The sequence below is a fragment of the Brevundimonas sp. GW821-FHT10A07 genome (genome assembly GCF_059415785.1).
In genome coordinates, this window is record NZ_JBWKNX010000006.1 from 109,395 (window position 1) to 163,907 (window position 54,513).

The window sequence follows — 54,513 nt, forward strand, 5'->3', positions numbered from 1 at the left end:
GCGCGCCTGCCATTAGAGAAGCCGCTCGCTCGACCAAGCGACTATGCACCGCGGAGAGGTGGCAGAGTGGTCGAATGTACCGCACTCGAAATGCGGCGTGCCTGGAAGGGTACCGTGGGTTCGAATCCCACCCTCTCCGCCATTCGCCTTGGCGCCCAAAACGGGGCCGGCGTAATCAACCTTTCGCATTGAATCAGCAGGGCCCGGATCGGGCCACGCCCCTGTGTTCCGCAGCCTGAAGGCTGCAGGGCTCCGCCGCGATCACGCCGCGACGGAGCGCCCTTGCCTTATTGGGCCGCCAGCGCGGCCTGGACCTCGGCCCGGGCGGCTTCCATGTCGCGGCGGAAGACGTCGGAGCGTTGTTCGGCGCCAAAGATGACCATGCCCGACTGGATGCCGGCCTCGACGGCGCTGTAGCTGTGGGATCCGCAGATGTAGCGGCTCTCGGCGAACTCGCGGCCACGCGCATAGAGGGCGTCGGCGCGCTGGGGCGCCAGTTCGGCCAGGATCATCGCCACATGCACCCCATGGGCCGAGTGACCGGACGGATAGTCGGGATTGCCGGCCAGATGGTCGCTCTTGGCTTCGCAGATCGGCTGGTCCGTGCCGATATAGGGGCGTTTGGTGGCCCAGTGGGTCTTGGCGTCGCCGACCACCGATCGGTCGTCGCCCGCCCGGTCCAGCAACGCCGTCAGGACCGGCGCGGTTTCGCGCGTCAGGCGCACGCCCAAGGCCTCGGCGAAATGATCATAGGCGTCCCCGGTGACGTCGTGGGTGGCCAGCACCCAGCGCGGCGTGCCCTCCAGACTGCGGGTCTGCAGGAAGACGCCCCGGTTGGCGATGTCGCGTGGCGAACCCGGCGCGGGCGGGGGCGCCAGGACGGCGGTCAGGTCCGGCCGGTCCGGCTTGGCCAGATAACCGCGCGGGACGGCGGCGCCGGTCGGCTCGATCGCCAGACCGTCGCAGCGCGTCTCGGTCCGCAGCCGGTTGCAGGCGGCGGCGTCCGCCCCCGTCAGCCGCACCTCATAGCCCGGGAAGCGCGGATCGGCCCACAGATAGTCCGTCGACACATATTGCGCCCCGCTGGCGAAGGCGGCGCTGCGGCGCGCGACGTCGCCGGAGCGGGCCTCGGCCGTATCCGCATCGGCGCGGGTGCGGACGATGAAGCCGGCGCGAACGGCGGCCTGGATGCGCGCCTGCTCGGCCACGGGGTCGTTCAGCGTCAGATAGGCGGCGGCCGGCGAGGTCTCGTCGGTGTTGACGAAGAAGACGCGGCCTTCCAGCGAGCGGCGCGCGCCACGATAGCTGGCGACCTTTTCCGGGCCTTCGTCCAGGGCGAAGAAGACCTTGCCTCGCGCGGCTCCCAAGGTCGGCCAGCCGCCGGCCAGAACCGCGTCACGCAGGGTGGGATGATCGCCCTGGACACCGTCCGGCGTGATCAGCCGGTCGGCGTCGAAGACCGAGCGGACCTCGGCGTCCAGGGCGTCCCAGGCGGCGGCGTCGAAATCCAGGGGCGTCACCCCGCCCGGCATGGAGGCCGCGCCCGTCTTGGCGTTCAGCATGATCAGGATCGGGGCGTGATCGGGATGGGCGCGCGACCAGTCGCGGATTTCGGTCAGACAGGCCACGAAAGTCAGGCAGGTGCTGCGGAAATCGACGTCCGGCATATGCAGGGTCTTGAAGCCGGGTCGGGCCATGGCTTCAGCGAAGGCGGCGCTGGTCGGCGCCCCCTGCCCCGGCCGACCCAGGGCGGACAGGGGATGGGCGTAGCGCCCGCCCTGCGGATCGTTCAGCACGTCGATCTCGATCTGGCGCGCGCCGGCGTCCAGTTGTTCGGTCAGGGGCCGGTGCGAATAGTCCAGGGCCACGGCGGCCGGGTTGACCGCGATCATGGCCTGCAGTTCGGCGGCCGGGATCGGCAGCTTGTAGCTGTTGTGGGTCCCCACGGCCGTCAGATCGTTCATCCCCAGACGCCGATCCATCCAGGCCCCAGCACAGGCGTCCCCGCCCGCCGCCCGAACGTCCGAAGCACTCAGATCACAGGCCGGCTGTACGGCGTTGAGGGCGGATCCGGCCAACAGGGCGGCCATCAGGGTGAACATGGGGAACTCCTTGGTTTTGGAACAGGAAGGGCCTGGCCCCGCGCGGTGTGGGGTTACAGCGACCAGCGCAGGCTGGCGGTGACGCTGGGACCGACGCGGCCGAGTTGCAGCAGGCGTCGCGTGTCGTGCTCATAGGCGAGGTCGGTCGTGTCGGTCAGGTTCGAGGCGGCGATCACCAGTTCCCCGCCCGATCCGATGTCGAAGGAGGCCTGGGCGTCCAGATAGCCGGCGTCGGCCACGGTGAAGTCCGACACCCCTCCCCCCTGCATGTCCGCCTCGGATCGGAAGGCGGACCGCCAGGACCAGGACAGGCCGATGGCGACCGGTCCCCGCTCGAAGAAGGGGTTGATCGAATAGGCCAGGCGCGACACCCCCGCCAGGCTGTACCCCTCCGGCCCCTGGCCGTCCGTCCAGGTCCCGCTGGCCCAAAGGCCGAATCCGGAAGGCAGCCGCCGATGGAGCCCGACCTCCAGCCCCCGGCTGACCGCCCGCCCCAGATTGGCCGGCCGCGACATCAGCACCTCAGCATGCACCAGGGGACCGGCCCGGGTCTCGAACACCAGCATCTCCGGCGCGGCCACCAGTCCGATGAAGTCGTCGATGGTCTTGTGGAAGACCGCGACGCTGAGCGCGCCCTGAGGGAAGGTCCATTCATAGGAGGCGTCGAGATTGGTCGACACGTAGGGACTGAGATCCGGGTTGCCGCCCACCCCGACGAACAGCGAACCCGGCGAAGGATCGTCGATCTCGGCCTGTCCGCGCTCGTAGATGGACGAGACCAGGGAACTGGCCGGCGCCGTCGCCAGCCGCAGATCGGCCAGGGACGGCCGGGTCATGGTGCGGGACGCCGCCAGCCGCAGCCGGCGCCCCTGATCAAAGTCGAAGGCGATGTTCAGGCTGGGAAGCAGACGGATATCCGACCCCGTATGAGATACGCCCCGGATCGCCGCCACGCCCTTGTCATCCGCCGTCAGCAGCGCGCCGTCCACGGCCGTCCGGGTCGCCACCAGGCGAAGGCCCAGATTGCCGAAGAAGGGCACCGATCCCGCTTCGCCTTCAAAATCGATCCGCCCGTAGACGGCGCCGACCCGTTCGCCCACCTTGTACGAGTTCTGCAGGTCGGCGCCGGTGGGCTTCAGGTCGCCCGGCGAGACCGCGATACTGTCGCTTTCACCCGGGAGGATGAAGGCGGTCTGGAAGGGTGCGAAGTCCGCGACGACCCAAGATCCTGGATGTTCGTCGATAACCTGATCGAAGACGCCGTTCTGAATGCGCGAACTGAAGAAGTCCGGGCTCAGCGTCTTTCCCGGTCCAAGCACGGCTTCGCGGTCCCGGCGCTGATAGTCGCGAGACCGGTCGCTGACCTGGCCGCCGAAACGAAAGTCAAACAGGCTCAGCCCGCCGATCCGGACATCTGCAGCCCGGCCGATGTCGATCAGGGCCGTGGCGTCGTCATCGACGGATTCGATGGCGCGCACGCCCAGCTTTTTCCATTTCAGGGCGGAAGGGTCGTCAAGATCGAAGTCGGTCCGCAGCAGGGCCGCCTTTCGAACGGAGACGGCGTCGCCCACGTCGAAGCTGTAGGATGGCGAAAGGCGCGCGCGAAAAGAGAGGCGTTCAAGCGGCGTATCCAGTTTCGATCGTGCGCGCGACAGGCTGACCCGCGGCTGAAACCTCCACGCCCCCAGCATCACCCGGGCCATTCCCGAGACCACGATGTTCAGATGCGCCTGATCCGAGAACTCGGTGTTGTTGTCGATCGTGCCGGACTGGACGGCGCCGGCCGAAACCACCCCGTCGGTGATCGTCGCCTGTGCATCGTCCGCCTCGAGCAGCTTGCCGAGGCCATAGACGATCCGGTCTTCGCGGATGGCGTTGTCAAAGGTCGAGACCAGGCTGTCGAACCGCAGATGGACGGACGGCGACGCCCGCCATTCTCCCCCCAGGAACAGGCTCCGGCGCAGGCGGTCCTCCTGTTCGACGGTCGTGCGGACGTCGCTGGGCGCCACGACCTGTTCACCGTCCAGGGCCACCGGCAGATAGCGCTGAATCTGGAAACGGTCGTAGAGAACCGAACGTCCCTCTTGCGACAGGCCGCCGACCAGCCCCCAGTCGCCGTCGTCCGAAACCAGCCGCCCGGCCACGGACAGGTCGAGACGGGGGTCCCGCAGTCGCGCCTCGGCCGCGCCGCCGACCCGCAGGCTCAGGAACGGATCGCCATCCAGCCCCCCGACCGTCTCGATATTGATGTTGGAGCCGATTCCGCCCTCGATCAGATCCGGCGTCGCGGACTTGGTCAGTTGCGCGCCGGCCAGCAGGTCCGCCGACAGGGCGCGAAAGCGGAACTGGCGGCCGCTCTGGGTCGAGTTGCGGATGTTCTCGTTGAAGGCCACCGGCGCGCCGTTCAGGGTCACCGACTGGAACAGGGGGCCCAGGCCCCGGACGCTGACGAACTGTCCCTCCCCCACCTCGCGCTCGATGGCGACGCCAGGCACGCGCTGAAGGGCCTCGGCCAGATTGGCGGCCGGCAATTCGCCGATCCGGGTCGAAGAGGCGCTGTCGGAGATGACGTCGGCCTGGCGCTTACGGCGCAGGGATTCCTCGATCTGTTCCGACAGCCGGCCGACCACCGTCACCTCTTCCAGCTCGGTCGGGGCTGCGGGCTGCGGCCGATCCGGCGCCGAGGGCGCCGCCCAGACCCGAACGCCACGGGCGCCGATGAAGCGGTATTGAAGGCCTGCGCCGTCCAGCATCCGGCTCACCGCCGCGCGCCAGGTCATGCGCCCCCGAACGGGACGGCTGCGCCGCGCTTCGCCCGGCGAGGCGACAAAAGCCAGTTCACATCCCGCCGCCACGCAAAGATCCACCAGCGCACGGCGGGCGTCCTGGGCCGGAATATCGAACGTCAGTGTCCCGTCCTGCGCATGGGCGCGCCCGGTCCATCCCCCGCTGACCAGCACAGACAAAACCGCCCCCGCGACAACGACACGTCGCGCACCGAGCGGCGTCGATGGTGCGAACGGCTTCAAGCGGAGCAGGCCTTAGGACAATGGGACGAAGTTCAGCGTCGATCCTTAGCGCGACCGCGTGACAGCTCTGCGATGGCCCCAGCCTGCACTGACCTAGTCTGCTCGTATCAGGGCGCGACCGTCCGAGGTCCGTTCAATGGAAATCGGCAACAGATCGTCCATGCGGTCGATCAGTCCGACCTGTCCGGTCAAGGGCAACACCACCGTCACCCTCGTCTTCGCCAGGGCGGGATCGGCGATGACCATCGGCCGGTCGGCATAACGGGCAGCCTCGGCGATCACGTCGGACAGCGGGGCGTCATGGAAGATCAAGCGCCGTTCGCGCCAGGCCGTGGCGGACTCGACGTCCGGACGGCTCAGATGGACGCGGTCCAGGCCGGGGGTGAAGACGGCCTTCTGGCCGGGCGCCAGCATCACCGCGTGATCAAGCGAACGCCTCTTGCCGACGTCATGGCGGCCGATGGCGACACGCCCTTCCAGCAAGGAGACCTCCGCCCGGTTCCGCCGCAAGGTGGTGGTGAACCGCGTGCCTGTGACGATGACATTCCGATCCGCAACAGCGACCTGGAACGGGCGGGCAGGATTGTGGACGACATCGAAATAGGCCGCGCCCCGCAACAGGACGACGCGCCGGACGTCATCCTCGAACCGCACCCGGATTTGCGAATCGGCGTCCAGGGTGACGCGAGAGCCGTCCTCCAAGGCGAGATCGGTGATTTCGCCGGGCGCGCTGGCGTAGACCACCGCCCCCTTGTCGGCGCTCTGGGATCCCAGGCCGGGCAGGATCATCAGGACGACGATGGCCGCGACGGCCGAGGTCGCGAGACCGCCGATCAGGATTCGTCGGCCGGTGTTCGCGGGTTTGCGCCCCCGCAGCCGCGCCAGATCGCCTTCGAAGGCGCCGGCCAGAGGCGCGAGGTCCGCCAGACGCGCCTTCGCGGTCTCGTAGGCTGGCAGGTTGTCGTCTTTCTCCAACCAATCGAGGAAGGCCGCCTGATCGCGCGCGGGGACGGTTGGCCGACGCATGCGCGCCAGCCAGTCTTCGGCGGTTCGCGGCCGACGATCAAACAGGGATGTCAGGCGCTGGATCATGCGCGAACGAAACGCTCCTGGACGCGGCAGGGGGATAAGGCGCCGACGCCTTCAATATTCACAACGACACAGGGGTACGACACCTCAACCCTCTCGCGAAATCTTCAGCTGACGGAGGGCTTCGGCGATGTGTTTCTCGACCATGCTGACCGAAACCCCCAGGCGTTTGGCGATCTGGCTGTAGGTCTGCCCCTCGAACCGGTTGAGCAGGAAGGCGTCGCGCGTTCGCGGCGGCAGGGCGCGAATGATCCGGGCGGCGGCGGCCAGGTTTTCGCGACCGATCAGATGCTGGTCCGCGGCGGGGGCGTCGCTGGCCACGGCGCGCGGGCCGGCGTCCAGGGCGTGGATGTCGTCGGTTCCGCGCACGCCCTTGCGGCCGGCCGATTTCCAGCGGTCGGTCTGCAGGTTGCGGGCGATCACGAACAACAGGGGCCGGGCGTCGGCGCCTGACAGATCGTGGCCGGCGCGATGAAACCGAACAAAGGCCTCCTGCACCACGTCCTCGGCGTCCTCGATCGTCTGCCCCTTGCGTTGCAGATAGCCGATCAGGTCGCGGCGCAGTTCGACGACAAGACGCTCAACCGACATGGTCGCCGTCTTCCCGCTGGCCAAACGCGCAAAGACGTCCCCTCTTGCGGAGGGGACGTCGCGCCAGGCCAACCTCTAGGGGATCAGAAGTGATGGTCTGAACTGCTGCCATGGTCACGGCTCCCAAGCGAGCCGGCGCCTCAGCCGGCCGCATGAGCGGCCGGCTGGAAGTTCTGCAGACGACGTCGGCCGTCCGCAGCCCTCACCATGGTTCGGCGTTCCGGAAATGGATCAGAACTCCATCCGCAGGCCAAGGTTGATACGGCGACCCGACAGTTCGTACATGGTGGGGAAGGACGGATCCATCGTATAGCCCTTCGTCGCCTCGTCGGTGACGTTGATGCCCTCCAGGTTGATCTGGAGGCTGTCGGTCACATTGTAGCTGGCCGACAGGTCGATCTGACCATAGCCTTCGCGCCAGATCGGGTACATTTCGTAGCCGATCCCTTCGACGTACTTGTCCTTGAAGTTGTAGGACGCGCGCGCCTGGAACTTCGAGTTATCGTAGTAGAGGGTGAAGTTGTAGGTGTTGTCGGCCAGACCGACGGGCGGCATGCTGATGCCCAGTTTTGTCGTGGACGTCAGCGAGCTGTCCAGCACCGTGTAGTTGGCGTTAATGCCGAAGCCTTCCAGCGGCGCATAGAACTGGCCGAACGGCACGACGGCGACCAGTTCAACGCCGCTGACTTCATACGAACCCGGCTCGTTGATGGGCTGATAGACGTCGAAGGTGTAGGTTCCGTCGACTGATCCGTTCGCATTGAGTTTGACCACGTTCGGAACCGTACCCGTCAGGGCCTGGCGAACGACGCCCTCGATCTCTTTCCAGAAGTAGGACACGGCCAGAAGACCGCCATCACCCAGATACTGTTCCAGACCCACTTCCCACTGTTTGGCGTAGGTCGGCTTCAGATTGGGGTTGCCGTCGGTGAAGCGGAACGAGTTCCAGCTGGCCGTGCGCTTGTAGGCCAGGTCGGTCAGGGCCGGACGGATCAGGGTCTCCGAGGCTGCAGCGCGGAAGATCAGGCTGTCCGTCAGGTCCGCCGTGATGTTCAGGCTGGGCAGAACCTTGTCATAGCTCCCGTCGCTCGACACCGGTTCTGACGTATAGCTGATTGAACCGTCGGAATTCGGCACCTGATGGTAACCCGATGAGGTGATCGACGTATCAACGTAGCGAGCGCCGCCATTGACGGCGACCGGCACCGAACCCAGGTCGAAGTTCAGATCGGCCATGGCGTAAAGCGACACGACGTCTTCCGACACTTCGTAATAGTCAGCAACGTTGAACGGCGTTACAAAGCCGTCGTAGCGGAAGGTGCGGCGGGCGTAGTCGTTGGACACCTGGCTCCAGGTCAGGTCACGGACGCTGTAGGAGCCGCCGGGGACCAGATCGCTGATCGCCGTCAGTTCGCTCTGCGACATCGGGCGTCCGAGGTAGTCGACCTTGCCTGCGCCGGTGCCCTGGATGTTCAGGGAGCCGTACTGGCGCTCCTTCGACTTGTCGGTATAGCGGGCGCCGACCTGGACGCTGGTCAGGGCCGGGAAGAAGTCCAGATTCAGGTCTTTGGCGAAGTCGATCTGGGCGGCGTATTTGTCGTCGCTGATCTGCTCCAGCGACGTCTCGTAGCCTTCGAACAGATAGCTGGACGGCGAGTTGTACATGTCGATCGACGCCGGGTTGGCGCTCTTGATCGTCTCACCGCCCTGGGCCGTCCAGCGCGTCCGCGACGGCGCATAGGCCGTGTGCTTCAGGTTAGCGTAGTCCAGCGTCTTTTCCGCGCCGGAATAGCCGGCCAAAGCATGCAGCTTCCAGCTGTCGCCGCTCCAGTTCAGTTCTGTCCCGAACTGCCGATAGTCCGTCTCATTGATCCGCTCCTTGCTGAGCATCTCATGCTGGGTGGCGGTGTAGGAGACGTCGCGCAGCACGATCAGGCCGGAGTCAGCCAGGGTGGTCTTGTCGTACTCGTGGATGGTTTCCAGCGTCGAACGGCTGGAGGCCGAATAGGCCGCCGCGTCATATTCGTCTTCGGTGGTTTCGTACCGGCCGATCAGGGCGTCGAAGGCCAGGCTGAAGTTCGATGACGGACGGTATTGCAGCGACAGGGCGCCGCCCCATTGGTCCTGGGTGTTCAGATAGGCGCGGTCGCCGACCTTGTCCTGGAAGATGATGCGGTCCGTCTCAGCCGTATTGGCGCGGTTCTGAACGACGACGCCGGCGTCGCGCGCCAGCACAGCCATCGCCTGGGCGCCCCGGGCGCCCGTCGAGTTGGCGAGGAAACGGGTCATCGGGCGGAAGTTGATGCCCGAGTTCGAGTCGGTCCGGTTGGTCCGGCGCGCGGTCGAGAAGGACACCAAGGCCCCGAGGTCGCCCCAGGTGTCGCTGGCCAGGAAGGACAGTTTCGGATCGGTCTTTTCCGAGATCGAATTATAGGCGCCCTCGACAGAACCGACGACCCGGCGGCCGGCGTAGTCGAACGGGCGGGCGGTCGAGATATTGACCGAACCGGCGATGCCGCCCTCTTCATCGGCGGCGCGCGGCGACTTCTGGACCGTCACCTGCTGGATGATTTCCGAAGCGAAGATGTCGAACTCGACGTCGCGGCCGCCGCTGCCCGAGGCGGTCGCCAGGCCGTTGATGCTGACGAAGGTGAACTCGCTGGGCAGGCCGCGCACGTTGACGCGCTGGCCCAGGCCCTTGTTGCGTTCGATGGTCACGCCGGGGATGCGCTGCAGCGCCTCGGCCAGGTTCTGCTCGGGGAAGTTGGCCACGTCGGTCGCGACGATGGAGTCGGAAAAGCCGACGGTCTTGCGCTTGATGTCCACCGCCTCTTCGAGGCTGCGGCGATACGAGCCGGTGACGATGATTTCGTCGATCTCGGTCGCTTCAGCCGCGCTCGGCGCGGTGACGACGGCTTGATCGGCCGATTGCGCCAGGGCGGCGAACGGCGACGCGGCGACCATGGCGAAAGCCGTGGTGCCCAGGATTCGGTTCTTCATTTCAGGTAGCCCCCAGTGAGTTCTAGGCGCTTCAACGACCGGGCTTCGCAGCCCCTCAATGTGTGACAGGGCTTTTCATTCAAACTTCACGGCGCTGTCGCGTTCGCCGCTTCCGGACGGCAAAACGGCCCGCCGGACGCCCTGAAGGACGCCTGACGAGCCGCTGTCAGCCTGACTGTTCCGCCTGAAACGGTTAGCCGCCGTAGCTCCGGCCGCCCCCGCCGAAGCCGCCGCGCGACACGACGGCCGTGCGGCTCTGAACCCGGGCCGGCGCCTGACGCGCCACATCGCCATGTTCGCGGGCGTTGGCGACGGTGCGACCGGTCCGATAGTCGCGGTAGGTGTACCCGCCGCCGTAGCCGTTCGAGTAGCGGTTCTCGCGGTCGCGATACAGCGGGCCGCCGCCGCGATAACCGCCGCCGTTCAACAACTGGCCGACCACGAACCCCGCCAGCAGAGGCGTGAAGAACGAGCCGTTGCCGCCCTGATTGTTGGGCTGGCATTGCGACGGCCCCCACTGGCCTTCGCATTCTTCGCGCGTCGCATAGCGCGGCGCGGTCTTGGCGGCTTCTTCCTGGGCCTTGGCCAGGGCGGCGTCGCACTGGTCGTCAGGGATGTCGTTGGCGGCGCGGCATTCGTCCAGACTGGCGTAGGCCAGGGCGGGTTCCGGCTCGGGCTCGGGCGCCCGGACCTGAGGCGAACTACAGGCGGCCAGCGAGAAGCTGGCGGTCGCCATCAGACTGCTGACATGCAGAATGCGCGACCGTTTCAGCCGGCGCATGGTTTCCGTCTTGGGCAGGTCCTTGGGATCGGTCATGGCGGTCACGACGTCATGCAGGCGGCGTTCAGCAGCCCGACGCAGATGGAGATGGAGGCCAGATAGACGGCCGCAGCGATTTCGCCCGCCTCGATCCGGGCCACCAGATTGCGGAAGGCCATGCGGCTGATGGCGACGAAGACCACGATCTGGATCACGCCGGCCAGCAGGGCCCAGGCCGCGAATTCCATCAGGCTGACGGTGTGCGACAGGGCCGAGGCCAGAGGCAGGACATAGCCGATCAGGGCCCCGCCCAGCGCAATGGCGGCGGCGGTGTTGCCCTCACGGATCAGCGTATGCTCGTGATAGGGCGTGACCCACTGGTAAACCAGCTTGAAGGCCAGGGTGAAGGCGCCGGCGACGGCGAAGGCGATCAGGAAGGCGATCGCGCCCTGCTGAAAAATGAACCAGTCGAACATTCAGTCTTCCCTTTCGGATCGCGCGGTCAAGCGCGGAACTCGGCCATTTCCAATGGAATGCCGATCATGATTTCGTGGGTGGTCTCGCCGCCCTCGGGCTGTTGCTCCAGGGCGATCATCAGTTCGCGGCCGTCCGCCAGTTCTCGCGCGTACAGCATGCAGGTCTGGAAGATCTTGGCGTAGGGCGTGGTCGCCGCCCGGTCGTCCCAGATGGTCTCCCATAGAGTGACCGGCGGCTGAACGGCGTCGCTCTCGGCGAACCAAAAGCGCGGATAGTCCGGCAGTTCCTCCGCCGCACCGTGAAAGACCGGCGCCGACAGACGGTCGCGCCAGATCCGGCGTTCCCGCTCGCCCGGCGGATAGGCCGAGGTCCAGGGGATGAACAGGCTGAAATCATAGCTTTCGGCGCCCGCCTCGTCGTCGCTCATGGCCTGAAGCATGACGTGATCGTCGGTGTAGAAGCGGTGGACGAACTGGCCGCTGTCCAGACTGACCAGGCCCTGGGCCGAGATGTCCAGCACGTCCCGATCCAGCACGAAATGGGTCTCGTCGCCCAACCGGCGCCAGGCCAGCGGATCCAGCGACACCGTCCGACCCACGGTGATGTTTCGCACGGTCGCCAGCTTGGAGGCCGGCTCGACCTTGTTCGATGATCCAAAGAGCTTCTTGAACATCTTTTACGCGTTTCCCGCCAGGCTGGCCTGATCCAGCCGGACGGACGAAACATAGAACAAGCGGTCGCCGGCCTCTACGTCCGTTTCGGCCGGCGGGTTGAAACGCGGCGCATCGGCGCCCTGCGGCTGCAGCGCCAGAAGGGTCGCGTTGTGGTCCAGAAGTCCCTGGGTCAGATTGCCGACTGACCGAACCCCGCCCTGCCATTTCAGGCTGAACAGGGTGGCGCTTTCGTCCAACTGGCTGGTCAGGGCGCTGATCACCTGGCTCGAGCCAGGGTCGCGGGCCGAGCGGGCCAGCATCTCCGGCCCCGACGACAGCACGATTTCGACGTGCGGACAGTGCTGGGCCAATAGGCGGGCGCTGTCCGCGTCCTCGAAGAAGCAGACGATATGCGCCGTCGCAGGCGCTGCGGTCGATGCAGCCAAAGTCGCGGTCAGGGTATCGGAATCGTTGTCGGCGTACACCAGTATCCGGCTTGCGCTGGCCGCGCCGGCGCGGGCCAATCCTTCGGCGGAGGTCAGGCTCTCGCTCTGGACGTACCGAACCCGCGAATCCAGATCGGCGATGACCTGGCGCGTCATCAGGACCAGGGTCTGGGTCGTGTTCAGTTCAGCGCACAGTTCGCTGATCATCTTGGGCGTTCGGGCCGGATGATAGCCGATGAGAATTATCGCGTCGCTCATCTTGGAATAGTCTCCCTTTCCGGCCCGGCGCGTACGCCAGATGTCGCCGATTGCGCCCAGAACCTTGGCCACCACGGTCGTGAAGGCGGCGATGGCGCCGGGGAATATCCAGATCGCGGTGATCAGCCGTCCGGCGGCGCCTTGCGGGCTGAGGTCCCCATAACCTACGGTATAGGCAGTCGTCGCGTACCAGTAGATGAAAGTCGCAGGCGGATGAAGCTCGGTCTCTCCCGCCAGGGCCAGCAGAAACCAGGACGAAACCGCATGAAACAGGATCAGACCGGTCAGCACCCGCCAGTGCATGTCGGCCATGGCGTGAAACGCCCGGTCGAAGATCAGCGCGAGTTTCATCCTCGGCAACAACATGCCATCCCCTTGGTCCGCGCCAACTGATCGCAGACCCCTAGGCGAAGTCAAGCGTTCATGTTACGCGTTTCATGAAACATGCCCGCAACCGCCTCGCCCTCGTCCGCCGCCAATGACCGCATCCGTGCGTGGCGACAGGCGCGTCGCGAGGCGGGACTGGTCAAGCTGGAGCTCTGGGTGCCTGAATCCGCTCGCGACGACGTGAAGGCCGCCGTCCGCGCCATCATCACCGATTCCACCCGCGGCCCCCGGCTTGCTGCTCAGAGCCTTGCTGCTCAGAGCCTTGCCGGCCGCTCGCGCCGCCCCACTTCTCATTCCATCCCCCCTGGAGACGACCACCACATGGACGCCGTGATCGAAACCCCCTGGACCGTGCCCGCCATCAAGGCGGCGCTCGATGAATCCCCCCTGCTGCGCGAGGGCGAGATGACCCTGCGCGTGCTGGAGGGCGCCGAGCCCGTCCTGTTGGCGACCATGCACGAATACGGCGACCTGCCGGTCTATCTCAGCGTCGGCGGCGCCCAGATCGTCTGTTCGGTCCTGCTGTGGCCCGTCGCCGAACAGGCCGACCGCCACGCCTTCAACGAATTCCTGCTGAAGGCCCAGCGCGTGGTGCCCCTGTCCAACTTCGCCATCACCAACGTCGGCGGCGAAGACGTGTATGAGCTGATGGGCGAACTGTCGTGCAAGACCACCTTGCAGACCATCCTCATCGAACTGCGCACCCTGGCCGAGAATGCGATCGACGCCACCGAACTGCGTGAAACCTTCGGCGCCGACGCCGCCTGATCCGGAGACCCCGACCATGTCCATGCTCAGAAAACTCTCCGCCCTGTTCCGCGGTTCGGCCCATGACGCCGCCCAGGGCGTCGTCGACGCCAACGCCCTGAAGATCCTCGACCAGGAAATCCGCGACGCCGACAATGCTCAAGGCAAGGCCAGAGACGACCTCGCCGGCCTGGTGGCGCGCCGCCGCATGGCCGAAAACGAAATGGCCAGTTTCCGCGACCAGATCGCCAAATACGAAAGCTCGGCCCGCTCCGCCCTGGGACAGGGCAAGACCGAGCTGGCCCGCGAAGTCGCCGGCCGTATCGCCGAACTGGAGGTCGAGATCACCAGCCGCGGCCCGCTGATCGAGGACATGAAGACGGCCGAGACGCGTCTGCGCACGGCCATCGCCTCGACCGACCAGAAGATCGAGACGCTTCGTCGCGAGATCGACATCGTCAAGGTCAACGACTCCGTCCAGCGCGCCCAGACCTCGGTCGCCCTGAACTCGGCCGGCGCCCAGTCGCGCATCGGCTCGGCGGCCGACAGCCTGCAACGCATCAAGCAGCGTCAGGCGATCCAGGAAGAAAAGCTGAACGCCAGCCAGGCCCTGGAAGACCGCCGCACCGGCGCCGACCTGGACGCCAAGCTGCGCGAGGCCGGCATCCTGCCCGGCCATTCTTCGGCCGACGACGTCTTGGCCCGCCTCAGCCAGCCGGACGTGACCGTGGTCACGCCGCGCATCGGCCAATCTACTCCAGGCGTGGCGACCCCCGACAAGGACCCGGCCTGAACCATGGAGCGTCTGCGCCTCGAACCCCGAACCGACTGGGACGCCAAGGCCGAGGAACTCGGCTTCACCTGGCGCCATACCGACGGCAAACCCTATTGGGACGAGACGGCGGCCTACGCCTTCTCGCTGGCCGAGATCGAGGACGGGATCGAGGCGCCGACCGCCGAACTGCACGGCCTCTGCCTGGACCTCGTCAATGAGGCGGTCCAGTCGGAGCGCCTGATGGAGCAGCTCGATATTCCCGAGCCGATGCGGGACTATGTCGCCGAAAGCTGGAAACGGCAGGAGCCGTCCCTCTATGGCCGGTTCGACTTCGCCTATGACGGCGCGGGTCCGGCAAAGCTCTACGAATACAACGCCGACACCCCGACCAGCATCTATGAGACGGCGGTGTTCCAATGGCTGTGGCTGGAGGACCAGATCGCCGCCGGCGTCCTGCCCGCAGACGCCGACCAGTTCAACAGCCTGCACGAGAAGCTGGTCGACCGGTTTCGCGCCATCTTCCCGGACGGCGGCTTTCTCCACTTCAGCTCGGACGCCGACTTCGTCGAGGATCGCCAGACCGTGCGCTTCCTCGAGGATCTCGCGCGCCAGGCCGGGCTTGACCCCCAGTTCGTCGCTATCGATCAGATCGGCCTGAACGAAGAGGGCCGGTTCGTGGACCACGAGAACTGGATCATCCAGGCGATGTTCAAGCTCTATCCGTGGGAACAGATGCTGCGCGACGACTACGCCGCCCCCCTGCCGACCGCCGAGGTCACGGTGCTGGAACCGGCGTGGAAGAGCCTGTTGTCCAACAAGGCCATCCTGCCCCTGCTGTGGGAACGCCACCCCGGCCACCCCAATCTGCTGGAATCCTATTTCGAGGGCGACCCTAAGGCGACGGCCCTGGGGACCTCCTATGTCCGCAAGCCCCTGTTCTCGCGCGAAGGCGACAATGTCGAACTGATCGATCAGGGCCTCAGCGCCGCCGAGGTGGTGGACGGCGGTTACGGCGAGGGCCGCTACATCCGTCAGGCCCTGCACAATCCGCCGCGTTTCGACGACAACTATGTCATCGTCGGCTCCTGGGTCGTCGGCGAAGAACCGGCCGGCATCAGCCTGCGCGAGGATCAGGGACGCATCACCCGCAACACCTCGCGCTTCGTGCCCCACTTCATCCGCGACTGACGCTCAACCCGCCGCCTGATCAGAACCACCGGTCCTGCATCGCCAGCGTCGTGTCGTCCTTGCTGACCAGCAGGTCCAGCATCGGTCCGATCTTGGGCAGTTCCCAGCGGAAGAAGTAGCGCGCGGCCTGGCGCTTGCCGTCGTAGAAGTCGCCGGTCTTGCCCGCCGCCGCCAGCGCCTGCTCCAGCCAGATCCAGGCCAGCACCGCATGGCCCACGGCCTCCAGATAGGTCGAGGCGTTGGCCAGGGCCCGCTCCGGGTCGCCGTCCCGCCACACCGTCGCTGTCGCCGCGCCGATCCGCTCCATGGCCTGGGCCAGGGCCTCGCCATAGGGGTTCAGCTCAGGATCGGCCGACGCCCGCGCCACGGTGGCCATCACCGTCTCGCCCAGCAGCTTCAGCCCCGAGCCGCCGTCCATGATCGCCTTGCGACCCAGCAGGTCCAGTCCCTGGATCCCGTGCGTGCCCTCGTGGATCGGGTTCAGCCGGTTGTCGCGATAGAACTGCTCGACCGGATAGTCGCGGGTATAGCCGTAGCCGCCCAGCACCTGGATCGCCAGGCTGTTGCCCTCCAGGCACCATTGCGACGGCCAGCTCTTGGCGATCGGCGTCAGCATGTCCAGCAGGCGCCCGGCCCGGTCCCGTTCGGCCGCGTCCTCGGCCGTCGTCTGGTCGTCGGTCAGCCGCGCGCAATACAGGTTCAGCCCCAGCGCCCCCTCGGCGTAGGCTTTCTGCGCCAGCAGCATGCGGCGCACGTCCGCGTGCTGGATGATCGGCACGGGCGGACTGGCGGGATCCTTGGCCGACAGGGGCCGTCCCTGCGGCCGCCCGCGCGCATAGTCCAGGGCGTGCAGATAGCCGGTGTATCCCAGGGCCGCCGCGCCGGCCCCGACGCCGATCCGCGCCTCGTTCATCATGTGGAACATGGCGGCCAGCCCCTGGTTCGGCGCCCCGACCAGCCAGCCGACCGCGCCCCCCTGCCCGCCCGGCGCATGCCGGCCTTCACCGAAGTTCAGCAGGGTGTTGGTCGTGCCGCGATAGCCCATCTTGTGGTTCAGCCCGGCCAGAACAACGTCGTTGCGCTCGCCCGGCGCGCCGCTCTCGTCCAGCAGGTGTTTGGGAACCACGAACAGCGAGATCCCCTTCACCCCCGCCGGCGCACCGTCCATCCGCGCCAGCACCATATGGACGATGGTTTCGGACAGGTCGTGATCCCCGCCCGAAATCCACATCTTCGACCCGAACAGCCGATAGCTGCCGTCGGCCTGCGCAACCGCGCGGGTGCGAATGTCGCCCAGCGACGATCCCGCCTGCGGCTCCGACAGGCACATGGTGCCGAAGAACCGTCCCTCCAGCATCGGCCGCACATAGGCGTCGACCTGCGCGGCCGTGCCGTGGGTCTTCAGCAGATTGGCCGCCCCAATCGTCAGGAACGGATAGGCGGCCGTGCCAACATTGGCGGCCTGGAACCAGGCGAAACCGGCGCGCTCGATCACATTGGGCAGTTGCAGCCCGCCCAGATCATAGTCCTGGGACGCCGAAAACAGCCCGGCCTCGCGGAACGCCGCCAGGGCCTGGGCGACTTCCGGGATCATCGTCACCCGCTCGCCGTCGAACGTCGGCTCGTTCTGATCGGCCTTGCGATTGTGCGGGGCGAACATATCCGCCGCAAGCTGGGCGCAGGTGTCCATCACCCCGTCGAACGACACCCGGTCATGATCCGCAAACCGCGCCCGCTGCGTCAGCCGCTCGACCTCCAGCCATTCGTACAGAATGAAATCCAGATCGCGCCGGGACAGGATCAGCGAGGCGTCAGACATGCGAAGGCTCCGAAGACGCCGCCTTGCGGCGAAGGGGTTGAGCCTAGGCGGGGGTGTGGGGTGCTGCAAGTTGGTGTGAACTGCCGTGCCGGGGCGCCTATAACGTCGCGCGCGCATCATCCGCGCATTATTCACAGCTCTCGGTTACAAAGATCGCCCGTGATGGGCCTATGGAGCGAGTGAATGAGAACGACGGCTTTGCTGATTGCATTTGCGACGTTGATTGCTTCCACAGCAGGCTCCCAGTCGCGCGAGATAATCATCATGGGCGGAGGGTCGCAGGATCGTTTCTTGGGCTGCCTGACCTGTGGCGAGTTCACTCAGGATTCTGTGTGGAACCAGTACAGTCGCCACGGTTGGGAAAACAAGTTTGGGACGTGGAATAGGTTTGGAGAACATGCCAATCCCTACGGCCCGAACTCAGCGTGCAACCAGTTCGGAACAAATGCGCCAGTGCTAGTCGACCGCCAGGGAGAGTTCTACGGGCGGCTGTCCGTAAATGAATACGCGGAGGGAAGCGTTTGCGGTGTGAACGGTGCGCCGCAGATTTGTCGAGCGCTAAAAGTCATGTGCGCCGATTCCTAGCAGAGCCACCTTGAACGGCAAGGGCGTCACACAACCGACCCCTATTCTGCCGAGGCGGTTGTTTTCATTGGATTTAGGAAGATGGCGGAGACGGAGTCCGCCGCTCTGCAATGTCTGGCAATCGCAGGCTATCCTCCAAGCTGTTGTCGTAGCTGAGTAATTTCAGCCTCCTTCTTCAGCTTGTGTCCCCGCGTCTCTCCCGATCTCACGCCTGTTTGAGGATGGCGTTTAGGACGGGAAAGGTTCGACGGACAAAAGGAAAACCGGATGTCCCGACCTACCAATCGCCTCTCCGCACGCACCGTCGCCGCCGCCAAAAAGCCCGGCCGTCACGCCGATGGCGGCGGCCTCTATCTGCATGTCGATCCGAGCCTGGCCAAGCGCTGGGTCTTCGTCTTCCAATGGCGCGGCAAGCGCCGGGAAATGGGGTTCGGCAGCACGCAGCTCGTCTCCCTCGCCGCCGCGCGCGATGCAGCGCTCGACGCCCGCCGCATGGTGGCGTCGGGGGTCGATCCCATCGCCGCGCGCCAAACCGTGCACCGCGTCGTCACCTTCGGCGAAGTCGCCGACGAGGTGCTGGCGGGATTGGAACTGTCGCTGACCAATCCGAAGCACCATGCGCAATGGCGCACGTCGCTCACGGTGGCGGCGAAGCCGTTGCAGCCCCTCCCCGTCGATGAGATCACCACCGACGACGTGCTGGCCGTGCTGCGTCCGGTCTGGAAGCGCACCCCCGTCACCGCCTCTCGCTTGCGTGGGCGGATTGAGCGGGTGCTGGATGCGGCCAAGGCCAGGGGATTGCGTACCGGCGAAAACCCCGCCCGCTGGCGCGGGCACCTGGATGTGCTGTTGCCGAAGAACAAGCGCCTCGTGCGCGGGCACCATGCCGCGATGCCCATGGAGCAGCTGGCGGCGTTCATGGCGGCGCTACGCGACCGCCCCGCCGTCGCCGCCCGCGCGTTGGAGTTCACCATCCTCACCGCCGCGCGCACCGGCGAAAGCCTCAACGCGCGCTGGTCCGAAATCGATTTGGAAGCCGGGATCTGGATCGTGCCCGCCGAGCGCATGAAGGCCCGCGTCGAACACCGCGTCCCGCTGACGCCCACCGCCCTTGCGGTGCTGGCCGACGTGCGCCCGCTGCTGCGCACCGCCAAGGATGGCTGGGTGTTCCCCAGCCAGAACGGCCGCCGCCCCCTCTCGCAGATGTCCATGCTGATGCTGCTTCGCCGCATGGGGGTGGAGGACTGCACCGTCCACGGCTTCCGCTCGACGTTCCGCGATGGGGCGGGCGATTGCACCGAGTTCCCGCGCGAGCTGATCGAAGCCGCCCTGGCTCACACCATCGGCAATGCCTTGGAGCGCGCTTACCGCCGATCCGACGCCTTCGCCAAGCGCCAAACACTCATGCAGGCATGGGCCGATTTTTGCCGGAAGGCCGCCCCGCCGAAACCGGCGGCGGCGACTGCCGCATCCGCTGCACCATCGCTTCCAGATCGTCGCGCGCGATCAACGTCCGCCCGCACACCTTCACCAGCGGTAGTTCGCCTTGCGCGACCAGCCGGTAAAGCGTCGAACGGCTCAGCCCCGTCAGGGCCAGCACTTCATTGACCCGGTAGGTGATCCGATCCTGCATGCATCCGGTTCCGACAGCACGGCATGAGCGCCGTCCCGTCGAGCTACGACCCAGGCGCGGGCCTGTCCGTTGCAAGGGATTGAGCAGTCACTCAGCTATTCCCTTGCCAAGTTATACCATATTGGGTATAAATAAGGTTGTATGGTCCGTCTTCCACCTACCAACGAGAAGCCCGTTCATTGGATCGGATCTTCCAAATCTGACCTGCTGGCGCTGCCGCAGGAAGTGGTGAGCGATATGGGCTACGCACTGGGCGTGGCTCAGTTGGGAGGCAAGCATCCCCATGCCAAGCCTTGGAAGGGCGAAGGCGCGGGCGTGTTTGAAATCGTGGAGAGCTTCGAGGGCAATGCCTATCGCGGCATCTACACCGTCCGCTTCGAGGGCGTGGTCTATGTGCTCCACGTCTTTCAGAAGAAGTCGCCGTCGGGCATCCGTACGGCGCAGACGGACATCGACTTGGTGAGTGAGCGCCTGAAACGCGCCCGCGAGCACTATGAGAGCAACTACCAACAGCCCACGAAGGGCAAGGCAGGCAAACGTGGCAAATGACATCACCGAAGGCACCGGCAACGTCTTCGCCGATCTGGGCCTCCCAGACGCCTCCGAGCGTCAAACGAAGACGCGGCTGGCGATGGCCGTGAACGCTTTGCTGAAAGAACGCCGCCTCAAGCAGACGGATTCAGCGGTCATTCTACGCATCCCTCAATCCAAAGTGTCGGCGCTCGCCAACTATCGGCTCGATCATTTCTCGGTCGAAAAACTGATGAGCTTCCTGAATGCGCTGGAACAGGATGTCGAGATCGTCATTCGCCCGAGCCGCGAAGCGGTTGGGCACACCTCTGTGTTTGCGCTGACCTAGATGTTCAATCTCATCATGTTTTCCGTAGAATGGGAAAACAACGGGCACACCTCCGTCTCCAACAGCCGCATGTTCGAACATACGGACGCCCACATCGCCGACCAGTTCCGCCAGGACCGCGGACCACTTTTGGATCGCCTTTCGGCCCTTCCTTGCCTGTTCATGCAAGAGGGTCGGGGCGACGAAATTGCTCGCGTTGGCCAGATCAACCGAGCGAGACGGACTGGCGCGGAGATTGCCATCGAATACACACTCAATGCGGACGTCCCCCCGCTCCAAAACAGCATGATCTACGCCAACCGAATGGCGCTCGACATGGCAAGCAATGCTGAGTTTTCCCGCAATCACTGGGCGGTGAAGGATGTCGACCTCTACCGCTTCCTGCTCGGAAACGTCCGTCCACGCCGTCAACGGCCGACAGTCTTTCATATAGCCGAACACGAGAACATCGAACCGGCCCTGGCCTCCGCCATGATGCCCTTTGATGCGGGCTTCACCGATGTCTACGCCAGCATTCAGCAAGCCTCCGCTGACGCGGGTCTGCGATGCCGGCGCGCCGACGACATATGGGAAAATGCGGCGATCATTCAGGATGTCGTCGCTCTGATCGACCGCTCACGCATCGTGATCTGCGACTGCACTGGTCGCAACCCCAACGTCTTTTACGAGGCAGGCATTGCTCACACACTCGGACGTGAAGTGATCCTCATCACGCAAAATGAACAGGATATTCCCTTCGACCTCCGGCACCTTCGATACATCCGCTATCTGAACAACGCCGAGGGGCGCGCAGTGCTCACTACGGCCCTTCAGGCGCGAATGCAGACGATCCTTGGGCACTGAGATCGCACCGCCTCACGGCCCCTCCCGGATCACGCCAACCACCGTGGCAATCGCCGCCACCAGTTGGGCGAAGGCGGTGATCATTAGGGCGATGTCCTGATAGGTCATGGTTTCCTCCTTTGTGGCCCCGCGCGGAATGCGTGGGATGAGGACCCCCCGAACGGGTGACAGGCATCGGATGCACAGGCCGCAGCCGCTCGCGAGCGGGCGACGCTGCACAAGCCCCGCCCTTGGGGCGCGGAAGCGAGCGCCTTGCATCCATGCCGCCCCGTCCACTCTCCGAATCCGAACCACGCATCCGCACGGGCCCGAGGAAACCAGACCTCACTCGCCCCGGATCGCCTTCCTATCCGCAGCGCCATAGGCGATGCCGACTGCCGCACCGGTCAGCAGCAGCGCGACCGTTGGCTTCCGCCCAGCGGCTTTCATGGCCGCCGTCGCCGTGACCACCCCAAGACCGGCCCCGATCAACGCGCCTTTCACGCCGGATTGTGCGTCAGCCTGCTCCCGCAGATTGGCCGCCACCTCTTCCCAAGGCACATTCTCAAACAGATTCATCGCTTCGCTCCCCCGGCGAGATGCCGGTGAGCCAACCGTTCATGAGACCGGATGCCTCGACCATTGCGAGGCGTTGTGCCGGGCCCTCATTCACCGTTTACGCCACAGCTTTCGGCCCCTGCTACTGACTCGAACTGCCTTCGCGTTCGACCGAAGGGGCATCCACGCGCGGCACAGTCCCAGCGGGTGCCATCCCCGCCGCCGATGTGAAGAGCTGAAGGGTCAACTTAACCGTGTCGGCCTCAGTGATCGTATCATTTGCCGCAAGTTGGCACAGATAGAACATGCCAATATCCAGAAATGCTGTGCGTTCGCTCGTCGTCGATAGCGCTGTGACCGATTGGGCGATAGCCGCTGATATCTCAAGGGCGGCTGTATCCGATGAGGTGTTTTCCGCCGCAGCAGCGGCCGCCTTGCTAAAATTCAAGATGGCTTCTGGCGCTTGTGCCCCGGCACTGGCGCTCATGCCACGCGCTGTCATGGCGCGTTGCATGCAGATTTCCATGTCGTGAGTTACGATCCCCGCATTCACGTCGTTCGACCAGATGAACAACGTCGCTGCGGTATTCGCCTTGTCGACTTTCATGGACGTGACGCTTCGTCGTCCGTGGATTGGCAGGGACTCGCAAGCCCCCAGTGCCAAGATCAGCAACGCTCCTATGGCCGCGCTTATCCGCTTCATTAGTCCCGCTCCATCCCAACAACCCAGCGTTGGCAGGAAATGGAAACGAGTCAATACCGTCGTTATTCCAAATAGCGCGACTTAGCCTCTCGCACCCGCCTTATTCCTCCCCATACCCCCGCCACAGCCGCCGCGCGAAGCTACGCTCTTCGCGGCCGACGGCGTGCTGGTAGATGGCGGTGGTGTCGATGCGGGCATGGCCCATCCAGTCGCGGGTGAGCGGCATGGGGATGTTGTGCTCGGCGTTCTGGACGCCGAACGTGTGGCGGAGGCCTTTGGGGCTGGCATGCACGCCGGTGATCCCGGCCTCGGCCATGGCGCGGCGCACCCGACGCCAGGCGGTCTGGCGGCACCAGGGCCAAAGCGGCTCGTCGGGCCGCTTGCCGCGCGCCAGGCGGCGGAGCTCGCACATCAGCTCGGCAGGCACCGGCACGGCGCGGAAGGCCAGCTTGCGCCGTTTCAGGGTGCGGAACACGATGCGCCCCGCCTCGACATCGAGCCGCTCGGGGCAGAGTTGCAAGGCCTCGCTGACGCGGCAACCAGTGAAGGCCAACAACCGGCAGAGCGCGCCGCTTTCCGCATCCATGCGGGCGGCGGCGGCGAGGAACCGGCGCGGCTCACTCCCGCACAGGTATTTGCGCTGGCCGTGATGATCGCGGAGCGATCCTGCGTCGGGCGCGGCCCTCATGCCCGCCGCCGGGGCCGGGCGGCTGCAACCGTTGTGGGAATAACGTCGCAACCCCAACACAGTGAAAAACCGGCGCGGACGCTGGGTTTGCGTGGGGTTTTTAGAGGGGCGCTCCGTCCTGTTCCGTTCGGCTTCATTTGGACAATACGCTTGTCAAAACAATGCACTATCCGCAACCGAATTCCCACTAATGTTACGCTTTCCCTACCGCTCATGGTGAGCGGCGGGGAAAGCAATAATGTTGGATCGGCAACGAGCGCGGGGGCGCGCCTCGCATGTGCTACGCCGTGGCTGGGCATTTTTGCCACTGGCGCTGCTCGCCGCCTGTGGCGGCCCCTCAATGAATGCAAGCCGAACACTCGGACGCGGCATCATCATCGAAAACACCGACACGGAAGCGTTCACGATCAACCGGATCATCGCGAACGGAAGTGCTGAGAACGGCAACTGCAATAACTACCCCAATCGTACCCTCGCGCCCGGCAGCACTTACACGGTCGTGTTCTGGCTCTGCGGCAACATCCAGAAAATCGAAGTGCAGACGGATCGCGGCACCAGCTTCCTCGAATGGGGCTGATCGCGTGATGCCTCGCAACACCCCCATCTTCATCGTCATGATCGCGGCCGTGGCATTCCTATGCACTGGGCCAGCGATAGGCCAATCGTCGTCTAACACCCGTTCGACGCGGATACCGGAAGCCTACGCCGCGTCCAGGAAGTGCTTTCTGGCGAACATCCATGCCCGAGGTATTCGGCAGGACGCCGGGGACGCGGCCGGAGCCCGTCGCTACGCGGAAGGGGCGCGGGCTTCGTATGACGCCGCACGCGTCGCAGCCCTGGCGCTCGGCTATACGGAGGATCGGTTAGAGGCGGACATTCGCCGCACCCGAGAGCAAGAACTAGCGTCGCTGGTCCGTGATCCGGCCTATTTCCGGTCGGCGGTCGCAACATGCCGAGCGTTGGGGCTGATGCCGACTGCCTAAGCCAAACGCACGGTGCCGGATTCGCGCGCCTGATTGATGGAAACCCCGTGCCCCTGTCCAGCATCGGCCAGGGTCATGCCGGTGGCACGCAGCGCCTCGATCAAATCGGGCGAGACCAGCGCGGCCTCGGTTGGGGCAAGCAGATCGTCGGATCGCGTCTGCTTCGGTGACGAGGTTTCCATCGCATTGGCGAGGGCGTCGCGCGCCGCTTGGTTTTCGTCCAGCATCGCCTGGAAACGTGGGCTGTCCTTCCCGCCATGGGCGCCAGTGTCGAGCAATTGGGCCCGCTGGAGGTCCAACGCCCGCAACTCGCCTTCCGGCGTTCCTTCGGCGCGGGCTTTCTCGATTTCGATGCGCCGCGCTTCCTCGCGCGCGCGATAGGCGCGCTCGTCCTCGGTCGAGGTGAAGCTGAGATATTTGTCGAAGATCCGCCGCTCGTAGAAATCGCGCATGAAGTCGCCGGTGATGCGGTGGGCTTCGGCCTGGGCCTCGTGCAGCGCGAGTTCGGCGGCCTGTCCGCCAGCGGCGGCGGCGCGGGCCTGTTGCACCGTCGCCTGGGCGGCGACGATCATCGCCGTGACTTCGGCCCGCACGTTGGCGAGGCCGACGCCTCTGGCATGCTCGACCGTGCGGCCCAATCCGCCCAACCGGCTGAGCTGGTTCTGAGCGATCACCAGCGCGGCGGTGCTGCCGCCCTGGCTGGCGGCGTGCTGCAACTGGTCGAGCTGCGCCTCCAGCGCCGCCTGCGCCGCGCCGATCTGCTCCAGCAGCTCCGCGCGGAGGGCGCCCTCCGGCTCGCCGGGCACGGCCCGTCGAGCATCGGGAATGTCAGAAACTGTGGGGCGAAGTGCGATAAAAGCTCCCTACCAACCCGACAACTATAACGCGCATGTCGTTAAGTTTTCGTTAACAATATGAAACCTCTCACACATTGAATCCATACCGTCCTCTCAGATACTGGCGCACCTCTTCAGTAGGCGCTTCTCCATAAGAGGAGGCTACGACACGCCCAAAGTCCTCGATATCTAAGATTCCGTCGCCACCGATCGCAGCCATGAAAGCCGGTTCTCGTTCCGGCTCCACCAACACGAAATAATACGCCCACCGACCGGACGTATCCTTCGCCTTGAGCTTATGGATCAGGTGCCCACGTTCCGAGACATAACGGTCGGCGTCATTCCCCGGAGAGAAAGACACAGGCGGCAACGCCATAGGCAATCGGCTCTGTATCGGGTCCTTCCCGACTGGTGACACGAAAGGCGCCAAGCGGGTCACACAACTCGTCTCCCAGGGCGTCTGCATCTCCTGCGTCGCCCGGCTCACATAGTCCGCGACATGAAGCGACAATTCCCGTGGGGATCGGTGTGGATCTGCCAGGGCGTCGAGGATGCCCCGGCAGAAGGGGCTTGAACCATGTGCGCTGCCGTCGTTCGCCGCATGCCCAGGCGCGGCGGCGTGCAGGACCGTGGTTTGCTTGACCCGGTCATACCGCCTCACCGATTCACCGGCGAGGCCAACGATGCCGTTTCGCGTATCACTTGGCAGATCGTTGGTGCGGCAGGCGTCGATGGTAAACCACTTTTGCTGATCGTCCCGCCAACAAAGTCCGTCGAGCAAATCCGAGAGCCGTTTGCACGACCAGAGGATTGCCTTGCCTGACCCAACGGCATCAATCGGCACGAGGTAATTCTCTCCGCCGTGCTGCAGCCCATGCCCCGCGAAATAGAAAAAGGCGTTCGCCCCAGGCGGCAACCTCTCCAGCATAGTGCTGAACTGCCCAAACGCCGTCGCCATTTCAGTCGCCGTCGCGTTCTCGCAAACCAGTGTCTCGAACCCAAGCTCCCGCAGCCGCATATCGAGATTGACCACATCGCTCGGCGGTGTCCGCAGACGGGGAAAGCTCGGTCCCAAATACATCGCATTGCCGATTAGAAGCGCGACGCCTAACGCCATGGAATTCTCCCCCTTGCCAGCACAGCTTGCCTGCTGAATCGTGGCAAGCGCAACCGCCGGTGTGCGGGATGGGGGACACAATGCCGGTCTATGATCTCATGCTGAAGCTGGAGGGCATGAAAGCACTTTGCGGCGACGGCGTCACCGACGACCACCTGAACTATGCGCTCTTCTATCCAAAGGATCTGGAAGATCGCCGCTCTGACCTCTCCCGCCTCAAGGCAGGAAAGATCGAATTCACCGAGCGGCTAAAATCAGCGCTGACGGAAGAGTTCAACGCGCGCATCGCCCGCAATCTTCTCCCCCGCAATAGTGACGCGGAGCCGGATGGGACCGGCCTGATCCGCAACGAGGATTGGGAAAAGCCAATCCACGAGCTCTTCCAGCACTTAGCCAAGGGCTTAGACAAACAGACGCCCGCCGCGCTCGCCCGCGCCCATAGCGCCATCGCCGCCGCCATCCATACCATGCAGCAGCACCGCGAACACGATCACGCACTACTGGTCGCGGATTACGATCCGTCCAGCGCGGACCTTTACCGCATTCCCGACAATGCAACGCCGATTGATCCCGACCCTCTGCCGGTCATGAACATTCGCGCCGGCGCCCCCATGATCGCGGCCCTCACACGGCCCGTCACCGACCGCACGGCGCGCGGCTGGCTTTTCTATGTTCGCGATCCCGACACACGCGAGGGCGTCGCCCAGTCGGACTATATTTGGGACCAAGACCTCAAAACGATGGTCCACTGGCATCCGGGTGGGCCCTTTGAGATCGCGGCCGACTATGTCGGCTTGTTGCCCGGCTTTCCGGCACGCACCTCAAGCCACACGGGAAAGGTCACGGCTTATCTTTTGGTGGAGCCGACGAAATCCACGGCGGTTGCCGACCTCCTGAGGGGCGGGGACGCATCATGGAATGGGATAGACGCCCCCAATTTCGAAGGCTTTGCCAACCTCGCGACAGCACCCAAGCGGTTATTCCAGAAGGGCAACACGAAGACCTTTCAAAAAGGCACGCTGCCTTATCCCCCGCCCAAACTCTTCCTACGTCACTATCGCATCCTGGAGGGCCGACCCTGAGAGGCGGCTCCCCGCGCTCGCAACTCGTTCTCCAACCACGCCCGCGTCTCCGGATGCAGCCGCGCGAATGCGCCCCCTACCCCATCCGACTGCGTGCGGTGTTCAATCACCGTCACCACGTCCGCCGTCTTGGACCGGGCGATTTTGGCGCGCGGATGGCGCGTGCCGCGCCAGCGGCGTACCCATCCCGCGACCTTCCAATAGACCAGACCTGCCAGGGCGATCTTCGCCCCCGTCCAGGCATCGTCGCCCAGCGCGACCAGCAAGCCAGCCCCCAACAGCGCGAACAGGATGAAGGCACGGTTCAGCAGAAGACCCATTGATCGCTCCTATTGCTGGAAAGTGACGAACAGCGAGTGCCCGCCGCTCGCTCGAAACCGGCGGCCGCCCTGCACCAGCACGCCGTCCACCAGAAAGCCGTTCTCCGGCCCGCCCTTGCGCAGGCCGGAGGCGAAGAAGGACGGCGGCACCAGGTAATCCATCTGTTCCGACCAGCCCCCGCCGGAGTTCCAGCCGCCGGATTCGCCTCGGCTCGTACCCGTCGTCTGCCCACGCGACCAGGAGCTGCTTTCGCCCTCCTGCCGCCCATGGCTACCGCCGCTATTGATCGAATACGAGGCGCTGCCAGTGTCGGAATAGGTCACGCCGCCGCCGCTCTGGCTTCCCGACTGGTGCCCCTTATTCTTGCCGCGCTGGTAGCTGTAGGTCGTCCCGTCATTCTCCCCACGCGACCAGCCACCATTCTCCGACCAGTTGCCGCTCGCCCGCCGCACGATGCCCTTGCCGATCAAATCGGCCGCGTACTGGTTCGTGGCCACGTCGGTGTTCGTATGGAAAATCTTGGTCTGGAAATTCCCAAGCAGGGCATCGGTCGCGGCCTTCGGGTCGCGCCCCGGTTGGGTGGCGTAATAGTTCGACAGGTTCTGGGTCAGGTAGATGGTCGCCGCCATCGCGCTGCGCGCCGTGCTTTGGAATTCCAAGTCGTAGGCCAATTTGAACAGCTGCGATTCATCGACGTAGAGGAAGCCGGGCCGGGTGTGCGGGCCGACCAGCCGCGCCTCGACGCTCCGCTGCCAGCAATATTTCATCACCAGCGCGGCCATCACCCCGTTGATGCCCATCGTCTTGATCGGGCAGTCCACGATGATGATCGCGCCTTCATGCGTCAGTTCCGGCACCACCGTCGTGTCGGTGCAGAACATCTCGTGCAGATGGCCCCGTAGGAACGGGCTGATGGTCGCCGTCAGCGTCGCCACCACGTTGCTACGCGTCTTCGGATCGAGGCGGATGAAATTCCCAAACCAGTAATCCTGCACCGCCCGGCGCGAGGCTTCACTCATCGGCGGCCCGCGCGTCGCATCATGCGCCTGCTCCATCGCCCAGTACCAATAGGAGCCCGCGCGCCATTTCGGATCGCGCATGTCCTCAGGCCGGTTAGGTGCGGTGGTGATGAACTGCATCAGTTCATCGAGCCGGAAGCGTCCGGTGGCGGCGATCAGGGGCTCAATGGCGTTCGCCAGCAATTCCCGCATGGCGGAAATCCAGAACCCGCCCTCCTCCTGGGCCTGGTTCAGCGCCACACGCATCGCCTCGACCATCACCATCATCAGTGACACGAGGTTGAACACGTCCGTGCCAAGCCCGTCGGCGCGGCGCATCTCATGTTCGATGAAGTTGAAATGGCGGCCCGAGCCGGGCCGCATGATGATCACATCGTCGCCTCGGCCGCATTGCTGCGCGGCGCGGATGCAGCGCTCGGCCTCGCCCGGCTTGGCGCAGAGGATAAGGCCGCCCCACCCCACCCCCATCATGGCCATCAGCAGCGCGATGCCCACGCCGCTCGACTTCCCGCTCCCCGTCGCACCGAAGGCGAAGATGCCCTCGAAAAAGTCCCTCACCCGTAGCGCATCGCCTTCGCTGTTGAGCCAAAGCAGCGGCGTGTCGAGGTCATTGATGAATCGGGAAGCCGTCGCCGGAGGCTTTCCGGTCGTGGTTCCGAGACGCGAGCGAAAGGGGCGAAGGAGATCCATGCCCCTGTTCTGCCCCGCATCCTCCTGAGTCTGCATTGCAGATCATTGGCTGCAATAGGCGGCAATCCTCAGCCCCGCGCGATCCCCTTAGCTGCGGATCCGAACAGAAGGAACATGCCATGCGCCGCCCCCCCCCTGAGCGTCCCAATCTCCTGGCCAGCTTCGCCCGCGAAGTGCTGGACGACACCCGCGCCAAGCTGATCGACGAGGGCTGGTTCCAACGTCCCAAAGCCGAACGGCAAGGAATCCTCGACGACCTTCGCAACCTCTACGGCCGCGATCCCGAACCAACGAAGGGGGGGGGCCAGCCTTGGAGCGACCACCTCAAAGAGCGGCCCGCCAACGGCTGGGCGGGGATGGATTGGAGCGAACGCGTGGAGGCAATGTCGCGCTCACGCATGGAGGATGAAGGACCTGAAATTGAGCGATGACAGCTCAGTCTTTCCGCTCATCAGACTCCCGAGGCCCGAACACAAAATCCCCCAACCGTTCAGCAAACACCTTAAGTTGCGAATTTTTACGTCTCTCATCAGACGCAGCAAAGCCGTCACGATATGTTCGCGTCTTACGCTCCTGCGCCGATAAAACATCATTTCCGATGCGCATGTTACGATATGAAATTTTTAATGGCGTATTTGCTTCCACATCTTCAAGATTAAAAGCTGCCGCCGATTTAGCTTGTTCGCTAGACCATTTTTCTTCGGTCCAAAATTTTTCAAACTGCGGACGCAAAAGTTCGCGTGCGACATCAAGATGTTCCTTACAGAACACATATCCCTTCCGCCGCTCAGAGAGCATGATTCCTTCATATGGCTGAAAACGCCGCCCGCGCTTGTCCCGGAACACTCGCGCATCTTGCCGAAACAGCAAATCCATTACGCCCAAGACGGAATGGTTCGCCTTTATCAAGATCGCAGAGCCATCTTCAATAAGGTCGCCTTTTTGCGCTTCTAAGAGGATGGATCGGGCTTCGCGATCAGTGACGCTGGAAGGCACCACCACAGGCGTCCATTCAGGAGCGACCGGATTTTTGGAAAAGAGAAAAGGGCGTGCCCGCATCAGGCTAATCCTCGCACTAGAGAGGATGGATAGCGTGTGTCGAACCCGTCTTTAATCTGCGCGAAATGCTGATGGATCACGGCGCTTGCCTCTTTTTGGCTGCTCACCTTCAAAGCAATCTCAGCCAGTTTACGTTGCCGATCTTCCTCAGTCTGTATGGCAGGATGCTTGAGCAAATCGCCAATTCGATCCACATCGGCAAGATCAATACCCAAACCGTCGATAAGACGTCGCAACGTGGGCGATTGCTGTACTGTGTCCCCGATAAAATGCAGCGCACGCTTCCACCAAGGAATTCGCCGACTGGCCTCGGCCCGGCGCTGGGCTTCCAGTTCGACGGCGTGACGAGCAAGTTCAGCTTCGATCAAGTCCGGGATCAGGCAAGCCACCGGAATATCGACATTGACGGGCTCGATCTCAGCCAACGGGTTGATTACCATGCCACCGCTGATCTCATCCAATACCGCGAACCTTCGCCCTACCGAACTTACCGGAAGAATGCGGACAACGGAATTCTCATCCTGCTTTGCAAGGTAACGAGCTACCAACGGAATTCCTAGAAGGAGGTCGCGCACTGCCCGTAGTGTATCGTCCGCCTCGGGGAACAGATCCCACTTCGTAACTAGGAAATAGTGATTTTGCCGTAGCATGGAGCGCTTACGATTACTATTGATCCAGAAATCAACAGTCGCACCGATAGAGTCGAGCAATGCGCCGGTTGGGCGGGCACCGGCCTGGAGCGAGCGATAGACCTCCGCACCATCAACCACGCAGATGACGACATCGCACTCGGCGGCTAGTCGCTCAATATCCTCCATCCTATCCGCTACAGTTGCGTTCGTGGCTCCACCACTGGATGCGATCGTTCCACCTGCGTAATCATAGAATGTTGCTTTAGTGCCGAGGAAGGATTCTCCAATCGCCGTATCGATGAAGAAGGAGAATGGAATCTCATGCGTTTCGGCCAGTGCCGTCCCCTCAGGCCAGTCCCCATCTAGCCGATTGTAGATGGAACGAAGCCGGCCCCGTGCTGCTGCGGATGTCTCGCACCGCAGCCCGATATGGTTATCGGCAATCGTTAGTGTCTGAAAAAGCGACGCCAGATAGACTGTTTTGCCTGAACCCGCGCCGCCGCTCAGAAAAACCTTTACCGCTTGCATGATGTGTACCCCCGATGCCCTAGAGCTGAACCCTAACTTGCATACGGTGACGCTCGCAAACTCCATTGTGGAGGATTGTGATTAGGGATGGCTTCTCGCAGTTTCACTGGCTCTCTCTGACGTGCGCCGCCGATGGGCGGCTATCAGGAACGCCCCAGCGGTAACGGTAGCGACCACGCTGGCGATGATGACGCCCTTCTGAGGCGTCATCCAACCCGAGGGCGTGAACCGCTTTCCCGCAAAGGTTGCGCCAGCATTGGTCGCCTGGCGCTCAACGGCTTGGGGAAGTTCACGCAGCTTTTTAAGCGGCGTGGTTTCCACGACTTTCGTCAGATCGAGTTCAAGCGCGGAACTGGATTGAGCCGAACTCCAATTCCCAGCGGATTGGAACCGTTCAAACGTGGGCATCATAGCGTCATGCGCGGCGTCTAAATGCGACTGCAAGATTTCGACGGTCGAATCCCGGTGACGAAGGATGAACCCTTCTCTGAAATCCACTCGACGGTGGTGCATGTCAGTGAGGCCAGATGCCCGCTTTTGAAAGATGATGTCGAAAGTTCCCAATTTACTGTGCTGGCGTGTAGCTCTTATCGCCTCTCCCGGCGCAGTGCTATGGGCGTTTTGCGCGACTTCCAGCAACAAGTTCCTGGCCTCTCTGTCTAAAATAAAGCCAGGCAATACAACCGGATGCCATTCGGATATCTTCTCGCTTTTTGCGAACATGAACGGGTATGCTTTCATGCATTTTAGTATATCATCTTAGCTGATTTGCAATGTTACATTTCATTGAAGATTAAATACGTACTTGAACAACCCCTTCTATCCCGCTCAAGGATCGGTTCATCCCGTTTCCGCGCAGGGCTGAACGCCTGGAAAACGCCTGGATGAAGGCCGCACACCACCGCCCCGTCATTGCGCAACTCATGGCTGGGCATCCCATAGTTAGGGGCGCGAACCACTCACGGCTCTCATGAGGAGCGGTGTGGCACTGGCCCGGACGCGTTCAACCCAACTCGCTTCCTCCGCCTGACGGCTCCGTGCAGCTCCGTTCCCTCCGGGCGCTGGCGCGGGGTGTGATCGCGGCCTCGATGGCCGGTGCCCCTGGGCTCCCATGAGCCGCGGAAATGGTCCGTGGCTCGAACCAGAGGAGACCATCATGGCTAAGAACCAATCCCAACAATCGGGCCGCAAGCCCACACACCGCATCTTCCGCGTCGTCGGCGACGGCGAGAACGCGGTCTGGACCGAGCTCGGCGCTGCCTGGGCGCATAAGGACGGCAAAGGCTTCGCGATTTCCTGCGACGCCATCCCGCTGGCAGGCCGCATCGTCATGCGCGCCATCACCGAGCGCCCAGCCGGGAAAGGGGGCGACCAATGAGCCCCACCATCGCCTCTCAGGCACGCATTCGCGAGCTCAACGATGCGTTCCGCACCACCGGCCCCTCAGCGGGCCGGTGGATGATCACCCAAGGCGTCCAGGCGGAAGGTCCAGCCTTCGTCCTGATGGCCACACGGGCCGTGCAAACCTTCGACGGCTTCTCGCCGGACAACGACCCCTACGGTGAGCACGATTTCGGGTCGATCAACCTGGCCGGACAAGTCCTGCTCTGGAAGATCGACTATTACGACCCCGCGCTCCGCTACGGATCGAACGACCCGAGCGACCCGGCGCAAACCGCGCGGGTGCTCACCATCATGCTGGCCTCGGACTATTGAGGCCAGCCGATCCCGCCGCCGGCACCCGCCGGTGGCGGGACGAAAGCCCAGCCTGCATGGTAATGGCGTCCCATGGAAGACGAACTCGCCGACGATCCGGTCTACCGGCTCGGCCTCATCATGGGGCGAATGCACGCCATCAACGAACTGATGGCGCGCTTCGCCGAGGGCGACGCCCCGCCGCACGATCCGGCCGCGCAACTGCGCGACATCGTCCTCCGCCAGGAGAGCCTTTCCAAATGGCTCGCCCAGGCCAAAGCCGAAGTCGATGTGGATTACCAAGTCCTCCTGGAGGAACTGCAAACGGCCGAGCAGGCTGCCGCCGATCAGGGCGCGCCCCCCTCCCCCGGATAATGCAGCGTGATGCGTTCGATCAGCGGCTCGCCCGCCTGTGGCGCTGGCCACAGGGCCGGATTGAAGGCGCGGATGAAGGTCACCCGCCTTCGGGCCAGCCGCTTGCGTAGATCGGTCAGGTTCCGGCCTTCCAGATGCAGGATGCAGTCGGTCAGCATCAGGTGCAGTTGGTCGTCGCCGAGATATCCGACGCGCACCAAAAACCGGTACTGGATCTCCTGCCCCTGAGGGATCTCGCCCTTCAGCCACCACGACACATCGCAGGTTTCGAGGTCGTCGGCGGGCGTGTAGCCGTAGGCCTTGTACGGCCCGCTGCCGACCGCCTGCTCATCCTCGACGGGTTGCCCAGCGGTCTTCGCGTCACGCGGCTCCTGCACACGGTTGGCCCAACCGCCCTTCTGAACGAATTCGTTAAAGCTACCACTCATGGGAAACCTCCTTGGACGGGGGTGGGGGTTGCGGTCGGCGCGGCCGTTTCCGCCAATGGTCCATCAGCCCATCGGTGAAGGACCGGATGGCGGCGACATCCCGCGTGAACTTCGCCGCGTCGCGGCGCTCATAGGGGACGAAGGCGCGGTAAAGCTCGTTGCGCTTCACCACCGCCAGCCAGTTCGCAACGCGGGCTTTCATATGGCCGTAGGCGTTCTCGATATGCCGGGCGAGGCCCAGATGCGGCTCCGCCGTTCGGCGGATGCCCTGGGCCTCCAGCGTCCGGTGGTCGATCCGCGCCGCCGCATTCGCAGCGGCCAGCGCGTCGTTGGCGTGGGCAGCCCACGCCTCGCGCCACACATGGATGTTGCGCTGCGCATCGAGCGCTTCGATCCGCGCCGCCAGTTCCGGCGTCTCGCCCTTGCGGAAGGCGTCCTTCGCCTCCCGCAGCGCCGCCTCCACCACCGGGTCTTCGTTCCACTCTCGCGCCTTGCCCTTGGCAAAGCCCGTGGGCGTGGTCGCATCCAGTTTGCGCATCGTCAGCATGATGTGGGCGTGGGGCTGCTCCCGCCCGTCCGCCCCCAGCGGCGCGTGGATGGCGATGTCCGCCACCATTCCCCGCGCCACGAACTGCTCCCGCACATAGGCATGCACCAGCGCGATCCGCGCCTCCGGCCCGACCTCGCGGGGTAGTGAAATCTCGACTTCCCGAGCGACCTGCGCGTTGACCCGCGTCTCGGCCGCCTCGGCTCGATTCCACAGCTGGTATCTGGAGAACACCCAGTCCGGCGCCCCCTCCGGCGCCAGGATCACCGAGTGCCGGACATCGGGTTTGCGGTAGCGAAAGGCTCGCTCCAGCCGCTCGTCATAAAGCCGTTGGCCATGTCGGTAGGCGGCGGACTTGACCGCCGATTGCCCCGCCGACCGTTGAATGACCTTAGCCCGGAAGTGGTAGATCGCCATGAACCGCCCTGGTGTTTGAACCGGGTGGCCTGCCATCGTCATCCATCGTTTTGAGTGTGGATGTGCACTGATACAAACTGTGCCAGTTTGTGCACAAAAACTCAATGATTTGATGCGCTTGACATTAGCCCGGTTGTGTTTTTCGCTATCCGCTCAACCACGCCAGAGGCGGCTTTTCAGGGCGATTGCCGGTCGTTGCGACAGGGGTATTCCAAAGGACGGAAACCCGCCGCCCGACCGGGGGCCAAGACCATTCCACAGACGGCGTGGCGCTCACTCCCACCCACCCGGTGACGAGGAGATCGTCCCTCCCCCGTTCGCGGGATCGCTGGCGGCTACACATCGTCGGGAGGCTCGACGAGCGCCCCGCTGGCGATCAGTCGGCATACGAGATAGATGCCGACGAGGAGGCTTCTGATCTGGTCGATCATCGCCGCCTCCACAGATAGCGTCGGCTCGGCTTCCCGATCGCGCGCAGCACAGTCGCCACGACGCCATCGACCATCACCAGCACGACGGATCTCGCCCGTTCCGCTGTGTCCATTCCATGGTCACGCCGGAGGGTGGCGACCGCATCGGGCGACAGCCGCAACGCCATCCGCCTCTCCCCCAGCGGTAGTTCCAGATCGGCGTGGCGCACGACCAGTTCGACCAGCCAGGGCGGCACCGCGCGCTGCTGCGCACGACGCCCGGCATGGGTCGTCATCTCGACCTTGCTCATGGTAGGGGCCTCCTTGCATGTGTCGGGAAAGCCGGGGCGCGACCAGCGCGCCCCGGTGTTCGGGTCAAAGGCCCAGTTGCTCGTTTGACGTCATGGCGCGGTACGCGCCGTAGCAGGGGGAAAAGAGCCACCCTGCGATGCTGCCGATACCAGGGATCAGGATCGACAGCCCGACGAACAGCCCGCAGCAGACGAAGAAGTCCCTCGGGCTCTTGAAATAGATCGCCACACCCAGGGCCCCAAAGAAGAAGCCCAGGATGAAGGCGACCACCGGGTTCTTCGGCTCCGGCAGCGGCGGGAGGTTATGAATGACCTGCGCGCCCCCCTTGGCGGCAGTGTGCAGATGATGGAGATTGGACATCGGCTGTTCCTTTCCGGCAGCCCGCGCCCATCGCGCGCCGCCGAAAACGACCGTCCATCAGACCCCACACAACGTCAGTTGCAGGCTATTGCGGACATCTGCTCCAGGGCCTCAGCTCCACTCGCCCGCCTGGCTAGACTCGTTCGCCCGGCACCGGTTAGTTGTGCTAACACACGGGGGCGACGATGACTGACGTACTGCTGAGAAGTGGCGAACTACGCCTGCTGATCGACGAGATCAGCATTCATTTTGAAGACGGCCGTCTCACGAACGAAGACGACGTTCGACTAGTGACCAGCCTCATGGAAGAGCTGGATCAACAGATCCGCACCTACGCCAAAGCCCACCTGATTAGACCCGCTGGGTTTGGCTTCCCCACGGGACCACATTTCATTCTTTGGCCAATTGCCGTCCTTTTCTCTGTCGGCTCTTTTGCCCGGTGGTCGAGTTGGCTTCGGACCATCGATGATATGGCGTTCGTGACCGTTTCCCTGGAAGATGGATCGATCATCCTGAAAGGCAAAAGGAAGCTTTCTGCTGCCGGAGTGTTCGTAGCGGGATCGATCTTCGGAAACGCCATCCCGGAGTCAGAGCCAGGAAAATTTGCTCACGCCACCGTCGTCGAAGCCATCAATATGGGCTCGCACGTTGCACTCGCTGGACTGCGAGAATTTTTCCGTGAACGCGATCTCGAAGGAGACGGGAAAATCGACGGAAACACCATCATCATCTGGGTCCGCCGACATGAGGATGATGAAGAGTCGTGATCGTTGCGACGCCGTGCTGCGCAGAACCAACAGCTTCCCAGCTTCACCCCACCAGGCGTTCACGCGCCTCTTTCGTTTGCTTCAGCAAACCATCGAAGCGAGCCGTCGCCGTTTCATCTTTCTCTAGATGGTTGCGGCTGAAACCCAAGCGGCGTCGGGCCGTTGTCATATGTCCTCTTACCGCGCTCACCGCCTCGATCTGAGACGTAGTAAGTTCAAGGAGCGGAATGGAGGCGAGCGTAGCGAGGACGGCATCCGCAGCATCTTCCGAGGCAGCAATATTCCCTCGCGTGAATGACTTTGCGCCAGCTTTCCTGTTCAGTGTTTCGAGCGTCGAGATTGCGAGGTCGATAATGGCACAAATGGCTGCCTGACGAGCCCTCTTCTGCTGCTCCGCCCCGCTATGCGCTCTCCTGCTGTCCCGCGAAGCTAGAATCCAAGTCGCTAAAATCGCCGCGATACCGCCCAGCGCCTGAGCCCAACCTGCCCAATCCGTCGGATCGGCAACTACTTCAATCGGTACAACCATGATGGCGGCCAGGTCGCACATCAACGGTTGAAGCGCCGTAAACGGCCAATGGTGCCCTCGGCGCGCTTCGAAAATCCTCACACCACCAAGGCGCGAGCGCGACTTGTGTCGAAATGTAGCCGCTATGGGCGCGCCTCGACCCCTAAGTTTCCTGGCCACCTAGAACGACCGAAGAATTTCTACTTACATTATCATCGCGTAGCGCTACCATTCTTCCCAAAAGGGACACGCTGGAGGGGAATTGGTTCACACAGCCGCAGACGAAACGGAACAACCAGACTTGGATATAGTCCTCGCAGCCTTGAGGCGCGACTATAGCAAGCTGGGGCCGCGTATCAGGGAATTGAACCATGAGGTTGTGTGCGAATGCAGCGGAGTGAAACTCCGGCTACATTTCCCTTCCTTCCGTCAAGGCAAAGCCACAGTTCATGAATTGGTGGAACTGATATGGCTGCATCTCACCCCATTCTCCCTTACACGCGCCGAGATCGGAAAGATTGATGCGCTTTATGGGAAGGTGCCGGTCGATGAATTCAAGTTAAAGACATTGCAATTAAACGACACGGCAGCGAATCTGTTCATCCGCGCTCACAAGGCTACCAATCGAAATGGGGAGGCCGGTGAACTAATCCTTTTTCTACTTACTGAATGGATTCTAGGCGCTCCACAGATCATCGCAAAAATGAGCCTGAAGACTAACCGTGAAATGCCCGTTCATGGTGCTGATGGCGTCCATGTCCGGTACTGCCCGGAAACCTCGCGCCTCTTTATCTACTGGGGCGAGTCAAAAATGTACGCCGACGTTGGCGCAGCCATCGAGGCGGCTGTCACCTCGATTGCGGAGTCGTTGGACCCCGCGAAGATCGGCCACGAGATACAACTGGTTCAGCGGAATATCGACTTCTCGGGGCTGGATGACGGCGGCAAGGCTGCGCTTCTCCAGTATCTCGATCCGATGGACGAAGCCTACAACGAGCGCCGGGATGTCATCACCTGCCTCATCGGTTTTGACTTTGACGGCTTTGAGAAAGCGGCCACGTCCGGATCTGACGCAGCGGAACAGCAGTTTAGAAGCCTCGCAACCGAGCGGCTAACGGCTCTTGCCCCCAAGGTAGCCAAGGCGCTCAAGAAAGCGGGCATCGACGGTCAGGATGTAGAACTTTTCTTCTTCCCGCTACCGGCGGTCCAAGAGTTTCGCGACCTGTTTCAGGAAAAGATCGGCTGGAAATCGTGATCCAAGAACTGTCCGAAAAGGTTTGGGGAAATCCGCGCTTCCATGAAGCGGCGCAACGGATTGAACTCGCATGGCTCACCAAGGAACTGGGCGTAGAGGCCTCTATTCCCGAAGATCTTTCGGATGCGACACGACTGATGCGAGCAGCAGCTATCTTGGCCTGCTCCGAAACAGGCATCCATCGTCGGGCGGCATTTCGCGTAGCCACTTGTGCATATGAGTTGTTTGGCGCTCAGACCGTACCGCTGGATCAGGCTCTGCGTGTGGTCCTCACACGACTAGGGAATTTCCCGTCCATCGGCACTCGTAAGGACGTTGAATCGTCCCAGGCTAGCCTGCCGTTGTCGCTGGCAGCCGAAGAGATCGCATCCGCCGACCACCGTGAGGTGATGATCAACGGCAAGCTCGTTCATTTGACCGACTTCCAGCATGACCTTTGGTCGAGCCTTATCCGGAACCGCAGAATTGCTCTTGCTGCGCCCACCTCTGCGGGAAAGTCGTTCGTTCTCCAAGGCTTTCTGTCTGCGCTATTTGGCAAGGACGCGCCGCGTAGCGTCATCTACCTCGTGCCGACGCGCGCACTGATTTCTCAGGTCGCCGACGACCTCACTGCCCAGTTCAAAGACTACGCCCACGAGGCTCCAAGCATCGTGACCGTCCCAGTCGATTCGGACACCCCGCTGGACAAGCGAGTGATCTACGTCATGACGCAGGAGCGCGCACAGCTAGCTCTAAGTGCCCATCCGGACTTTGCCGCCAGTGTCATCATCGTAGATGAGGCTCATTCCATAGCGGACGGGTCACGGGGCGTGCTGCTGCAATGGGTGATCGATGATCTGCTTGTGAGAGACCCTTCGGCCCAGATTCTTTTCGCGAGTCCGTCGATCAGGAACCTTGACGTTTTTGGACGCCTTTTCGGCCTCGATGACGTCATTCCATTTTCTTCAATCGAGCCCACGGTTGCGCAAAATTTTCTCGTTGCGAAAGTTGAATCAGCGACCAAGGGAAAAATCTCCGTTCTCACGGCTGGAGATGGATCGCAATCCTTACGGCAGGTAACCGCGCTTCAACTTGACCGGACCTTGGCAAGCCGCATCGACAAGTTGGTTCATATCCCGGCCGTCCTCGGGAAGGGTCACTCAAACATCGTGTACGCGAATGGCCCGGCAGAGGCTGAAAAGGTCGCGATGCAGTTGGCCGAACTGTTTGCCGATCGGGAACCCACGGAAAAACGCCTCGCGCTTTCCGACCTCGCCAAAGAAGCGGTGCACGCCAATTATGGCCTCGTGGAATGCGTCAAATACGGCGTTGCTTTCCACTATTCCAACATTCCAACGCAGTTGCGGCGGGCGATTGAGGCCGCAGTCTCATCGGGCGACATCGACTATCTTGTGTGCACAAGCACCCTACTTCAGGGCGTGAACCTGCCTGCGAAAAATATCTTCATGTTCGCGCCCGAAAAAGGGAAAACAAACCCGCTGGACTCGACGGATTTCTGGAACTTGTCTGGCCGAGCAGGCAGGTTGCGCAGGGAATTCCAAGGCAACATTTTCCTGATCGATTACGACAAGTGGAAAAAGAAACCTCTCGATGGACCGAAAGATTCAGTCATTGTCCCGGCTATCGAAACCAGTATCAACGATCATCAGGATAGTTTGATGACGGTGATTTCGGGCTCGAACGCCGCCGCCCGTGGTGACGATGCGAACTTGGAAACGACATTTCTCCGTCTCTACACGGACTTCAAGAATGGCGACTTGGACCAGACGTTTGAACGGATTGGCGTTGAGGCTGACAGCCCTCAATCAGCGTTTTTGTCTGCGGCGCTTCTGGACGCCGGGGAACGGGTCACGATTCCAGCCGAGGTCCTGCGCCGCACCCCTAATGTGTCTGCGCACAAGCAACAGAGAATATTTGATAAGCTGAACGCCAGGATCGCCGAAGGAAAGGAAGGAGCTAAATCCCTGATCCCGCTGCATCCGCGCGAAGGGGACGCGTTTAAGTCATACGCGGACATCCTGGAAATTTGCCATGAGTTGATCCTAGGATTTGATACAGCGCGCGGCCTTCACCGGTTTCATGCGCTGATAGCGCTCAAGTGGATGAAAGGCCTCCCGCTGCCGCAGATCATTCAGGAGCAGATCGACCGTGCGCCGGATAAGCCGAAACAGACCACTATTCGTAACACTTTGACTTTGATCGAGACGGATATCCGATTCCAAGCCGTCCGCATGTTCGGCTGTTACAACACACTTTTGGTCTACGGATTGGACAGTGCTGGCTATGTCGATCTTGTAACCAGCATACCATCTGTTCCGCTCTATCTTGAAGTCGGCGCGTCCGACAAAACGATGATCAGTTTCATTTCGCTTGGTCTCTCTCGGGTCACGGCGATGAAGCTGAATGAACTTTCCGCTCGAAAAGATCTGGACACCGCTGGAGCACTCCAATGGCTTCGTACCCGGCCGCTTGAGGCGCTTGGGTTATCGCCATTGTTGCTCGCAGAGGTGGCTGCCTTGGCGAAGGCATAGATCTCCATGAAACCTGTGAATCTCGGCGACATTGACGATGACATTGAAGATGCGCCGCGCGTTTGTCACTCCTGCATTGGCGATACCCAACTGAACACGGAGATCAGAAGATTCGGCCAGCCAGCACCCTGTGATTATTGCGATAATGTTCGCTTAAGAACAGTTTCAATTGCAAAGCTCGCTGAGCGAATCGACCCTGTCTATCGCATCATGGTAGGCGTAGGCGATCAAGAGCCGGACTTCGACCAGGATAGCGATAATGTTCGTTGGATTATTCGAGGAGATAAGCCGAGTCAGTTGATCGGTGATATGATCAGTTGCGCGGACGATAGTATCGCCGAAGCTATTGTAGAACAGCTAGGGTCCGATCATTCTTACGCCATTGGAATGGGCGAAGACCGAGACTTGTACGACGACAGCGAGGACATATTCGTCGTTGAAACCCCGGAAGATCCAGAATTTCGGATGGCATGGGAATCCTTTTGCCAGTCGATCAAACATGAGCGGCGTTTCTTCAGTGTCGGCGCAATCACCCTGCTCGATAAAATTCTTGGTGCAATTCTTGAGGGTCGCCAGAAAATATTCCGGAACGTTATCCGAACCATTGGACCGGAGGACGAAGATCGATTCGTCTTTAGAGGGCGGCTGGCTAACGAAGAAGGGGCAAGAACGAGAATTTACGCAGCGCCAATAGCCGAACTATCAGCACCGCCTCCGACCCACGCCACAGCAGGACGTATGAACTCTGCTGGTATCAGCGTCTTTTACGGCAGTGCCGATGCCGCAACAGCGGCGGCGGAGTTGCGTGTGCCGGTGGGCGGTGTCGCGGTAGTCGGTCGGTTCGAGATTATAAGACCGCTGCGATTGCTCGACCTCACACGCCTGGAACTCGTTCACAACGATCTGAGCTATTTTCATCCCGACTACTTTACAATGCACAGCCACGCCTCTTTCCTGCGAGGGTTCCATCGTGAAATTCGAAAGCCGATCATTCCCGGCCGAGAGACACTGGAATATCTCCCAACCCAGGTAGTCGCAGAATACCTTTGGACGCGTGGAAAATTGGCCGTGGACGGCCTGATTTTTAGCTCGTCTCAAGTAAGTGGCGGGATGACGAACATCGTCCTGTTTCCACATGCATGCGTGGTCGAGAACGCCCCCGACGAAGTTCGAAGAGAGGTCGCCGGAGTTTATCAGTTCGGTGGAAGTGATGAGGAAGCTCCAGACGGTGTAGAAACCGTCTATCTTCATCCTGTTCCTCCGACTCAAGAGGCTGTCAAGGAAGATAAAACTGGCTTGGGAGATCTATGGTTCGAACCGATTGTCGAGGAGCCGAAGCCCACAGTCGCCGCCAGCCTCCGCCTGGATATTTCAACGATCCGCAAGGTTTCTGTCGATGCTATTCAATACGTCGTTTCTGAAACGCCTGTAGAGATGCACGAGGAAACGCAGATGCCCTTTTGAGGGCAAAACAAAGTACGGCTGGATTCCATACATCAGGGCATGGCCTCCACCTTCGCCATGTACTCAGTCACATGCCGCTGTAGCGCAGCCTCGTCGATGCCTACGTCCTTGCGGACCTGCACCATCGCCAAGTCGAGTTCATCGACTACGCCCGCGAAAAATTCCGCCTCCTCATTCAACTCCACGATCAATTGCGCGCGGCCAGTTGGGGTCGAAAATTCGACCGCACGCTCTCGCCAGAAATGGTGTGTCAGGAAGTTCCTTCGTCTGTTTGCCTCCTGAATTTTGGCTTTCAACTCATCGCTCAGAACAGTCGATTCCGTCACCCGCCTGATGAGGGTCCCCATTACCTGCCGGTGCTGCTGATCGAGGAAGGCGTCAAACGCCGCCTCATATTCCGAGCGTTTGAACGTCTTGCCGTTGGCGCGATAATCGCTTTGTACCTTGGCCAGAAAGTCCGACCATAAGAGCGCCATCGCCAAGCCGGTTTCTAAAACTCCAGCTTCGTAGAAGGCCCGCCCAAAGTAGGCGAAGACTTCTTTGACCTCTTCTTCTGCGGTGTTTTGCATCAGCAACACATACTGCATATGAAATTTCAGCTCTATATCAAAAGTCGCATTGGACGTTGCCTTACGGCCCGCGCTCTACTCGCTGGCGCTCACGGAACCGCCGCCGCCGTTTCCGCCATCCGGTTACGATCCCTAACGCATAAGGCTGGGGCGCTGCCCCTGGCGCGCTTTGGAGCGTCGTCCGCCCAGCTTCCTTCACCTGCGGTTCCGTGCAGCCGGTTCCCCGCGACGCCGCCCCGCCGCTTGCCCCCCGCTGTTCGCCACGAGGCAGGGTTTCAGATCGCACCTGAAACCCAAACCCACTGGAGGACAGACATGGGAGCCATCACTGCCACCAACACCGACCAACCCCGCATCTATGTGGCCTGCCTTGCCGCCTACAATCAGGGCCGCTTGCATGGCGAATGGATCGATGCGGCGCAGGAGCCCTGGGCGCTTTACGACGCCGTGCGCGCCATGCTGGACGCATCGCCCGTCGCCGGGGCCGAGGAATGGGCCATTCATGACCATGAGGGGTTTGGGCCGCTACGGATCGGGGAGCATACCGGCTTCGACCGCGTCAGCGAGTTGGCCGCCTTCATCGCCGGGCATGGCGAAATCGGCGCGACCTTACTGGATTACTACAGCGGCAGTCTGGACGAGGCGCGCGACGCGCTGATCGACCGCTACCTTGGCGCTCACGCCAGCCTTGCCGATTATGTGCAGGAGATCACGCAGCAGACCATCGCCGTTCCGGATGCGCTGCGCTACTACATCGACTACGAGGCCATGGCGCGGGACGCCGAACTGAGCGGCGACCTGTTCACCCTCACCACCGCGTTTGACGTGGTGCATGTGTTCGCGGGGTGCTGACGATGGAGCAGCAACCCCACATCCACCGCTTCCTCTGGCAGGGCATCGAGATCGAGGCGTCCTACTGGCCCAGCAAATGGGGCGCGATTGCCCATCTGGAGATCCGCAGCATCCGCCCGGATCGCGCGCCGCTGCCCATCACCGAAACCGGCTATCGCTCGCACTTCCTCCCGTGCGGCACGGTCGAAGCCAAGGGCGGCGATGTCGTGGCGCAGGTCACGGCATGGCTGAACGAAGAAGCCGCAAAACCCGCATGGCGGCGCTACGTCGATGCTTCCCGGCAACTGTCGTTGTTCTGATGGGGGGCCGGTGTGGACAACGGGACGTTTTCCGTCGCTGGCGTGGGCCGGTTCTGCTATCTCAAATGAACGAAAAAGAGCAACGACCTACACAATTCCTGCACAGGTCAGACTACGCCAAATATCCTTCTGTATTATAAACGTTTCTAGTAGTCACATTACCGAATTGCTACAAGAAGATTACATCAACAAGTTGATTTTATTCATTAAATAGCGTATAATTTTTACTGCACAAATATGCACAGATTGGCAAAATCAATGACTTAGTGGAGATTTTCTGCACAGTTTCCATACAGACGATACACCGAAGGACCGCGCGTTCATGGCCGATGTGGCGATGGTTCGCCCCGGCCTCATCATCTTCCGCCGGACCGATGTGAAGCACCGCAACTGGTACTGCCGCATCAAGATTCCCGACAAAGACGCCTACAAGTTCATTTCCCTCAAAACGCCGCTGGAAGCCGAGGCTCGGGAGCGGGCGCGCGATGCGGCGATCCGCATCGACGTGAAGCTGGAGCTCGGCCACCCGGTTTTCGACAAATCCTTCGCGGAAGTCGCCGCCGAGTTTTGCGCCTTTCAAAAGGAACGCGCCGAGGCGGGGCAAATCTCAATGCGCCGCTGGCAGTCCATCGACTCCCATATCCGAACCCAACTGAATCCCTACATGGGCGCACGGCAGATCACCCTGATCGGCGAAGCGCTCTGGAAAAGCTATCCCATCGCCCGCAAGCGCACCGGCAAGGGCAAACGCAAGGGAGACGGAAGCGAGATCGTCAGCGACGCCACGATCCGCGCCGAAATGACCACCATCCGGGCCATCATGGCCTATGCCGTGGAAAAGAAGCTGATCCCCAACCTGTCCCCCTTCAAAGCCGTTCCCGGCTTGAAGAAGGTTTCCCGCGAGGAGTTCACGCCGCGCGAATACCGCAAGCTCCACACCTACGCTCGCACCAAGTGGAAAGAGAAGGCGCGAAGCTCATATGTCGGCTGGTATCGGAAGATGGTCTACTGGTTCATCCTGGTGATGACCAACACCGGCATGCGGCCGCCCGAAGCCCGCAATTTGCGCTGGCGCGACGTGGAGATTCGGAGCGACAGTAAGGGCCGCCCGTTCGTCGCTATGAATGTGCGCGGCAAGGGCAAGTTCCGCACGCTGGTCGCCCCGATACAGGTCGCCGAGTACCTCGACGAAATCAAAGCCATCAGCCCGGCCAAAGGGCCGGACGATCCAGTATTCTGCACCCGCAAGGGGGAGGTCGCAGTCAGCCTCTACAATAGCCCGCTCGGGCACCTTCTCGATAAGTCCGGACTGCTGTTCTCCGCCAGCGGCAGCCGCCGCAGCACCTATTGTTTCCGGCACACCTACGCCACCTTCCGGCTCACCGAAGGTGTCGATTCCCTCTTCCTGGCCAAGCAGATGGGCACCTCCGTCAAAATGATCGAGGACCATTACGGCCACGTCTCGCCCGATAAAAATGCCGAGCGCATTTTGCAGGGATTACCGGGATGGGGGGCAGCCTCCGACGCCGCTGTGGCGACCTTCGCGGAAGTGAACGACGCATCGCCACCGCAGGATGGAGCCTCTGCCAAGCCGAAACGGAAGAAGGGCCGCGAAAAAGCCGGTCGAGTTCGACCGCAGCGGCCATCTTCCGCCGAGATCACCGCGCCCCGCGCCCAGCCCGAGGCGAGTTCGCCAAGGCGGGCAACGCGGAAGCGGAAGGAACAGCCCTCTGCACTTTGATGACGGCTTTTGGGACGGGCGGGCCACCCCCGAAGAAAAGCCGTGTCATCACGGCCACTTACGGAAAAAAATGGCGGAGACGGAGGGATTCGAACCCTCGGTACCCCTTACAGGGTACGACGATTTAGCAAACCGTTGCCTTCAGCCACTCGGCCACGTCTCCAGCGAAGGGCTCGATAGCCGAGCATGATGCGTCGTGCAATCCGGTTCGAACCAAAGACCTGTTGTTAACGCGACATAGAGGCGGCGCATGCAGGGTGGCGGCCGTGCGGAAACTCCGGATCGACATGCCCGACTGCGCCCGTCCCCTTGCCGCGCCGACCGCAGCGAGTGCGAACGACCGCGCCGCCGCCAGCCTCGCGCCGCATGCCGAGCGGGGTCCGTTCCGGCCGGAGGTGTGGCGAAACGCGCGCCAGCGCTCGACCGTGCGGCTGGCCGCCTATTATTTCCGCGTCGCTGACGTTCTGGCTGTGGTCGGTCTGGCCGTTGTGGCCCTGTGGTCGCTGGGGTCTCTCGATGTGAAGACCCTGACCGTCGGCGCCGTCCTGCCCCTGGCGACCGGCGTCGTCGTCGCCCTGGCCCTGCTGCGGAGCCTGGGCCTTTATCGATTCGGGGCAGAGCCGACGCCCCTGCTCCATCTGGTCGGGGTGGTCGGGATCGTCGCCCTGGCGATCGGGGCGGCGCTGCTGGTGGGTCTGGGCCTGGACGGGCACGGCCTGGGGCCGGTCCTGCACTGGGGCCTTGCGGCGACGGTCTGTCTGGTCGCCCTGCACGGCTTATGGCGGGTGCTGGCGGCGCGTTGGCGACGGCAGGGCCTGCTGTCGCCCAATATCGTCATCGTCGGGGCGACCCGAAACGCCGAGGCCCTGATCCGGCGGGCGCTGGAACGGCGCGACCTGAACGTGCTGGGCGTATTCGACGACCGCCTGGCCCGCTCGCCTGACCGTCTGGCCGGGGTGCCGGTGCTGGGCGGGGCCAACGCCCTGCTGACCCATCGGATGCTCCCCTATGTCGACCGGATCGTTCTGGCGATCGACGCCGAAGCCGGGGCGCGGGTCCGGGATCTGACGCGCCGTCTGGAGACCCTGCCCAATCCCCTGACCGTCCTGTTCGATTCCGACGCCAGTCGTGAGGCGGCGCTGAATCGTCTGGCCGGTCCGTCCCTGGCCGAGATCGGGTCCGCTCCCGACGCCGATCGCCGCGCCTTCGTCAAACGAGTGCAGGATGTGGTGATCGGCGCCCTGGCCCTGGTCGCCTTCGCCCCGGTCATGGCGGTGATCGCCCTGGCCGTACGGCTGGACAGCCCCGGCCCGGTCTTCTTCCGTCAGCGTCGCCATGGCTTCAACCAGGAGACCATCGTGGTGTGGAAATTCCGCTCGATGCGTCACTGCGACGCCGATGCGACCGCCAGCCGCCAGGTCGTCGCCGACGACGACCGCGTCACCCGCGTCGGCCGCTTCATCCGCGCCTCCAGCCTGGACGAACTGCCCCAGCTGTTCAACGTGCTGAGGGGCGAGATGTCCCTGGTCGGCCCGCGCCCTCACGCCATCGGCATGAGGACCGGCGAGACCGAATCCGCGCTTCTGGTCGCCGAATACGCCCACCGTCACCGCATCAAGCCCGGCATGACCGGCTGGGCCGCCGTCTGCGGGTCGCGCGGACCGGTGGACAGCGAGGCCGAGGTGCGTCGCCGCGTCGAGCTGGATATCGACTATATCCAGCGCCAGTCCTTCTGGCTGGACCTGTGGATCATCCTGATCACCATCCCCGTCCTGCTGGGCGACCGGGCGGCCGTGCGGTGAGCGAGAAGCGCATGTTCTGGCGCGGCGTCTGGGGCTATCTGCCGGCCCAGATCGTTCAGGGCGTGGTCGGCTTCCTGACCATCGTCGTCTTCACCCGCCTGCTCAGCCCCGAGGATTTCGGCCACTACGCCCTGGCCTTCTCCGTCACCAGCCTGGCCCATACGGTCAGCTTCAGCTGGCTGGAGGCGTCCATGGCCCGTTTCTGGGCGGCCGAGCGCACGCCGGAGGGCCTGGCGGCCCATTTCGCGAGCCTGTACCGCACCTCCTTCGCCGTCATCGCCGTGTTCGTGCCCGTCGCGGCTGTCGTGGTCTGGCTTCTGCCCCTGACCCCGGCCTTCAAGCTGGCGGTCGGCTTCGGCCTGGCCGGGGCGCCGATCCGCAACCTGGCCAAGCTGGCGCAGGAGCGTTACCGCGCCGCCGGCGAGGTGTCCAAGGCCGCCTCGGTCGATATGTTTGTCGCCGTCCTGGGCTTTCTGGTCGGGGCCGGTTTCGCCCTGGCCGGCGCCGGCGCATCCTCGCCCATGTTGGGGCTGATGATCGCCCCCCTGTTCGCCCTGCCCTTCATCCTGCCGGGCGAACTGCGCCAGTCGGCCGGGGGAACCGTGGATCGCGCGCGGCTGAAGGCCTACGCCGCTTATGGCTATCCGATCGCGGCGTCGCTGACCCTGGCCCTGGTCCTGGCCTCGACCGACCGCTTCCTGTTGGCCGGCTTCATGGATGCGGCGGCGGTGGGCGCCTATCACGCCAGCTACAGCCTGGCGAACCGCACCCTGGACGTGATGTTCATCTGGCTGGGCGCGGCCGGGGCCCCGGCCATGGTCATGGCGCTGGAGCGCGGCGGCCGAGAGGCGCTGCGTCACACGGCCCTGGAACAGGGTTCGACCCTGATCCTGATCGGCCTGCCCGCCGCCGTCGGCCTGGGCCTGGTCGCCCGCCCCCTGGCCGAACTGATGATCGGCCCTGATCTTCGCGTCGCCGCCGCCCTGGTCACACCCTGGATCGCGGCCTCGGCCTTCATGTCGGGCCTGATCGCCTATTATTTCGGCTTCGGCTTCACCCTGGGCAAGAAAACCAGCCTGCTGCTGGTCACCATGGCTGTTCCGGCGCTGGCCAACATCCTGCTGAACCTGATCCTGATCCCCCGGCTCGGCGTGCTGGGCGCCGCCGTCGCCACGGCCCTCAGCTTCGCCATAGGCCTGGTCGCCTGTCTGTTGATCAGCCGCCGCGCCATCGCCCTGCCGATACCTTGGGAGGCGCTGATCCGTTGCGGCGTGGCCTCGACCGGCATGGCCCTGGTGGTCTGGCGGCTTCCACCGCTGGGCGGGTTTGTCGAACTGATGCTGGACGCGAGCGTCGGCGGACTGGTCTATGCGGCCCTGGCGCTGACGCTCAACGCCGCCGGGGTGCGCGACGTGCTGAACCGCCTGATCCAGGCCCGACGAAGGGCGACGGCATGAGCGGCTCCCGCGCCGATATCCACGACAACCCCGGCTGGGCCGCCGCCCGGCCCGAACTGTCGGTCCTGATCCCCTTCCTGCGCGACGACCCCGAGCCCCTGCTGCGCCGGCTGGATACCGAAGGCCCCACCCTAGCCGGCCGGGTGGAGCTGATCCTGCTGGACGACGGCACGGGCGACGCCGCCCTGACCGCCCGGCTGAAGGCGGCGCTGGACGCCCTGGCCCTGCCCGCCCGGCTCGTCACCCTGTCCGCCAACGAAGGCAGGGCGCGGGGGCGCAACCGACTGACCATCGCCGCCCGCGCCGGCTCCTGGCTGTTCCTCGACAGCGACATGAAGCCGGACAGCCCGCGCTTCCTCCAGACCTGGGTCGATCTGATCGCACGCGACGATCCGGCCGTGGCCTTCGGCGGCTTCTCGCTGAAACAGGCCCCGCGCGACCGCCGCTTCGCCGTCCACCGCGCCCTGTCCGGCGCCAGCGAATGCGTCCGCGCCGCCCAGCGCGCCAAGACGCCCGAGAAATACGTCTACACCTCCAACCTGCTGGTCCGGCGCGATGTCTTCGCCGTCGAATCCTTCGACCCCGGCTTCACCGGCTGGGGGTGGGAGGATGTCGAATGGGCCATGCGGGTCGCCCGCCGGTTTCAGGTCGTCCACATCGACAACCCGGCCACCCATATGGGCCTGGACACGGTGCCGGACCTGGCGCGCAAGTTCGACCAGGGCGCCGCCAACTTCGCCCGCGTCGTCGCCCTGCACCCCGCCATCGTCCAGACCTACCCCAGCTACAAGGCCGCCCGCGCCCTGAAACGCCTGCCGTCCCTGCCCCTGATCCGTCGCATGGCCAGGGGCGCCGCCCTGTCGCCGCTGTTGCCGACCCGCACCCGCGCCTTCGCCCTGCGGCTGTACCGCGCGGCCGTCTATGCGGACGCGATCTGATGCGGGACGTCGCCGTCGTCATTCCCACCCTGCGTCGGCCGGTCATGCTGGAGCGGGCCCTGCGTTCGGTCTTTGCTCAGGTCGGGTCGCTGGACCGGATCGCCGCCGTGGTCGTCGCCGACAATGACCCCGACGGCTCGGCCGCCGCCCTGATCGACCGCCTGCGGGCCGAAGCGCCGGTGCCCCTGACCTACGCCCACGCCCCCGTCCCCGGCGTCGCCACGGCCCGGAACATCGGCCTGGCCGCTGCCGACGCCCCCCTGATCGCCTTCCTGGATGACGACGAGGCCGCCTCCCCCGGCTGGTTGTCCGCCCTGTTGCAGGCCCAGTCTCAGACCGGCGCCGACGTCCTGTTCGGCCCGATCCGGGGCCGCGTACCCGAGGGCACGGGATGGACCACCGCCTATCTGGAACGCTTCTTCGGCCGCGACGGCCCGACCCAGACCGGCCTGACCGACCAGATCCACGGCTGCGGCAACAGTCTGATGGTCCGCGCCACGGCCCTGCCCGGCCCCGCCCCCTTCGACGCCGCCATGGACCAGACCGGCGGCGAGGACGACCGCCTGTTCACCGCCCTGCAAGCGCGCGGCGGCCGGTTCGGCTGGGCCGCCGACGCCTGGGTGGACGAGTTCGCGCCCCCCGACCGCGCCACCCTGAACTACGCCCTGATGCGCGCCTTCGCCTATGGCCAAAGCCCCAGCCAGATGGCCGCCGCCCGCCGCGACTGGCCCGGCGTCGCCCGCTGGATGCTGATCGGCGCCGCCCAGGCCGCCGTCTGGGGTCTCGCCTCCCTGACCCTCGCCCTGCTCCGCCGCCCCGCCCGCGCCGAAACCCTGGACCGCGCGGCGCGCGGCCTTGGCAAGCTCTTCTGGACCAAGGGGTTCGAACCGAAATTATACGGCGCGGCCATGTTGCGAAGGCGCGCCTAGCCCGCCAGCCGGCTCAGGAACCTGGGCGGCTTGTAGGTCGAGCGGTTCATGACCACTCCGGCGATACGGCCGCCGACGGCCTCGATCTCGTCGCGCAGGATCACCGGTCCGCTCGCGGTCGCGCCGCCGGCCGCCACCACCAGAACCGTCATGTCCACGAAGGGCGCCAGGATGATCGCCATGTCGTTGCGGTCGGCGGCCGGGCTGTCGATGACGATGGTGTCGGCATGCGGCCGCAGGGCGTCCCAATAACCGGCCTCGCCGATCGCCTCGACCCGGTGGCCAGAGCGCAGGGCCTCCATGTGGAAGCGCGTGATCCACAACCGGCCGCCCAGGCAGGGTCGCGCAGTCAGCAGGCGCGCGGGCGGGATCGGCTTGCCGTCCCGTCCCGTCGGCGCCGGCGTGACGGCGAAGAAGCTGGAGCCGTCGGGCGAGGCCTGGGCCGGCTTGCCCAGTTGGCCGAACCGGTCCGGTTCGGCGGCGATGGCTTCGAGCTGCCCCTGCTGGGCCAGGTCCCCGTCCACCAGCCAGACCGGCTTTCGCGCACGGACGGCGGCCAGTCGCGCGAACTCCCGCGCCACGGTCGAGACGCCTTCTCCGGTCGTGGCGGCGGCGAACTGGATCACGCGGGCGCGGTGCGCCGGCGCCGGACCCAGCGCCGCCCACAGGCCCGCCATTTCGGACGTCAGATCGACCATCGAATCGCCACGCGCTCCATCGGCTCAGCCTAACACGGGCATGAGGCTAGTGCGCCTTCGCCGGAGCCACGGCCAGGACCGGCATATCCAGCGTCCGCCGCACCGAGTCCGGCGTTGCAAAGCCGCGCCGCGAGAAGATCCGCAGCAGGCCGATGCACAGGGCGGTGAAGGCGGCGAACAGGAAGACCGCCGCCAGGGCCGGCGCCTTCAGGCTCTTGCCGGTCGAGGGGGGCTGGGCGCGTTCGATCACGGTGACATTGTCGGCGCCGGCGGCGACCAGGGCGTTGTCCGCCCGGCTCTGGCTCTCGCGCTGCTGGAACTCGCGAATATTGGCGGTCAGGACTTCGCGATTGCCGGCCAGGGTCGCGTTTTCGGACTCCAGCGCCGTCAGCCGCGCCTGCCGCGCCCGAATGTCCGTTAACTGACGATCCAGCGCCGAGAGCCTCGCCGCAAGGGCGTCGCGGTCGGCCTGGGTGTTGATCCGGTTGGTCTCCAGCTCGGTCCAGACAGGGTTCGGCCCGGTGCGGACCTCCTTGGCCCCCACCGCCGTTCCCGTGCCCACATAGGCCTGCAGCTGGGCGATCCGCGCCTCGATGTCCCTCACAGGCTGGGCGTCCGGCTGATAGCGCGACAGCAGTTGCTCCCGCTCGGTCCGCAGTTGCAGCACCTGATCCTGGGCCGAGATGTTCAGGTCCTGCTGAAGCGCCACCTCCGCCGGGGTCGCCGCCTGCTGCGCCACCAGGGTGTTCAGCCTCTGGCTGGTCTGGTTCAGCTGGCTCTGGGTCGATAGCCGGTCGGTGAAGACCGTCTGATAGACGGCCGCCAGCGTGGTCTTGGCGGCGGTGAAGTCGCCGATGTCGTTGCTGGTCAGGAACTGCTCATAGGCCTGATCCGCCGCGCTCAAATCGCCTTCGAACGCCAGTCTCTGGGTGGCGATGGCGGGGGTCTTGTCCTGGAAGACCTCGCGGCGATAGGCCAGATATTGCTCGATCACCGTGTTCAGCACGCGCGCCGCGCGCTCCGGGTCGTCGGCCTCGTAGCTCAGACGGATGACCGCGCTGCCCGGCGCGGTGCCGACGCTCAGACTGGCGCCGATCAGCTTGCGCGCCGCCGCCTCTGCCCGGTCCCGTGATCCCGTCGGAGTCTTGCCCAGGATCGCCGCCGGCCCCAGCGCCTCGACCACGCGCTGGCGCACCTGCCCCGAGCTCAGGATCGCAGCCTCGGAATTGGCGACCTCGTCGCCCTGCGGAGCCTGGCCCCGCTCGGCCGTGCCGACGCGCGGCTGATAGACATATTCCTGACCCACGCCGGCGAAGACCGCGCCCTGGGCCGTGTAATTCTTCTTCAGGGTGAAGGCGGCGGCGGCGCCCAGGGCGAAGATCACCAGGAAGACGATGATCATCAGCAGCAGTTCGCGGAACAGCAGGCCGACGACGTCCAGCACGCCGTAGCGCGGTCGGGTCGTGACATATGCCGTCGAGCGCATAGGCGGGCCGAATCCTGGAAAGTCTCTTGCGAATCCACCTTTCGCCCACCGGCGTTAACCATCGGTTACCCATAAGCGGCGAGTCTGCGACCCAACGCTCCTTTCGTCGGACCAGATCGATTCCATGACGCCAGATCGCCGACTATTCCTGCTGGCCCTCGGATCGGGCTGCGCCGCCCTGGCGGCCTGCGGCGGCAACGCCGCCCGGATGCCGCGCCCGAGTGGCGACGTGCAGCGGGTCGAAGCGGCGGGACGCGGCGACTTCCCCAACATCCCTTTCGCCGACTGGACGGACGAAGAGCCGGACTATCTGCTCTATCCGGGGGACGAGATCGAGGTGGCCCTGCCCACCGCATCTGAATTGACCCGCACCCTGAAGGTCGGACCCGACGGTCGGGTCGCCCTGCCCCTGGTCGGCCAGGTCATGGCGGCGGACCGGACCTTGCCGGAGTTGGAGCGGGAGGTGTCTTCGGCCTACGCCTCGCAACTGGTGCGGCCGGTCGTGGAGGTGACGTTGCGCCAGGCCGGGCCGATCCGCGTCTGGATCGACGGCGAGGTGCGGACCCCGGGCGTGATCGAGATGACCGGCGATCTGGACGCCTATCAGGCCGTGGTCCAGGCGGGCGGCTTCCTGCCGTCGGGCAAGCCCGAGCGCGCGGCCCTGATCCGGCGTGGTCCCGGCGGATCGCGCATGATGCGAGTGGTCGATCTGCGCCCGCGTCGCGGCGAGGTCGTGGCCCTGCGTCGGGGCGACATCATTTTCGTGCCGCGGTCGACCCTGGGCGAACTCGCCGCCTTCTTCACCCAGGTGCGCGCCGCCCTGCCCATCGGCTTCAGCTATTCGATCAATGGATCGAACGGCAACGGCTACGCCACCTTCTGAAGTCTCAGGCGGCCAGCCGCACCACGCCGGCGTCGATATAGCGACGGGCGGCCTTCTGGGCCTCGGCGATCTCTTCGCGCTCCATCTCCTGGCTCATCTCGCGGCGATAGACGCGCGCCTCGATCGAACCCTTCATGGCGGCCAGGTTGAAGATCATGTGGGCCGAGACCCGGTCCATCGGGCAACCGCCCGAACCGGCCGAATACATCATGCCCAGCTTGAACAGGTCGTCGCCCGACATGTCGACGGTCGGCAGCGGCAAGGACACGACTTCCACGTCGGCCTGCAGGTCGTGCGCCATTTCTTGCGCGTTCATTACCGTATCTCCTGAACGGGCGTCGTTCTGGGCCCGCC

Annotated in this window: 55 protein-coding genes, 2 tRNA genes and 1 pseudogene; 27 read left to right on the forward strand and 31 right to left on the reverse strand. The window is 63.8% G+C overall.

All coding sequences use genetic code 11. From position 1 onward, the window contains the following. Positions 1 to 52: 52 nt before the first annotated feature. Positions 53 to 142: transfer RNA gene (locus AC07NC_RS06775), tRNA-Ser, on the forward strand. A gap of 145 nt (positions 143 to 287) precedes the next feature. On the opposite strand, the gene AC07NC_RS06780 is transcribed toward AC07NC_RS06775, so the two are convergent. The 9 genes from AC07NC_RS06780 to AC07NC_RS06820 form a co-directional block, all read right to left on the reverse strand. After that, positions 288 to 2,102 (reverse strand): Ca2+-dependent phosphoinositide-specific phospholipase C, encoded by a 1,815-nt coding sequence (locus tag AC07NC_RS06780; protein WP_494569017.1) that lies wholly within the window; start codon positions 2,100 to 2,102, stop codon positions 288 to 290. Between the two features lie 53 nt (positions 2,103 to 2,155). Beyond that, positions 2,156 to 5,062 (reverse strand): TonB-dependent receptor, encoded by a 2,907-nt coding sequence (locus tag AC07NC_RS06785; RefSeq protein WP_494569075.1) that lies wholly within the window; start codon positions 5,060 to 5,062, stop codon positions 2,156 to 2,158. A 162-nt stretch (positions 5,063 to 5,224) separates the two neighbouring features. After that, positions 5,225 to 6,223, reverse strand: a complete 999-nt coding sequence (locus tag AC07NC_RS06790; RefSeq protein WP_494569018.1) for a FecR family protein — start codon at positions 6,221 to 6,223, stop codon at positions 5,225 to 5,227. A gap of 84 nt (positions 6,224 to 6,307) precedes the next feature. Next, a complete protein-coding gene (locus AC07NC_RS06795) occupies positions 6,308 to 6,811 on the reverse strand; it encodes an RNA polymerase sigma factor (RefSeq protein WP_008261471.1) in 504 nt (167 codons plus the stop codon). A 231-nt stretch (positions 6,812 to 7,042) separates the two neighbouring features. Beyond that, positions 7,043 to 9,811 carry a TonB-dependent receptor gene (locus AC07NC_RS06800; RefSeq protein WP_494569019.1) on the reverse strand — a complete coding sequence of 923 codons (2,769 nt, stop codon included), beginning with the start codon at positions 9,809 to 9,811 and terminating at the stop codon, positions 7,043 to 7,045. A 193-nt stretch (positions 9,812 to 10,004) separates the two neighbouring features. Beyond that, a complete protein-coding gene (locus AC07NC_RS06805) occupies positions 10,005 to 10,628 on the reverse strand; it encodes a DUF1190 domain-containing protein (protein WP_230307696.1) in 624 nt (207 codons plus the stop codon). 5 nt (positions 10,629 to 10,633) lie between these two features. After that, positions 10,634 to 11,047, reverse strand: a complete 414-nt coding sequence (locus tag AC07NC_RS06810) for a DUF350 domain-containing protein (RefSeq protein WP_008261051.1) — start codon at positions 11,045 to 11,047, stop codon at positions 10,634 to 10,636. A 26-nt stretch (positions 11,048 to 11,073) separates the two neighbouring features. After that, entirely contained in the window at positions 11,074 to 11,721 is a 648-nt protein-coding gene (locus AC07NC_RS06815; RefSeq protein ID WP_035305461.1) for a YjfK family protein, read from the reverse strand. Positions 11,722 to 11,724: 3 nt separating this feature from the next. Further along, entirely contained in the window at positions 11,725 to 12,756 is a 1,032-nt protein-coding gene (locus AC07NC_RS06820) for a potassium channel family protein (protein ID WP_494569020.1), read from the reverse strand. A 93-nt stretch (positions 12,757 to 12,849) separates the two neighbouring features. Between AC07NC_RS06820 and AC07NC_RS06825 the strand changes: the two genes are divergently transcribed. The 3 genes from AC07NC_RS06825 to AC07NC_RS06835 are packed head-to-tail and all read left to right on the forward strand — an operon-like array spanning position 12,850 to position 15,502. Continuing rightward, positions 12,850 to 13,560 (forward strand): YjfI family protein, encoded by a 711-nt coding sequence (locus tag AC07NC_RS06825; RefSeq protein WP_494569021.1) that lies wholly within the window; start codon positions 12,850 to 12,852, stop codon positions 13,558 to 13,560. Positions 13,561 to 13,576: 16 nt separating this feature from the next. Beyond that, positions 13,577 to 14,332, forward strand: coding sequence for a PspA/IM30 family protein (locus AC07NC_RS06830; protein WP_492073718.1), 756 nt, complete (start codon positions 13,577 to 13,579; stop codon positions 14,330 to 14,332). A 3-nt stretch (positions 14,333 to 14,335) separates the two neighbouring features. Next, entirely contained in the window at positions 14,336 to 15,502 is a 1,167-nt protein-coding gene (locus AC07NC_RS06835; protein ID WP_494569022.1) for a glutathionylspermidine synthase family protein, read from the forward strand. A 19-nt stretch (positions 15,503 to 15,521) separates the two neighbouring features. Here AC07NC_RS06835 and AC07NC_RS06840 read toward each other — a convergent pair whose 3' ends face one another. Further along, positions 15,522 to 17,321: an acyl-CoA dehydrogenase gene (locus tag AC07NC_RS06840; RefSeq protein ID WP_494569023.1), complete on the reverse strand. Its 1,800-nt coding sequence runs from the start codon at positions 17,319 to 17,321 to the stop codon at positions 15,522 to 15,524. A 183-nt stretch (positions 17,322 to 17,504) separates the two neighbouring features. Between AC07NC_RS06840 and AC07NC_RS06845 the strand changes: the two genes are divergently transcribed. Continuing rightward, positions 17,505 to 17,906, forward strand: a complete 402-nt coding sequence (locus tag AC07NC_RS06845; RefSeq protein ID WP_494569024.1) for a hypothetical protein — start codon at positions 17,505 to 17,507, stop codon at positions 17,904 to 17,906. Between the two features lie 267 nt (positions 17,907 to 18,173). Further along, positions 18,174 to 19,172, forward strand: a pseudogene (locus tag AC07NC_RS06850) (tyrosine-type recombinase/integrase); the annotation flags it as partial. A gap of 136 nt (positions 19,173 to 19,308) precedes the next feature. Here the strand turns inward: AC07NC_RS06850 and AC07NC_RS06855 are convergent. Then, positions 19,309 to 19,539 carry a helix-turn-helix domain-containing protein gene (locus AC07NC_RS06855; protein WP_299172011.1) on the reverse strand — a complete coding sequence of 77 codons (231 nt, stop codon included), beginning with the start codon at positions 19,537 to 19,539 and terminating at the stop codon, positions 19,309 to 19,311. Between the two features lie 141 nt (positions 19,540 to 19,680). Here AC07NC_RS06855 and AC07NC_RS06860 point away from each other — a divergent pair, with 141 nt between their 5' ends. From AC07NC_RS06860 to AC07NC_RS06870, 3 genes are read left to right on the forward strand one after another with little or no spacing between them, the layout of a single operon-like run. Continuing rightward, complete coding sequence (locus AC07NC_RS06860; protein ID WP_494569025.1) at positions 19,681 to 20,088, forward strand: type II toxin-antitoxin system RelE/ParE family toxin; 408 nt, start codon at positions 19,681 to 19,683, stop codon at positions 20,086 to 20,088. Next, the gene (locus tag AC07NC_RS06865) at positions 20,078 to 20,398 is read left to right on the forward strand and encodes a helix-turn-helix domain-containing protein (RefSeq protein ID WP_494569026.1); all 321 of its coding nucleotides are present in this window, start codon (positions 20,078 to 20,080) and stop codon (positions 20,396 to 20,398) included. The genes AC07NC_RS06860 and AC07NC_RS06865 overlap by 11 nt, the downstream gene beginning before the upstream one ends. Further along, positions 20,399 to 21,241 carry a hypothetical protein gene (locus tag AC07NC_RS06870; protein WP_494569027.1) on the forward strand — a complete coding sequence of 281 codons (843 nt, stop codon included), beginning with the start codon at positions 20,399 to 20,401 and terminating at the stop codon, positions 21,239 to 21,241. It abuts the gene before it with no gap. Between the two features lie 324 nt (positions 21,242 to 21,565). On the opposite strand, the gene AC07NC_RS06875 is transcribed toward AC07NC_RS06870, so the two are convergent. The 3 genes from AC07NC_RS06875 to AC07NC_RS06885 all read right to left on the reverse strand — a co-directional run bounded on the left by AC07NC_RS06875 (position 21,566) and on the right by AC07NC_RS06885 (position 23,169). Beyond that, on the reverse strand, positions 21,566 to 21,799 hold the full coding sequence (locus tag AC07NC_RS06875; protein ID WP_299172022.1) for a hypothetical protein: 234 nt from the start codon (positions 21,797 to 21,799) through the stop codon (positions 21,566 to 21,568). A 121-nt stretch (positions 21,800 to 21,920) separates the two neighbouring features. Further along, positions 21,921 to 22,385 (reverse strand): hypothetical protein, encoded by a 465-nt coding sequence (locus AC07NC_RS06880; protein ID WP_494569028.1) that lies wholly within the window; start codon positions 22,383 to 22,385, stop codon positions 21,921 to 21,923. 196 nt (positions 22,386 to 22,581) lie between these two features. Next, positions 22,582 to 23,169, reverse strand: coding sequence for a tyrosine-type recombinase/integrase (locus tag AC07NC_RS06885; RefSeq protein WP_494569029.1), 588 nt, complete (start codon positions 23,167 to 23,169; stop codon positions 22,582 to 22,584). Positions 23,170 to 23,407: 238 nt separating this feature from the next. Here AC07NC_RS06885 and AC07NC_RS06890 point away from each other — a divergent pair, with 238 nt between their 5' ends. Beyond that, positions 23,408 to 23,746, forward strand: coding sequence for a hypothetical protein (locus AC07NC_RS06890; RefSeq protein ID WP_494569030.1), 339 nt, complete (start codon positions 23,408 to 23,410; stop codon positions 23,744 to 23,746). A gap of 402 nt (positions 23,747 to 24,148) precedes the next feature. Here AC07NC_RS06890 and AC07NC_RS06895 read toward each other — a convergent pair whose 3' ends face one another. Continuing rightward, positions 24,149 to 24,958 carry a hypothetical protein gene (locus AC07NC_RS06895; RefSeq protein WP_494569031.1) on the reverse strand — a complete coding sequence of 270 codons (810 nt, stop codon included), beginning with the start codon at positions 24,956 to 24,958 and terminating at the stop codon, positions 24,149 to 24,151. 118 nt (positions 24,959 to 25,076) lie between these two features. Then, positions 25,077 to 26,105, reverse strand: a complete 1,029-nt coding sequence (locus AC07NC_RS06900) for a caspase family protein (protein WP_494569032.1) — start codon at positions 26,103 to 26,105, stop codon at positions 25,077 to 25,079. A gap of 80 nt (positions 26,106 to 26,185) precedes the next feature. Here AC07NC_RS06900 and AC07NC_RS06905 point away from each other — a divergent pair, with 80 nt between their 5' ends. Continuing rightward, entirely contained in the window at positions 26,186 to 27,187 is a 1,002-nt protein-coding gene (locus AC07NC_RS06905) for a hypothetical protein (protein WP_494569033.1), read from the forward strand. Here AC07NC_RS06905 and AC07NC_RS06910 read toward each other — a convergent pair. Together AC07NC_RS06910 and AC07NC_RS06915 are read right to left on the reverse strand one after the other, a co-directional pair. After that, positions 27,160 to 27,507, reverse strand: coding sequence for a hypothetical protein (locus tag AC07NC_RS06910; protein ID WP_494569034.1), 348 nt, complete (start codon positions 27,505 to 27,507; stop codon positions 27,160 to 27,162). The two genes, AC07NC_RS06905 and AC07NC_RS06910, sit on opposite strands and share 28 nt — an antisense overlap. Before the next feature lie 9 nt (positions 27,508 to 27,516). Further along, on the reverse strand, positions 27,517 to 29,217 hold the full coding sequence (locus AC07NC_RS06915) for a type IV secretory system conjugative DNA transfer family protein (protein ID WP_494569035.1): 1,701 nt from the start codon (positions 29,215 to 29,217) through the stop codon (positions 27,517 to 27,519). Positions 29,218 to 29,336: 119 nt separating this feature from the next. Here AC07NC_RS06915 and AC07NC_RS06920 point away from each other — a divergent pair, with 119 nt between their 5' ends. After that, positions 29,337 to 29,648, forward strand: a complete 312-nt coding sequence (locus tag AC07NC_RS06920) for a hypothetical protein (protein ID WP_494569036.1) — start codon at positions 29,337 to 29,339, stop codon at positions 29,646 to 29,648. Positions 29,649 to 29,652: 4 nt separating this feature from the next. Here AC07NC_RS06920 and AC07NC_RS06925 read toward each other — a convergent pair whose 3' ends face one another. From AC07NC_RS06925 to AC07NC_RS06935, 3 genes are all read right to left on the reverse strand, one after another. Further along, on the reverse strand, positions 29,653 to 30,276 hold the full coding sequence (locus AC07NC_RS06925; RefSeq protein ID WP_494569037.1) for a hypothetical protein: 624 nt from the start codon (positions 30,274 to 30,276) through the stop codon (positions 29,653 to 29,655). Further along, positions 30,276 to 31,436 (reverse strand): hypothetical protein, encoded by a 1,161-nt coding sequence (locus tag AC07NC_RS06930; protein WP_494569038.1) that lies wholly within the window; start codon positions 31,434 to 31,436, stop codon positions 30,276 to 30,278. Before AC07NC_RS06930 ends, AC07NC_RS06925 begins: the two co-directional genes overlap by 1 nt. Before the next feature lie 81 nt (positions 31,437 to 31,517). Beyond that, positions 31,518 to 32,177 carry a hypothetical protein gene (locus AC07NC_RS06935; RefSeq protein ID WP_494569039.1) on the reverse strand — a complete coding sequence of 220 codons (660 nt, stop codon included), beginning with the start codon at positions 32,175 to 32,177 and terminating at the stop codon, positions 31,518 to 31,520. 415 nt (positions 32,178 to 32,592) lie between these two features. Here AC07NC_RS06935 and AC07NC_RS06940 point away from each other — a divergent pair, with 415 nt between their 5' ends. From AC07NC_RS06940 to AC07NC_RS06950, 3 genes are all read left to right on the forward strand, one after another. Further along, positions 32,593 to 32,814 carry a hypothetical protein gene (locus tag AC07NC_RS06940; RefSeq protein WP_191554160.1) on the forward strand — a complete coding sequence of 74 codons (222 nt, stop codon included), beginning with the start codon at positions 32,593 to 32,595 and terminating at the stop codon, positions 32,812 to 32,814. Then, positions 32,811 to 33,152, forward strand: coding sequence for a DUF3768 domain-containing protein (locus AC07NC_RS06945; protein WP_494569040.1), 342 nt, complete (start codon positions 32,811 to 32,813; stop codon positions 33,150 to 33,152). Before AC07NC_RS06940 ends, AC07NC_RS06945 begins: the two co-directional genes overlap by 4 nt. Positions 33,153 to 33,224: 72 nt before the next feature. Continuing rightward, positions 33,225 to 33,506 (forward strand): hypothetical protein, encoded by a 282-nt coding sequence (locus tag AC07NC_RS06950; RefSeq protein ID WP_494569041.1) that lies wholly within the window; start codon positions 33,225 to 33,227, stop codon positions 33,504 to 33,506. Here the strand turns inward: AC07NC_RS06950 and AC07NC_RS06955 are convergent. The 4 genes from AC07NC_RS06955 to AC07NC_RS06970 form a co-directional block, all read right to left on the reverse strand. Then, positions 33,479 to 33,934 (reverse strand): hypothetical protein, encoded by a 456-nt coding sequence (locus tag AC07NC_RS06955; RefSeq protein WP_494569042.1) that lies wholly within the window; start codon positions 33,932 to 33,934, stop codon positions 33,479 to 33,481. The genes AC07NC_RS06950 and AC07NC_RS06955 overlap by 28 nt on opposite strands. After that, a complete protein-coding gene (gene mobQ / locus AC07NC_RS06960; RefSeq protein ID WP_494569043.1) occupies positions 33,924 to 34,898 on the reverse strand; it encodes a MobQ family relaxase in 975 nt (324 codons plus the stop codon). The genes AC07NC_RS06955 and mobQ overlap by 11 nt, the downstream gene beginning before the upstream one ends. Positions 34,899 to 35,325: 427 nt before the next feature. Next, positions 35,326 to 35,619 carry a hypothetical protein gene (locus AC07NC_RS06965; RefSeq protein WP_494569044.1) on the reverse strand — a complete coding sequence of 98 codons (294 nt, stop codon included), beginning with the start codon at positions 35,617 to 35,619 and terminating at the stop codon, positions 35,326 to 35,328. 64 nt (positions 35,620 to 35,683) lie between these two features. Continuing rightward, entirely contained in the window at positions 35,684 to 35,980 is a 297-nt protein-coding gene (locus AC07NC_RS06970; protein ID WP_494569045.1) for a hypothetical protein, read from the reverse strand. A 185-nt stretch (positions 35,981 to 36,165) separates the two neighbouring features. Between AC07NC_RS06970 and AC07NC_RS06975 the strand changes: the two genes are divergently transcribed. Beyond that, positions 36,166 to 36,747, forward strand: coding sequence for a hypothetical protein (locus AC07NC_RS06975; RefSeq protein ID WP_494569046.1), 582 nt, complete (start codon positions 36,166 to 36,168; stop codon positions 36,745 to 36,747). A 43-nt stretch (positions 36,748 to 36,790) separates the two neighbouring features. Here AC07NC_RS06975 and AC07NC_RS06980 read toward each other — a convergent pair whose 3' ends face one another. Continuing rightward, complete coding sequence (locus tag AC07NC_RS06980; protein WP_494569047.1) at positions 36,791 to 37,297, reverse strand: hypothetical protein; 507 nt, start codon at positions 37,295 to 37,297, stop codon at positions 36,791 to 36,793. A 259-nt stretch (positions 37,298 to 37,556) separates the two neighbouring features. Here AC07NC_RS06980 and AC07NC_RS06985 point away from each other — a divergent pair, with 259 nt between their 5' ends. From AC07NC_RS06985 to AC07NC_RS06995, 3 genes are read left to right on the forward strand one after another with little or no spacing between them, the layout of a single operon-like run. Then, positions 37,557 to 38,510: a HamA C-terminal domain-containing protein gene (locus tag AC07NC_RS06985; RefSeq protein ID WP_494569048.1), complete on the forward strand. Its 954-nt coding sequence runs from the start codon at positions 37,557 to 37,559 to the stop codon at positions 38,508 to 38,510. Further along, positions 38,507 to 41,041: a DEAD/DEAH box helicase gene (locus tag AC07NC_RS06990; protein ID WP_494569049.1), complete on the forward strand. Its 2,535-nt coding sequence runs from the start codon at positions 38,507 to 38,509 to the stop codon at positions 41,039 to 41,041. Before AC07NC_RS06985 ends, AC07NC_RS06990 begins: the two co-directional genes overlap by 4 nt. Before the next feature lie 6 nt (positions 41,042 to 41,047). Further along, the gene (locus AC07NC_RS06995) at positions 41,048 to 42,505 is read left to right on the forward strand and encodes an RES family NAD+ phosphorylase (RefSeq protein WP_494569050.1); all 1,458 of its coding nucleotides are present in this window, start codon (positions 41,048 to 41,050) and stop codon (positions 42,503 to 42,505) included. A gap of 32 nt (positions 42,506 to 42,537) precedes the next feature. On the opposite strand, the gene AC07NC_RS07000 is transcribed toward AC07NC_RS06995, so the two are convergent. Then, entirely contained in the window at positions 42,538 to 43,092 is a 555-nt protein-coding gene (locus AC07NC_RS07000) for a hypothetical protein (protein WP_494569051.1), read from the reverse strand. A 297-nt stretch (positions 43,093 to 43,389) separates the two neighbouring features. Between AC07NC_RS07000 and AC07NC_RS07005 the strand changes: the two genes are divergently transcribed. The 3 genes from AC07NC_RS07005 to AC07NC_RS07015 all read left to right on the forward strand — a co-directional run bounded on the left by AC07NC_RS07005 (position 43,390) and on the right by AC07NC_RS07015 (position 45,966). Further along, positions 43,390 to 43,926 carry an antirestriction protein ArdA gene (locus AC07NC_RS07005; protein WP_494569052.1) on the forward strand — a complete coding sequence of 179 codons (537 nt, stop codon included), beginning with the start codon at positions 43,390 to 43,392 and terminating at the stop codon, positions 43,924 to 43,926. Positions 43,927 to 43,928: 2 nt separating this feature from the next. Then, positions 43,929 to 44,225 carry a hypothetical protein gene (locus tag AC07NC_RS07010; protein WP_494569053.1) on the forward strand — a complete coding sequence of 99 codons (297 nt, stop codon included), beginning with the start codon at positions 43,929 to 43,931 and terminating at the stop codon, positions 44,223 to 44,225. A 322-nt stretch (positions 44,226 to 44,547) separates the two neighbouring features. Then, a complete protein-coding gene (locus tag AC07NC_RS07015; protein ID WP_494569054.1) occupies positions 44,548 to 45,966 on the forward strand; it encodes a tyrosine-type recombinase/integrase in 1,419 nt (472 codons plus the stop codon). Between the two features lie 71 nt (positions 45,967 to 46,037). On the opposite strand, the gene AC07NC_RS07020 is transcribed toward AC07NC_RS07015, so the two are convergent. Beyond that, positions 46,038 to 46,129 (reverse strand) — tRNA-Ser (locus tag AC07NC_RS07020). A 103-nt stretch (positions 46,130 to 46,232) separates the two neighbouring features. On the opposite strand from AC07NC_RS07020, the gene AC07NC_RS07025 reads away from it, so the two are divergent. Genes AC07NC_RS07025 through AC07NC_RS07040 form a run of 4 tightly spaced genes read left to right on the forward strand, consistent with a single transcriptional unit; the run spans position 46,233 to position 51,092 of the window. After that, on the forward strand, positions 46,233 to 47,768 hold the full coding sequence (locus AC07NC_RS07025) for an exopolysaccharide biosynthesis polyprenyl glycosylphosphotransferase (RefSeq protein ID WP_494569055.1): 1,536 nt from the start codon (positions 46,233 to 46,235) through the stop codon (positions 47,766 to 47,768). Between the two features lie 11 nt (positions 47,769 to 47,779). Then, positions 47,780 to 49,225, forward strand: a complete 1,446-nt coding sequence (locus AC07NC_RS07030; RefSeq protein WP_494569076.1) for an oligosaccharide flippase family protein — start codon at positions 47,780 to 47,782, stop codon at positions 49,223 to 49,225. Then, on the forward strand, positions 49,222 to 50,163 hold the full coding sequence (locus tag AC07NC_RS07035; RefSeq protein ID WP_494569056.1) for a glycosyltransferase: 942 nt from the start codon (positions 49,222 to 49,224) through the stop codon (positions 50,161 to 50,163). Before AC07NC_RS07030 ends, AC07NC_RS07035 begins: the two co-directional genes overlap by 4 nt. Next, a complete protein-coding gene (locus AC07NC_RS07040; protein WP_494569057.1) occupies positions 50,163 to 51,092 on the forward strand; it encodes a glycosyltransferase family 2 protein in 930 nt (309 codons plus the stop codon). Before AC07NC_RS07035 ends, AC07NC_RS07040 begins: the two co-directional genes overlap by 1 nt. Here AC07NC_RS07040 and AC07NC_RS07045 read toward each other — a convergent pair. Beyond that, complete coding sequence (locus AC07NC_RS07045) at positions 51,089 to 51,790, reverse strand: P-loop NTPase family protein (protein WP_492073707.1); 702 nt, start codon at positions 51,788 to 51,790, stop codon at positions 51,089 to 51,091. The two genes, AC07NC_RS07040 and AC07NC_RS07045, sit on opposite strands and share 4 nt — an antisense overlap. Before the next feature lie 46 nt (positions 51,791 to 51,836). Further along, positions 51,837 to 53,276 carry a GumC family protein gene (locus AC07NC_RS07050; RefSeq protein WP_494569058.1) on the reverse strand — a complete coding sequence of 480 codons (1,440 nt, stop codon included), beginning with the start codon at positions 53,274 to 53,276 and terminating at the stop codon, positions 51,837 to 51,839. Positions 53,277 to 53,400: 124 nt separating this feature from the next. On the opposite strand from AC07NC_RS07050, the gene AC07NC_RS07055 reads away from it, so the two are divergent. Further along, positions 53,401 to 54,159, forward strand: a complete 759-nt coding sequence (locus tag AC07NC_RS07055; protein WP_494569059.1) for a polysaccharide biosynthesis/export family protein — start codon at positions 53,401 to 53,403, stop codon at positions 54,157 to 54,159. A gap of 4 nt (positions 54,160 to 54,163) precedes the next feature. On the opposite strand, the gene AC07NC_RS07060 is transcribed toward AC07NC_RS07055, so the two are convergent. Next, a complete protein-coding gene (locus tag AC07NC_RS07060; protein ID WP_008262819.1) occupies positions 54,164 to 54,475 on the reverse strand; it encodes a hypothetical protein in 312 nt (103 codons plus the stop codon). Positions 54,476 to 54,513: the final 38 nt, after the last annotated feature.

Excerpts from the sequence above, each read along its gene's own strand:
- AC07NC_RS06905 (WP_494569033.1), top strand. The coding sequence starts at position 26,186 with ATGCCGGTCTATGATCTCATGCTGAAGCTGGAGGGCATGAAAGCACTT.
- AC07NC_RS06975 (WP_494569046.1), top strand. The coding sequence starts at position 36,166 with ATGACTGACGTACTGCTGAGAAGTGGCGAACTACGCCTGCTGATCGAC.
- AC07NC_RS06935 (WP_494569039.1), bottom strand. The coding sequence starts at position 32,177 with ATGAAAGCATACCCGTTCATGTTCGCAAAAAGCGAGAAGATATCCGAA.
- AC07NC_RS06930 (WP_494569038.1), bottom strand. The coding sequence starts at position 31,436 with ATGCAAGCGGTAAAGGTTTTTCTGAGCGGCGGCGCGGGTTCAGGCAAA.
- AC07NC_RS06815 (WP_035305461.1), bottom strand. The coding sequence starts at position 11,721 with ATGTTCAAGAAGCTCTTTGGATCATCGAACAAGGTCGAGCCGGCCTCC.
- AC07NC_RS07060 (WP_008262819.1), bottom strand. The coding sequence starts at position 54,475 with ATGAACGCGCAAGAAATGGCGCACGACCTGCAGGCCGACGTGGAAGTC.
- AC07NC_RS06910 (WP_494569034.1), bottom strand. The coding sequence starts at position 27,507 with ATGGGTCTTCTGCTGAACCGTGCCTTCATCCTGTTCGCGCTGTTGGGG.
- AC07NC_RS07030 (WP_494569076.1), top strand. The coding sequence starts at position 47,780 with ATGTTCTGGCGCGGCGTCTGGGGCTATCTGCCGGCCCAGATCGTTCAG.
- AC07NC_RS06885 (WP_494569029.1), bottom strand. The coding sequence starts at position 23,169 with ATGAGGGCCGCGCCCGACGCAGGATCGCTCCGCGATCATCACGGCCAG.
- AC07NC_RS07035 (WP_494569056.1), top strand. The coding sequence starts at position 49,222 with ATGAGCGGCTCCCGCGCCGATATCCACGACAACCCCGGCTGGGCCGCC.
- AC07NC_RS06790 (WP_494569018.1), bottom strand. The coding sequence starts at position 6,223 with ATGATCCAGCGCCTGACATCCCTGTTTGATCGTCGGCCGCGAACCGCC.
- AC07NC_RS06810 (WP_008261051.1), bottom strand. The coding sequence starts at position 11,047 with ATGTTCGACTGGTTCATTTTTCAGCAGGGCGCGATCGCCTTCCTGATC.
- AC07NC_RS07045 (WP_492073707.1), bottom strand. The coding sequence starts at position 51,790 with ATGGTCGATCTGACGTCCGAAATGGCGGGCCTGTGGGCGGCGCTGGGT.
- AC07NC_RS06880 (WP_494569028.1), bottom strand. The coding sequence starts at position 22,385 with ATGAAAGTCGACAAGGCGAATACCGCAGCGACGTTGTTCATCTGGTCG.
- AC07NC_RS06945 (WP_494569040.1), top strand. The coding sequence starts at position 32,811 with ATGAGCCCCACCATCGCCTCTCAGGCACGCATTCGCGAGCTCAACGAT.
- AC07NC_RS06870 (WP_494569027.1), top strand. The coding sequence starts at position 20,399 with ATGTTCAATCTCATCATGTTTTCCGTAGAATGGGAAAACAACGGGCAC.
- AC07NC_RS07005 (WP_494569052.1), top strand. The coding sequence starts at position 43,390 with ATGGGAGCCATCACTGCCACCAACACCGACCAACCCCGCATCTATGTG.
- AC07NC_RS07010 (WP_494569053.1), top strand. The coding sequence starts at position 43,929 with ATGGAGCAGCAACCCCACATCCACCGCTTCCTCTGGCAGGGCATCGAG.
- AC07NC_RS06965 (WP_494569044.1), bottom strand. The coding sequence starts at position 35,619 with ATGAGCAAGGTCGAGATGACGACCCATGCCGGGCGTCGTGCGCAGCAG.
- AC07NC_RS06860 (WP_494569025.1), top strand. The coding sequence starts at position 19,681 with ATGGTCCGTCTTCCACCTACCAACGAGAAGCCCGTTCATTGGATCGGA.
- AC07NC_RS06795 (WP_008261471.1), bottom strand. The coding sequence starts at position 6,811 with ATGTCGGTTGAGCGTCTTGTCGTCGAACTGCGCCGCGACCTGATCGGC.
- AC07NC_RS06995 (WP_494569050.1), top strand. The coding sequence starts at position 41,048 with ATGAAACCTGTGAATCTCGGCGACATTGACGATGACATTGAAGATGCG.
- AC07NC_RS07000 (WP_494569051.1), bottom strand. The coding sequence starts at position 43,092 with ATGCAGTATGTGTTGCTGATGCAAAACACCGCAGAAGAAGAGGTCAAA.
- AC07NC_RS06805 (WP_230307696.1), bottom strand. The coding sequence starts at position 10,628 with ATGACCGATCCCAAGGACCTGCCCAAGACGGAAACCATGCGCCGGCTG.
- AC07NC_RS06920 (WP_494569036.1), top strand. The coding sequence starts at position 29,337 with ATGCGCCGCCCCCCCCCTGAGCGTCCCAATCTCCTGGCCAGCTTCGCC.
- AC07NC_RS06970 (WP_494569045.1), bottom strand. The coding sequence starts at position 35,980 with ATGTCCAATCTCCATCATCTGCACACTGCCGCCAAGGGGGGCGCGCAG.
- AC07NC_RS06980 (WP_494569047.1), bottom strand. The coding sequence starts at position 37,297 with ATGTGCGACCTGGCCGCCATCATGGTTGTACCGATTGAAGTAGTTGCC.
- AC07NC_RS07055 (WP_494569059.1), top strand. The coding sequence starts at position 53,401 with ATGACGCCAGATCGCCGACTATTCCTGCTGGCCCTCGGATCGGGCTGC.
- AC07NC_RS07050 (WP_494569058.1), bottom strand. The coding sequence starts at position 53,276 with ATGCGCTCGACGGCATATGTCACGACCCGACCGCGCTACGGCGTGCTG.
- AC07NC_RS06940 (WP_191554160.1), top strand. The coding sequence starts at position 32,593 with ATGGCTAAGAACCAATCCCAACAATCGGGCCGCAAGCCCACACACCGC.
- AC07NC_RS06825 (WP_494569021.1), top strand. The coding sequence starts at position 12,850 with ATGCCCGCAACCGCCTCGCCCTCGTCCGCCGCCAATGACCGCATCCGT.
- AC07NC_RS06845 (WP_494569024.1), top strand. The coding sequence starts at position 17,505 with ATGAGAACGACGGCTTTGCTGATTGCATTTGCGACGTTGATTGCTTCC.
- mobQ (WP_494569043.1), bottom strand. The coding sequence starts at position 34,898 with ATGGCGATCTACCACTTCCGGGCTAAGGTCATTCAACGGTCGGCGGGG.
- AC07NC_RS06840 (WP_494569023.1), bottom strand. The coding sequence starts at position 17,321 with ATGTCTGACGCCTCGCTGATCCTGTCCCGGCGCGATCTGGATTTCATT.
- AC07NC_RS06915 (WP_494569035.1), bottom strand. The coding sequence starts at position 29,217 with ATGGATCTCCTTCGCCCCTTTCGCTCGCGTCTCGGAACCACGACCGGA.
- AC07NC_RS06800 (WP_494569019.1), bottom strand. The coding sequence starts at position 9,811 with ATGAAGAACCGAATCCTGGGCACCACGGCTTTCGCCATGGTCGCCGCG.
- AC07NC_RS06820 (WP_494569020.1), bottom strand. The coding sequence starts at position 12,756 with ATGAAACTCGCGCTGATCTTCGACCGGGCGTTTCACGCCATGGCCGAC.
- AC07NC_RS06925 (WP_494569037.1), bottom strand. The coding sequence starts at position 30,276 with ATGCGGGCACGCCCTTTTCTCTTTTCCAAAAATCCGGTCGCTCCTGAA.
- AC07NC_RS06835 (WP_494569022.1), top strand. The coding sequence starts at position 14,336 with ATGGAGCGTCTGCGCCTCGAACCCCGAACCGACTGGGACGCCAAGGCC.
- AC07NC_RS06900 (WP_494569032.1), bottom strand. The coding sequence starts at position 26,105 with ATGGCGTTAGGCGTCGCGCTTCTAATCGGCAATGCGATGTATTTGGGA.
- AC07NC_RS07015 (WP_494569054.1), top strand. The coding sequence starts at position 44,548 with ATGGCCGATGTGGCGATGGTTCGCCCCGGCCTCATCATCTTCCGCCGG.
- AC07NC_RS06875 (WP_299172022.1), bottom strand. The coding sequence starts at position 21,799 with ATGAATCTGTTTGAGAATGTGCCTTGGGAAGAGGTGGCGGCCAATCTG.
- AC07NC_RS06890 (WP_494569030.1), top strand. The coding sequence starts at position 23,408 with ATGTTGGATCGGCAACGAGCGCGGGGGCGCGCCTCGCATGTGCTACGC.
- AC07NC_RS06855 (WP_299172011.1), bottom strand. The coding sequence starts at position 19,539 with ATGCAGGATCGGATCACCTACCGGGTCAATGAAGTGCTGGCCCTGACG.
- AC07NC_RS06950 (WP_494569041.1), top strand. The coding sequence starts at position 33,225 with ATGGAAGACGAACTCGCCGACGATCCGGTCTACCGGCTCGGCCTCATC.
- AC07NC_RS06955 (WP_494569042.1), bottom strand. The coding sequence starts at position 33,934 with ATGAGTGGTAGCTTTAACGAATTCGTTCAGAAGGGCGGTTGGGCCAAC.
- AC07NC_RS06830 (WP_492073718.1), top strand. The coding sequence starts at position 13,577 with ATGTCCATGCTCAGAAAACTCTCCGCCCTGTTCCGCGGTTCGGCCCAT.
- AC07NC_RS06780 (WP_494569017.1), bottom strand. The coding sequence starts at position 2,102 with ATGTTCACCCTGATGGCCGCCCTGTTGGCCGGATCCGCCCTCAACGCC.
- AC07NC_RS07040 (WP_494569057.1), top strand. The coding sequence starts at position 50,163 with ATGCGGGACGTCGCCGTCGTCATTCCCACCCTGCGTCGGCCGGTCATG.